Source organism: Phaeobacter sp. S60 (assembly GCF_000826845.1).
Lineage (GTDB): Bacteria > Pseudomonadota > Alphaproteobacteria > Rhodobacterales > Rhodobacteraceae > Phaeobacter > Phaeobacter piscinae.
The window spans coordinates 1-54722 of sequence record NZ_JSWJ01000011.1 but is presented as its reverse complement, the minus strand read 5'-3'; the positions used below and the strand labels follow the sequence as shown (position 1 = coordinate 54722).

Annotated in this window: 59 protein-coding genes and 2 tRNA genes (1 of these 61 running past the window's edge); 31 read left to right on the top strand and 30 right to left on the bottom strand. The window is 60.8% G+C overall.

Features of this window, described 5'->3' with window-relative positions; all coding sequences use genetic code 11:
• Positions 1-870, bottom strand: partial view of a DUF4105 domain-containing protein gene (locus tag OO25_RS10210; RefSeq protein WP_040179964.1) — the 5' portion only. 135 nt of this gene lie to the left of the window's left edge; the window shows 870 of its 1005 coding nt (coding positions 1-870); it begins with the start codon at positions 868-870; its stop codon lies beyond the left edge, outside the window.
• Positions 871-1112: 242 nt separating this feature from the next.
• On the opposite strand from OO25_RS10210, the gene OO25_RS10205 reads away from it, so the two are divergent.
• The 3 genes from OO25_RS10205 (at position 1113) to OO25_RS10195 (ending at position 3324) form a co-directional block, all read left to right on the top strand.
• Complete coding sequence (locus tag OO25_RS10205) at positions 1113-1892, top strand: alpha/beta hydrolase (RefSeq protein WP_040179963.1); 780 nt, start codon at positions 1113-1115, stop codon at positions 1890-1892.
• 106 nt (positions 1893-1998) lie between these two features.
• Positions 1999-2442: a VOC family protein gene (locus tag OO25_RS10200; protein WP_040179962.1), complete on the top strand. Its 444-nt coding sequence runs from the start codon at positions 1999-2001 to the stop codon at positions 2440-2442.
• 6 nt (positions 2443-2448) lie between these two features.
• Complete coding sequence (locus tag OO25_RS10195; protein WP_040179961.1) at positions 2449-3324, top strand: alpha/beta fold hydrolase; 876 nt, start codon at positions 2449-2451, stop codon at positions 3322-3324.
• 20 nt (positions 3325-3344) lie between these two features.
• Here OO25_RS10195 and OO25_RS10190 read toward each other — a convergent pair whose 3' ends face one another.
• Entirely contained in the window at positions 3345-3917 is a 573-nt protein-coding gene (locus tag OO25_RS10190) for a DUF6151 family protein (RefSeq protein WP_040170538.1), read from the bottom strand.
• A 74-nt stretch (positions 3918-3991) separates the two neighbouring features.
• Positions 3992-5266, bottom strand: a complete 1275-nt coding sequence (phaZ, locus tag OO25_RS10185) for a polyhydroxyalkanoate depolymerase (protein WP_040179960.1) — start codon at positions 5264-5266, stop codon at positions 3992-3994.
• 145 nt (positions 5267-5411) lie between these two features.
• On the opposite strand from phaZ, the gene phaC reads away from it, so the two are divergent.
• The 8 genes from phaC to OO25_RS10145 all read left to right on the top strand — a co-directional run bounded on the left by phaC (position 5412) and on the right by OO25_RS10145 (position 14877).
• Positions 5412-7250 (top strand): class I poly(R)-hydroxyalkanoic acid synthase, encoded by a 1839-nt coding sequence (gene phaC / locus OO25_RS10180; protein WP_040179959.1) that lies wholly within the window; start codon positions 5412-5414, stop codon positions 7248-7250.
• Between the two features lie 132 nt (positions 7251-7382).
• The gene (locus tag OO25_RS10175) at positions 7383-7826 is read left to right on the top strand and encodes a hypothetical protein (RefSeq protein ID WP_040170543.1); all 444 of its coding nucleotides are present in this window, start codon (positions 7383-7385) and stop codon (positions 7824-7826) included.
• Positions 7827-8099: 273 nt separating this feature from the next.
• Complete coding sequence (gene phaR, locus OO25_RS10170; protein ID WP_040179958.1) at positions 8100-8660, top strand: polyhydroxyalkanoate synthesis repressor PhaR; 561 nt, start codon at positions 8100-8102, stop codon at positions 8658-8660.
• A 209-nt stretch (positions 8661-8869) separates the two neighbouring features.
• A complete protein-coding gene (locus tag OO25_RS10165) occupies positions 8870-9880 on the top strand; it encodes an XdhC family protein (RefSeq protein ID WP_040180284.1) in 1011 nt (336 codons plus the stop codon).
• Positions 9877-10881, top strand: coding sequence for a molybdopterin-binding protein (locus tag OO25_RS10160; RefSeq protein WP_040179957.1), 1005 nt, complete (start codon positions 9877-9879; stop codon positions 10879-10881). The genes OO25_RS10165 and OO25_RS10160 overlap by 4 nt, the downstream gene beginning before the upstream one ends.
• A 118-nt stretch (positions 10882-10999) precedes the next feature.
• Positions 11000-11485: a (2Fe-2S)-binding protein gene (locus OO25_RS10155; RefSeq protein ID WP_040179956.1), complete on the top strand. Its 486-nt coding sequence runs from the start codon at positions 11000-11002 to the stop codon at positions 11483-11485.
• A gap of 153 nt (positions 11486-11638) precedes the next feature.
• Complete coding sequence (locus OO25_RS10150; protein WP_040179954.1) at positions 11639-14002, top strand: xanthine dehydrogenase family protein molybdopterin-binding subunit; 2364 nt, start codon at positions 11639-11641, stop codon at positions 14000-14002.
• An 86-nt stretch (positions 14003-14088) separates the two neighbouring features.
• Positions 14089-14877, top strand: a complete 789-nt coding sequence (locus OO25_RS10145; RefSeq protein WP_040179952.1) for a xanthine dehydrogenase family protein subunit M — start codon at positions 14089-14091, stop codon at positions 14875-14877.
• Between the two features lie 67 nt (positions 14878-14944).
• Here the strand turns inward: OO25_RS10145 and OO25_RS10140 are convergent, their stop codons facing one another.
• A complete protein-coding gene (locus tag OO25_RS10140) occupies positions 14945-15586 on the bottom strand; it encodes a methyl-accepting chemotaxis protein (RefSeq protein ID WP_241770550.1) in 642 nt (213 codons plus the stop codon).
• A 199-nt stretch (positions 15587-15785) separates the two neighbouring features.
• Positions 15786-16334 (bottom strand): translation initiation factor IF-3, encoded by a 549-nt coding sequence (gene infC / locus OO25_RS10135; protein WP_040170869.1) that lies wholly within the window; start codon positions 16332-16334, stop codon positions 15786-15788.
• Between the two features lie 309 nt (positions 16335-16643).
• Between infC and OO25_RS10130 the strand changes: the two genes are divergently transcribed.
• On the top strand, positions 16644-17411 hold the full coding sequence (locus OO25_RS10130) for a hypothetical protein (protein ID WP_040170551.1): 768 nt from the start codon (positions 16644-16646) through the stop codon (positions 17409-17411).
• A gap of 82 nt (positions 17412-17493) precedes the next feature.
• Here OO25_RS10130 and OO25_RS10125 read toward each other — a convergent pair whose 3' ends face one another.
• The 8 genes from OO25_RS10125 to cobA all read right to left on the bottom strand — a co-directional run bounded on the left by OO25_RS10125 (position 17494) and on the right by cobA (position 24970).
• Positions 17494-18147: a metal-binding protein ZinT gene (locus OO25_RS10125; protein WP_052465651.1), complete on the bottom strand. Its 654-nt coding sequence runs from the start codon at positions 18145-18147 to the stop codon at positions 17494-17496.
• 291 nt (positions 18148-18438) lie between these two features.
• Positions 18439-19731: an MFS transporter gene (locus tag OO25_RS10120; RefSeq protein WP_040180281.1), complete on the bottom strand. Its 1293-nt coding sequence runs from the start codon at positions 19729-19731 to the stop codon at positions 18439-18441.
• Between the two features lie 229 nt (positions 19732-19960).
• On the bottom strand, positions 19961-20839 hold the full coding sequence (locus tag OO25_RS10115; RefSeq protein ID WP_040170874.1) for a ferredoxin--NADP reductase: 879 nt from the start codon (positions 20837-20839) through the stop codon (positions 19961-19963).
• A 146-nt stretch (positions 20840-20985) separates the two neighbouring features.
• A complete protein-coding gene (locus tag OO25_RS10110; RefSeq protein ID WP_040170555.1) occupies positions 20986-21384 on the bottom strand; it encodes a DUF934 domain-containing protein in 399 nt (132 codons plus the stop codon).
• A gap of 3 nt (positions 21385-21387) precedes the next feature.
• Entirely contained in the window at positions 21388-22167 is a 780-nt protein-coding gene (locus OO25_RS10105) for a phosphoadenylyl-sulfate reductase (RefSeq protein WP_040179948.1), read from the bottom strand.
• A 4-nt stretch (positions 22168-22171) separates the two neighbouring features.
• Positions 22172-23836 carry a nitrite/sulfite reductase gene (locus OO25_RS10100; protein ID WP_040179946.1) on the bottom strand — a complete coding sequence of 555 codons (1665 nt, stop codon included), beginning with the start codon at positions 23834-23836 and terminating at the stop codon, positions 22172-22174.
• Entirely contained in the window at positions 23829-24137 is a 309-nt protein-coding gene (locus OO25_RS10095) for a DUF2849 domain-containing protein (RefSeq protein WP_040179945.1), read from the bottom strand. The genes OO25_RS10100 and OO25_RS10095 overlap by 8 nt, the downstream gene beginning before the upstream one ends.
• Entirely contained in the window at positions 24137-24970 is an 834-nt protein-coding gene (gene cobA, locus OO25_RS10090; RefSeq protein ID WP_040179944.1) for a uroporphyrinogen-III C-methyltransferase, read from the bottom strand. The genes OO25_RS10095 and cobA overlap by 1 nt, the downstream gene beginning before the upstream one ends.
• Before the next feature lie 146 nt (positions 24971-25116).
• Here cobA and OO25_RS10085 point away from each other — a divergent pair, with 146 nt between their 5' ends.
• From OO25_RS10085 to OO25_RS23245, 4 genes are all read left to right on the top strand, one after another.
• Positions 25117-25596, top strand: coding sequence for an Lrp/AsnC family transcriptional regulator (locus OO25_RS10085; RefSeq protein WP_024096785.1), 480 nt, complete (start codon positions 25117-25119; stop codon positions 25594-25596).
• Positions 25597-25728: 132 nt separating this feature from the next.
• Positions 25729-25905, top strand: coding sequence for a hypothetical protein (locus tag OO25_RS23250; RefSeq protein ID WP_242407020.1), 177 nt, complete (start codon positions 25729-25731; stop codon positions 25903-25905).
• A 6-nt stretch (positions 25906-25911) separates the two neighbouring features.
• Positions 25912-26040, top strand: coding sequence for a hypothetical protein (locus OO25_RS23370; RefSeq protein ID WP_255352595.1), 129 nt, complete (start codon positions 25912-25914; stop codon positions 26038-26040).
• Positions 26041-26179: 139 nt separating this feature from the next.
• A complete protein-coding gene (locus OO25_RS23245; RefSeq protein ID WP_242407019.1) occupies positions 26180-26533 on the top strand; it encodes a hypothetical protein in 354 nt (117 codons plus the stop codon).
• A gap of 43 nt (positions 26534-26576) precedes the next feature.
• Here the strand turns inward: OO25_RS23245 and OO25_RS10075 are convergent, their stop codons facing one another.
• Complete coding sequence (locus OO25_RS10075) at positions 26577-27761, bottom strand: cytochrome P450 (protein WP_040179943.1); 1185 nt, start codon at positions 27759-27761, stop codon at positions 26577-26579.
• 61 nt (positions 27762-27822) lie between these two features.
• Here OO25_RS10075 and OO25_RS10070 point away from each other — a divergent pair, with 61 nt between their 5' ends.
• The 5 genes from OO25_RS10070 (at position 27823) to OO25_RS10050 (ending at position 34737) form a co-directional block, all read left to right on the top strand.
• Positions 27823-29613, top strand: a complete 1791-nt coding sequence (locus OO25_RS10070; RefSeq protein WP_040179942.1) for an ATP-binding protein — start codon at positions 27823-27825, stop codon at positions 29611-29613.
• Positions 29610-30845: a sigma-54 dependent transcriptional regulator gene (locus tag OO25_RS10065; RefSeq protein WP_040179941.1), complete on the top strand. Its 1236-nt coding sequence runs from the start codon at positions 29610-29612 to the stop codon at positions 30843-30845. Before OO25_RS10070 ends, OO25_RS10065 begins: the two co-directional genes overlap by 4 nt.
• A 701-nt stretch (positions 30846-31546) precedes the next feature.
• Positions 31547-32548, top strand: a complete 1002-nt coding sequence (locus tag OO25_RS10060) for a DctP family TRAP transporter solute-binding subunit (protein ID WP_040170567.1) — start codon at positions 31547-31549, stop codon at positions 32546-32548.
• Positions 32549-32656: 108 nt separating this feature from the next.
• On the top strand, positions 32657-33334 hold the full coding sequence (locus tag OO25_RS10055) for a TRAP transporter small permease (RefSeq protein ID WP_040170569.1): 678 nt from the start codon (positions 32657-32659) through the stop codon (positions 33332-33334).
• On the top strand, positions 33334-34737 hold the full coding sequence (locus OO25_RS10050) for a TRAP transporter large permease (RefSeq protein ID WP_040170571.1): 1404 nt from the start codon (positions 33334-33336) through the stop codon (positions 34735-34737). The genes OO25_RS10055 and OO25_RS10050 overlap by 1 nt, the downstream gene beginning before the upstream one ends.
• 203 nt (positions 34738-34940) lie before the next feature.
• Here the strand turns inward: OO25_RS10050 and tpiA are convergent, their stop codons facing one another.
• From tpiA to OO25_RS10030, 4 genes are all read right to left on the bottom strand, one after another.
• On the bottom strand, positions 34941-35693 hold the full coding sequence (tpiA, locus tag OO25_RS10045) for a triose-phosphate isomerase (protein WP_040179940.1): 753 nt from the start codon (positions 35691-35693) through the stop codon (positions 34941-34943).
• Positions 35694-35956: 263 nt separating this feature from the next.
• Positions 35957-36316, bottom strand: a complete 360-nt coding sequence (locus tag OO25_RS10040) for an iron-sulfur cluster assembly accessory protein (protein WP_040179939.1) — start codon at positions 36314-36316, stop codon at positions 35957-35959.
• 69 nt (positions 36317-36385) lie between these two features.
• Positions 36386-37645 (bottom strand): glycerophosphodiester phosphodiesterase family protein, encoded by a 1260-nt coding sequence (locus tag OO25_RS10035; RefSeq protein ID WP_082035323.1) that lies wholly within the window; start codon positions 37643-37645, stop codon positions 36386-36388.
• 344 nt (positions 37646-37989) lie between these two features.
• Positions 37990-38352, bottom strand: coding sequence for an SUF system Fe-S cluster assembly protein (locus tag OO25_RS10030; RefSeq protein ID WP_040170574.1), 363 nt, complete (start codon positions 38350-38352; stop codon positions 37990-37992).
• 235 nt (positions 38353-38587) lie between these two features.
• On the opposite strand from OO25_RS10030, the gene OO25_RS10025 reads away from it, so the two are divergent.
• Positions 38588-39799, top strand: coding sequence for a GTP-binding protein (locus OO25_RS10025; protein WP_040179938.1), 1212 nt, complete (start codon positions 38588-38590; stop codon positions 39797-39799).
• Positions 39796-40470, top strand: coding sequence for a DUF1826 domain-containing protein (locus tag OO25_RS10020; protein ID WP_040179936.1), 675 nt, complete (start codon positions 39796-39798; stop codon positions 40468-40470). Before OO25_RS10025 ends, OO25_RS10020 begins: the two co-directional genes overlap by 4 nt.
• A gap of 92 nt (positions 40471-40562) precedes the next feature.
• Here the strand turns inward: OO25_RS10020 and OO25_RS10015 are convergent, their stop codons facing one another.
• A complete protein-coding gene (locus OO25_RS10015) occupies positions 40563-40841 on the bottom strand; it encodes an NfeD family protein (RefSeq protein ID WP_040170575.1) in 279 nt (92 codons plus the stop codon).
• Complete coding sequence (locus OO25_RS10010; protein WP_040179935.1) at positions 40838-41731, bottom strand: SPFH domain-containing protein; 894 nt, start codon at positions 41729-41731, stop codon at positions 40838-40840. Before OO25_RS10010 ends, OO25_RS10015 begins: the two co-directional genes overlap by 4 nt.
• A 363-nt stretch (positions 41732-42094) precedes the next feature.
• Here OO25_RS10010 and tgt point away from each other — a divergent pair, with 363 nt between their 5' ends.
• The 3 genes from tgt to lon all read left to right on the top strand — a co-directional run bounded on the left by tgt (position 42095) and on the right by lon (position 46259).
• Positions 42095-43225 carry a tRNA guanosine(34) transglycosylase Tgt gene (gene tgt / locus OO25_RS10005; protein ID WP_040179934.1) on the top strand — a complete coding sequence of 377 codons (1131 nt, stop codon included), beginning with the start codon at positions 42095-42097 and terminating at the stop codon, positions 43223-43225.
• A gap of 173 nt (positions 43226-43398) precedes the next feature.
• Entirely contained in the window at positions 43399-43551 is a 153-nt protein-coding gene (locus OO25_RS22955) for a hypothetical protein (RefSeq protein ID WP_158524466.1), read from the top strand.
• Positions 43552-43844: 293 nt separating this feature from the next.
• The gene (gene lon, locus OO25_RS09995) at positions 43845-46259 is read left to right on the top strand and encodes an endopeptidase La (protein WP_040179932.1); all 2415 of its coding nucleotides are present in this window, start codon (positions 43845-43847) and stop codon (positions 46257-46259) included.
• Positions 46260-46443: 184 nt separating this feature from the next.
• Here lon and OO25_RS22545 read toward each other — a convergent pair whose 3' ends face one another.
• Both OO25_RS22545 and OO25_RS09990 read right to left on the bottom strand, forming a co-directional pair.
• The gene (locus OO25_RS22545; protein WP_082035042.1) at positions 46444-46845 is read right to left on the bottom strand and encodes a GFA family protein; all 402 of its coding nucleotides are present in this window, start codon (positions 46843-46845) and stop codon (positions 46444-46446) included.
• Between the two features lie 42 nt (positions 46846-46887).
• Positions 46888-47244, bottom strand: coding sequence for a cupin domain-containing protein (locus tag OO25_RS09990; protein WP_040179931.1), 357 nt, complete (start codon positions 47242-47244; stop codon positions 46888-46890).
• A gap of 100 nt (positions 47245-47344) precedes the next feature.
• Between OO25_RS09990 and OO25_RS09985 the strand changes: the two genes are divergently transcribed.
• On the top strand, positions 47345-48196 hold the full coding sequence (locus OO25_RS09985) for an AraC family transcriptional regulator (protein WP_040179930.1): 852 nt from the start codon (positions 47345-47347) through the stop codon (positions 48194-48196).
• 430 nt (positions 48197-48626) lie between these two features.
• Here OO25_RS09985 and OO25_RS09980 read toward each other — a convergent pair whose 3' ends face one another.
• From OO25_RS09980 to OO25_RS09970, 3 genes are all read right to left on the bottom strand, one after another.
• The gene (locus tag OO25_RS09980) at positions 48627-48851 is read right to left on the bottom strand and encodes a hypothetical protein (protein ID WP_123580064.1); all 225 of its coding nucleotides are present in this window, start codon (positions 48849-48851) and stop codon (positions 48627-48629) included.
• Positions 48852-49178: 327 nt separating this feature from the next.
• Positions 49179-49451, bottom strand: coding sequence for a YrhK family protein (locus tag OO25_RS09975; RefSeq protein WP_040170584.1), 273 nt, complete (start codon positions 49449-49451; stop codon positions 49179-49181).
• Between the two features lie 246 nt (positions 49452-49697).
• The gene (locus tag OO25_RS09970) at positions 49698-50753 is read right to left on the bottom strand and encodes a Glu/Leu/Phe/Val dehydrogenase dimerization domain-containing protein (protein WP_040170585.1); all 1056 of its coding nucleotides are present in this window, start codon (positions 50751-50753) and stop codon (positions 49698-49700) included.
• A gap of 129 nt (positions 50754-50882) precedes the next feature.
• Here OO25_RS09970 and OO25_RS09965 point away from each other — a divergent pair, with 129 nt between their 5' ends.
• The 4 genes from OO25_RS09965 (at position 50883) to OO25_RS09950 (ending at position 52390) form a co-directional block, all read left to right on the top strand.
• On the top strand, positions 50883-51338 hold the full coding sequence (locus OO25_RS09965) for an Lrp/AsnC family transcriptional regulator (protein WP_040170586.1): 456 nt from the start codon (positions 50883-50885) through the stop codon (positions 51336-51338).
• A 121-nt stretch (positions 51339-51459) separates the two neighbouring features.
• Positions 51460-51534 (top strand) — tRNA-Val (locus tag OO25_RS09960).
• Between the two features lie 133 nt (positions 51535-51667).
• On the top strand, positions 51668-52237 hold the full coding sequence (locus OO25_RS09955) for a histidine phosphatase family protein (protein WP_040170588.1): 570 nt from the start codon (positions 51668-51670) through the stop codon (positions 52235-52237).
• A gap of 77 nt (positions 52238-52314) precedes the next feature.
• Positions 52315-52390: transfer RNA gene (locus OO25_RS09950), tRNA-Val, on the top strand.
• Between the two features lie 74 nt (positions 52391-52464).
• On the opposite strand, the gene OO25_RS09945 is transcribed toward OO25_RS09950, so the two are convergent.
• The 5 genes from OO25_RS09945 to OO25_RS09930 are packed head-to-tail and all read right to left on the bottom strand — an operon-like array spanning position 52465 to position 54563.
• Positions 52465-53466 carry a tyrosine-type recombinase/integrase gene (locus OO25_RS09945; RefSeq protein ID WP_369808859.1) on the bottom strand — a complete coding sequence of 334 codons (1002 nt, stop codon included), beginning with the start codon at positions 53464-53466 and terminating at the stop codon, positions 52465-52467.
• Positions 53352-53606: a helix-turn-helix domain-containing protein gene (locus OO25_RS23440; protein WP_369808858.1), complete on the bottom strand. Its 255-nt coding sequence runs from the start codon at positions 53604-53606 to the stop codon at positions 53352-53354. The genes OO25_RS09945 and OO25_RS23440 overlap by 115 nt, the downstream gene beginning before the upstream one ends.
• Positions 53607-53639: 33 nt before the next feature.
• Positions 53640-53921, bottom strand: coding sequence for a hypothetical protein (locus OO25_RS09940; protein WP_040179926.1), 282 nt, complete (start codon positions 53919-53921; stop codon positions 53640-53642).
• The gene (locus OO25_RS09935) at positions 53918-54283 is read right to left on the bottom strand and encodes a hypothetical protein (RefSeq protein WP_040179925.1); all 366 of its coding nucleotides are present in this window, start codon (positions 54281-54283) and stop codon (positions 53918-53920) included. Before OO25_RS09935 ends, OO25_RS09940 begins: the two co-directional genes overlap by 4 nt.
• Positions 54267-54563 (bottom strand): hypothetical protein, encoded by a 297-nt coding sequence (locus tag OO25_RS09930; RefSeq protein ID WP_040179924.1) that lies wholly within the window; start codon positions 54561-54563, stop codon positions 54267-54269. The genes OO25_RS09935 and OO25_RS09930 overlap by 17 nt, the downstream gene beginning before the upstream one ends.
• Between the last annotated feature and the right edge of the window lie 159 nt (positions 54564-54722).

Sequence of the window (54722 nt, the reverse complement as noted above, 5' to 3'; positions counted from 1 at the left end):
CTGATCATGGGCGTATTCGGGCAGGTAGCCGTTGGCCAGCACCCGCCAGTCCAGCGGCACGTCCTCAACGATGGTGCGGATCATCGTCATCACCACGGTGGTGCAGTTTGAGGTCAGTGAGTTATACCATTGCGGCCGCGCGGCCAGCCTGTTGGCGGCCTCGACATATTGCATCAGCAGCGCGCGGGCGGTGTCCGGATCGGTGTCGATGCGAAACAGCTGCACGTCCTCGCCGCGGGCATTGGTCCGGGTGCCCACCACGTCGCGCTCATCCGCTGCGATCAACACCAGCGTATTGGTCTTGAACAGATCTGCGATGGGGGAGAAGCCACCGCCAACCTGACGCCGCACCTCCACAGACCAGGCGATATGCGCGCCGTCCTCAAATCCGAAGCTGACCACCATATGCGCCATCTCCGGCCCGGCCCAGTAGGACATGAACAGATCGACAGTCTCCAGCTGGCTGAGGTCATAGCTGCGGGTTTCCCACCGGGGGGTGAATTCGGTCGGGGTGGTCCAGTCGAAATTGCGCACATCTGTCAGCGTCAGGATATCGCCATTGCGGGTGCCGGTGACCTGCCGCGCGACATCGGGCGACCAGTTGGCCTCTGCCGGAGGTGTGAGGCTGGCCCACCACCAGATCAGCGCCGCAAGCGCGAGACAGAAGGTCGACAGCCCGCGCAAGGCCCGCCCCCGGATCACCGCCCAGAGGGTGGCCAGACCAAGACCGGCAAAGCCGGAAGCCGCGGCTGTGCGCCAGAGGCTGTCGACGGGCAGACGGTACCACAGCGCCATGGCCCCCCAGACGGTGGTCAGAAGGATCAGCAGACAGAGGAGGCCGAGACAGAAAAGACGAAGGGCACGGGGCAAGGGCTGGCTCCTGATCGTGGGGCAAAGAGGGATATCGCGCGGACCCTAGGCATGGCGGCGATGGGTCGCAAGGGTGTTGCGACGGTGAAAAGTCGCCAAGTCTGAAGGCGTTGCCGCGTTGCACCTTGGCTGATCTATGCCGGGATCCCATGCGGCTGCGGTCAAACACGCCATTGCCGTCGCGCCGTTGCCGTGGCAGATCTGAAGGCCTGTGATTTGGCACAATACCAACGGGGGACAGTATGACCGCAACCCAATTTCTGGACACTGATACCGGCCGCCGCCTGGCCTATCATCTGACCCCCGCAAGCGGCGAGACAGCGGCGCCAACTGTGGTGTTTCTGGGCGGGCTGAAATCCGACATGGAGGGCACCAAGGCGATACATCTGGAAGCCTGGGCGCAGGCGCGGGGATTAGGCTTTCTGCGGTTTGATTACTCCGGCCACGGCGAAAGCTCCGGCACATTTGAAGACGGTTGCATTGGCGACTGGCATCAGGACACGCTGGCAGCGGTTCAGGCGCTGACCACGGGCAAAATTGTTCCCGTCGGCTCCTCTATGGGCGGCTGGCAGGCGCTCTTGCTGGCGCGGACCCTGCCGGAGCGGGTCGCGGGTCTGGTCACCATCGCTGCCGCCCCGGATTTTACCGAGGACGGCTATTGGGCCAATTTCACCGATGCCCAGAAGGCGGAGCTGGAGACGCGCGGGCAGGTTGAACTGCCAAGCGACTACATGGAGCCTTATGTGATCACCCAACGCATGATTGAGGATGGGCGCAACCATCTGGTGTTGCGCGCCCCGTTGGAGCTGACAATGCCGGTGCGGTGTCTGCAAGGCACCGCCGATACCGCCGTCAGCACGGAAACCGCCCTGCGGCTGCTTGATCATGCCAGCTGCGCCGATATGCGCCTGCAACTGGTCAAAGATGCGGATCACCGGTTTTCGGATCCCGCCTGTCTGTCCCTGATCGAAACGGCTGTTGCAGAGGTTCTGGGGCTATCTGACGCGGATGGGATCCGCTAAGCTAGAAGGAGAGCGCCCTTCGCAGGGTGCAATCTAACGCGCACCACGAGTTGTTAAAAATACGAGGCCTCCCTCATCAGGGACGCCACGGGCAGGAGAGGAACCGATGGACCAACGCATCAGCCTGATCACCCTCGGGGTGCCCGACATGGAGCAGGCCGCCGCCTTCTACGAGGCGCTTGGCTGGCAGCGCGCGGAGAGCCCCGATGGCGTCATTGCTTTTGACCTGATCTCACAGACCTTGGGGCTGTATCCTTTGGCGGCGCTCGCTGAGGATATCGGCCTGCCGGTGGAGGAGCTGGGCACTGGGGCGATGACCCTCAGCCACAACACCCGCAGTGCTGCGGATGTAGCCACGCTTCTGGCCAAGGCCGAGGCGGCAGGGGCCAGAATTCTGCGCCCGGCCGGGGAGGTGTTCTGGGGCGGCACCATCGGCTATTTTCGCGCGCCCGACGGCCATATCTGGGAAATCGCGCATAATCCGTTCTCGCCGCTGTCTGACGACGGCGCGTTTCGCTGGAACGGCTACGGGACCGAGGCAGGAGGATAGGCGCGAGTGGTGGATCAACTGGGCAGAGCAGGGCAGACCGAGACGCGCGCAGGCGGGCCGGGTAGTGCGCCTCTGGTGATGCTTCCGGGGCTGATGGGCACGGCGGAAGTCTTCGTGCCGCAGCTGCGGGCGCTTTCCGGCGTGCTGCCAACCATGGTGGCGCCGCTTCTGGGCGGCGACCGGATTGAGCGCATCGCCGATCATCTGCTGACGCAGCTGCCAGCGCGGTTTGCGCTGGCTGGGCTGTCGATGGGCGGCATTGTTGCGATGGAAATCCTGCGCCGCGCACCGGAGCGGGTCAGCCGGTTGTGTCTGATGTCGACCAGCCCCTTGCCCGATACGCCAACACAGGCCGCCGAGTGGGAGCCGCTGATCATCGCGGCCCGCAGTGGTCGGCTGGAGGATGTTCTGCACGGCTGCCTGCCGGTGGACAGTCTGGCGCCGTCGCCGCAGCGGCTTGATATCCTCAACACCATCTATCAACAGGGCTGCAGTCTGGGACCTGAGCTGTTCGTGGCGCAGGCGCGGGCCCTGCAGCGGCGCACCGATCAGCAGGCGGCACTGCGCCGTTTCAAGGGACCGACCCTGATCCTCTGCGGGGCGCAGGATCGGCTGACGCCGCTGAAACGGCATGAATTTATGGCGGCCCTGATGCCCAACGCCCGGCTCTGTGTGATTGAGGAGGCAGGCCATCTGCCAACGCTGGAACAACCGGATCAGGTGACCGGTGCCATGGCCGCATGGCTGGCCGAGGTTGCCCCGGATCAGGACGAGAGACCGGACCCGCCGCGGGAGACTGCAACTACCGCTGCGGGCGTGGCACAACCGGCAGCGCCGTCGCTACCGCCACTGACCCTGACAAACCCGCTAGAGACCAGCTGAATCAGCCATTTACACAGGGGTTAGCGGAGCAGGGCTGCGCGCTCTTCCTTGCTGATCACCTCTGGCTTTGACACCGGCTCACCGCTTTCGACGTCGAAAAACGGTGTCTCCCTCCAACGGCCTGACAGCCGCGCCGAGATCATTCGGCTCAACAGCGACATGACCATCCGCGCGGCACCTTCGGTGCGGGGCTGTTTGCCCTGTTTCGGAACAGAAGCCCGCGCGCGGATCTTGCCAAGCGCATCTTTATCGGCAAATCGATCCGACCGCAGCCCGGCGAAGGGCAGCGTGGGTTTGGCCAGCGTATTGGCCATTGGGGTGCCGCAGCAGCCCGCGTACCAGCGAAACAGCCCCTTCGGACTGAGCCGCATGAGCCGCAACAGATCTTGTCCCTGATGGAACCGGACCCCGTCGGGATTGACCTGAAACAGATCAACCGGGCCCGGGGCCGGGTCGGGCTGGTTGTGATAGATTTCATTGGCGCGGCAATCGGCGCAGAAGCAGACGATACGGGTGCCCGCCTTGCGCGCCTCTTGCGATAGCTCGCCACGGATTTTTCCGCAGTCACATGCGAAACTCAGCGGATCGGCCATTCTGGGCGCTCCTTTGTGTCATCGTCCGATTGGTTCAGACCCTGGTCTAGCCCGGTCCAGCTGTTGGCGGTGTGTCAGGCGGTTGCCTTGGCGCGTTTCGCGGCCGGTTTCTTTGCCTTGCGGGCGTTGGCGTTCATGAATTCGATCACCAGCGGGCGGATATTGTCACGCCAGCTGCGCCCGGCAAAGATGCCATAATGTCCCGCCCCCGGCTCCACATGGCTGGCCTTTTTCGTCTCCGGCAGGCCAGTGCAGAGATCCAGCGCGGCGATGCACTGACCGGGCGCCGAGATATCATCATTGGCGCCTTCGACGGTTTTGACCGCCACATCGGTGATCTTGCCGATATCCACCTTGTGCCCGGCGACGACAAATTCATTGCGCGCGATTTCGCCCCCTTTGAAGACACGCTCCACAGTCGAGAGATAGAACTCCGCCGTCATATCCATCACGGCGAGATATTCGTCATAGAACCGGTTGTGGGCGTCGTGATCCGACGCCTCACCCCGGCTGACGCGCTGGATCTGGTCCATAAAAGCCTTGGAATGGCGCTCACCGTTCATCGACATGAAGGAGCTGAGCTGCAACAGGCCTGGGTAGACCTTGCGGCCCACACCCTTATACTTGAAGCCGACGCGCTGGATCATCGTTTCTTCCAGCTGACCCATGGTGACCCGGCGGCCAAAATCCGTCACATCGGTGGGGGTCGCATCGGGATCTACCGGCCCGCCAATCAGCGTCAGCGAACAGGGCTGGGCGCCGGGATCCTGTTCCGCCAGATAAGCGGTGGCCGCCAAGGTCAGCGGCGCCGGTTGGCAGACCGCAATCACATGGGTGTCCGGCCCCATCTCGCGCATGAAATCAACCAGGTAGAGGGTGTAATCTTCAATATCGAACTTGCCTGCGGAGACCGGAATATCGCGCGCATTATGCCAGTCGGTGACATAGACTTCGCAGTTTTCGATCAGGCTTTTGACGGTGGAGCGCAGCAGGGTTGCGTAGTGGCCCGACATCGGCGCCACCAGCAGCACCTTGCGCGGCTGTTCGGCGCGGCCTGCCACGCGGAAATGGATCAGATCGCCAAAGGGGCGTTCCACAACCGTGTCGATCTCCACCACGTGATCGCGGCCATCGGCGCAGGTCTGGGTGTAAATGCCCCAGTCCGGTTTGGTCACCATGCGCTGGAAACTGCGTTCCGTGACCTCGCCCCAGGCGGCCATCCAGCTGAGCGCCGGATTGGGGATCGCGGCAAAGGCGGGGTTCGACGCCATCGACAGGGCCGTTGCGCCAAGCCACTGGTTGGTGTTGCGCATGGTTTCCATCAGATCGTACGACATCATGTAACGCATGTTATATCTCCATTGCGTTGGCCGCTTGGATCCGATCTGAATCCACGTGCGGTTGTGTCACAACCCATCGGACGTTTCACTGCTTTGTCGTATGATGGGCGGACAGTATTCTGCATAGCAGAAAGATTACGGGGGATTTGTTAAGATGACAACAAGTGAGAGCACGGATCCGGACGTCTCACCGGAACATATTGAACGAATTAAAAAAAATATGGAGCAGGTTGAGCAACTTTCAAAACGCCTGATGGATGTTCTGGCTCAGAAAAAATCTCACCCCACTTCGCTGGATGGTCCGAATCAAGAGCTTTTTGCACGCGCAGCAACGGCCTATTGGTCGGAAATGGCGAAAAACCCGGCAAAGCTGTTGGAAAAACAAGTGGCTTACTGGGGCCAGGCGGTGGTGAATTTCGCCGAAGCTCAGTCGCTTTTGGCGAAATCCCTGGAGGGCGACAGCCCGGGCGAGACCGCGCCCATTGCGTCTACTGCGCCAGCGGATCGCCGCTTTGCCAATCCGATGTGGCAATCAAACCCCTATTTCCACTTTATCAAGCAGCAGTATCTCACCAATGCCGAGGCGATCCGCAACGCCGTGGCTGAGGTTGAGGATATCGACGACATCGACAAACGGCGGCTCGGCTATTTTGCCGACCAGATCGTGCAGATGATGGCGCCCACCAATTTTCTGGCGACAAACCCCGACGCGCTGGAAAAGGCGGTGGAGACCGAAGGTCAGTCGCTGATCAAGGGTCTGGAGAATCTGGTTGCCGATCTGGAGGCCAATGACGGCGAACTGGTGGTGCGGCTGGCGGATGAGAGCGCCTTTGAAATCGGCCGCAATATCGCCACGACACCCGGCGAAGTTGTGTTCCGCAACGAGATGATGGAGCTGATCCAGTATCGTCCCACCACGGAAACCGTGCATGAGACCCCGATCGTGCTGTTCCCGCCCTGGATCAACAAGTTCTATATTCTCGACCTCAAGGCGCAGAATAGCCTGATCAAATGGGTGACCGAGCAGGGCTATACGCTGTTTGTGGTGTCCTGGCTCAACCCCAGCGCGGAGCACGCCGATCTGGGGCTGGAGGACTATATCGAGAAGGGATATCTGAGCGCGATCGAGACCGCCAAGTCGATCTGCAAGGTCAAACAGGTCAATGCTGTCGGCTACTGTATTGCGGGCACCACTCTCAGCCTGACCCTGTCGCTGCTGAAACAGCGGGGCGATACCTCGATCAAATCGGCGACGTTTTTCACCGCGCTGACAGATTTCTCCGATCAGGGAGAGTTCACGCCCTTCCTGCAAAACGACTTCATCGACGGGATCGAGGAGGAGATTACCAACAACGGTCTGCTGCGCTCTTATATCATGGCACGGACATTTTCCTTCCTGCGCTCCAACGATCTGGTCTACGGCCCGGCTATCCGCAGCTATATGATGGGGGAGACGCCCCCAGCCTTTGATTTGCTGTATTGGAATGGCGATGGCGCCAACCTGCCGGGACGGATGGCGATGCAGTATCTGCGCGGCCTGTGCCAGCGCAATGAATTCGTGCGTGACGGGTTTGAGCTGATGGGCCACACGCTGCATGTGCGCGACGTGACTGTGCCGGTGATGGCGATCACCTGTGAGACTGACCATATCGCCCGCTGGAAAGACTGCTATCGCGGCGTGCAGCAGATGGGGTCGCGCTCAAAGACTTTTGTGGTGGCCCAGTCGGGTCATATTGCGGGCATCGTCAATCCGCCGACCCGCGACAAATACGGCCATTACACCAATACCGATCTGAAGGTCGATGCCGACAGCTGGCGGGAGGGGGCCACCTTCAACGAAGGGTCCTGGTGGCCACGTTGGGAAAGCTGGCTCAAGAAACGGTCCGGCAAACAGGTCCCGGCCCGTGATCCCGGCGATTCCCAGCATCCGCCGCTGACGCCAGCGCCGGGAGACTATGTGCGGGTGAAGGCCCGCCGTCAGGCAAGCGATTGATTTTAGGTCGTTCTCAAAAATATTCTGCATTGCAGCAATAAAAATCTTGAAATGCTGCGATGCAGAAACAATATTGGGGTCATGCGAAGGCGGCAGAACGATCTGGCCGCGTAACCAAGAGGAACCAGTACAATGGCTAAGACCCAAGATTTTACCGCGATGATGAAAGACATGATGGGTGCGTTTCCGGTTGACACAACCGCGATGGAAGATGCGTTCAAAACCACCGCAGCCCTGAACGAAAAACTGTCCAATGTTGCCCTGCAGGCCGCTGAGAAGTCCGCCGAGATTTCCAACAGCTGGGCCAAGGAAACCCTGACCAAGCTGAGCGACGTCTCCAAGGCACAGGCTGAGCCCGCGGACTACGCCAAAGCGGCAACTGATTTCGCGTCCGCCTCCGCTGAAGTGGCTGCCGAGAACATGGCCGCCTTCGCTGAAGTTGCGAAAAAGGTTCAGATGGACACCGTTGAGCTGCTGATGTCGGCTGGCAAGGACATGTCCGAAGAGGCGTCCGCCGCTGTGAAGAAGGCCACCAACGACGTGACCTCCGCTGCGAAAAAAGCCGCCGCTAAGTAAGCGCCGCGCGCATTTGCAAAGGGGTTTTATACTCCTCCCAATAAAATCTCTTTGCACCGAAGGGGGCAGGTCATCGGACCTGCCCTTTTTCGTTGTTCCATTACGGTTGCCCAATCAGGGCTTGCGAGGGGGCCGGCAGCCCAGCTCCGGAAACGGGGTGGGCCGGTTATTGGATCCGACGATCAATTGTTGCGCTGCTTGGCGTAACGCTTCCCTTTTGTTCTGCGCTCGCATAGGCTTTGCTGCAACGCATCATGTCTGGGGAGAAGTGACATGTCGGATCAGGATAAACCCTTGTTGATCAAACGATATGCCAGTCGGCGGCTCTATAACACGCAGACCAGCGACTACGTGACGCTGGAGGATATCGCCGGCTTCATCCGGGAGGGGCGCGAGGTTCAGATCGTCGACCTCAAGACAGGTGACGACCTGACCCGTCAGTATCTCTTGCAAATCATCGCCGAACACGAAAGTCGGGGCGAGAATATCCTGCCGGTGAATGTGCTCAATGATCTGGTGCGCAGCTATATGGTGCCGGGCGGCGGGGTGATGCCGCAGTTCCTGCAAAGCTCCTTCGAGATGCTGCGCGAGAACCAAAGCAAGATGGTTGAGAATATGAATGCGATGAACCCGATGGCGCAGATGCCGGGGTTTGAGGCGATCAAGGCGCAGCAGGAAGCTTTTCTGAAGGCGATGGCCGGTGGGTTCTCCGGCGGCTGGCCTGGGGCGAACCAATCATCCGGCGATGCAGAGAGCGCTGAGGACGGCGACGGGCTGGATGATATCAAACGCCAGCTGGCCGAGTTGCAGGACAAACTGTCCAAGCTGAAGTGATCCGACGCACACCCCGCGCGCCTTCCTGCGACCAAAGTCGCAAGGCCGCGCGCGTGTTTTTGATCCCGCTGTCTGCGCTCCGGCGCTAGACTAAACCCGTCAAGTCACGGCCCGTTCTGTCTATCGTCGGCTTTGCCCGTCCTGTCTGCGGCGGGCCTTGTCCGGTTATGGACCACCACGCGGCGATCGCCCCAACCCAGAGGTTTCAGATGTCGGCACCCAGATTGCAGCGCTTTGATAACATTCCTGAAACGGCGCTCGGCTGGCACCGTGCAGCCAAGGACTGTGGCCAGCAAGGCGGCCGAGGCGCGGCATTGGCCACGGTGGTGGAGACATGGGGATCCGCCCCACGCCGCACCGGGTCCCAACTGGCGGTCGCCAGTGATGGTCGCATCGAAGGCTCCGTTTCAGGCGGCTGTGTCGAAGGTGCGGTGATCCTTGCTGCGCAGGAGGCCATCGCCGACGGGCGTCACCGGCTCTTGGAATTTGGCGTCAGCGACGAAGATGCCTTTGCCGTTGGGCTGGCCTGTGGCGGGACCATCCGCATTTTGGTTGAACCCATCGGCGGCACACTCGCCGAAGACACGCTGGCCGATCTGGTCGCCGCCCGCGCCGAACGACGCGCGGTGTCTTATGTCGTTGATCTCGACAGTGGCGCGGGACATCTGGATGCGGAGGGCCATACCGACCGCAAACGTCTGGACCGATCGGGGGTCGAGGCGGACGGCACGACCTTCGTTGCGGTGCATAATCCGCCTCTGCGGCTGATCGTGGTGGGCGCGGTGCATATCGCGCAGGCGCTGGTGCCGATGGCGCACATTGCGGGCTATGACCCCGTGATTATCGACCCGCGCGCGGCCTTTGCCTCCGCTGAACGCTTCCCGGGGGAGACCTTGGTGGAGGATTGGCCGGACGAGGCGATTGCGGCCCTCGGCCTTGATGCCCGCACCGCTGTTGTGCTGCTCACCCATGACCCGAAAATCGACGACCCCGCGCTGGAGGCCGCTCTGCGCTCTGAGTGTTTTTACATCGGTGCGCTGGGATCAACCCGCACCCATGCCAAACGGGTCGCGCGGATGCAGGGGGCCGGGTTTGACGCAGCCGCCATTGAGCGCATCCATGGCCCCATCGGGCTTGATATCGGTGCGGCTGGGCCAGCTGAAATCGCTGTGTCCATCATTGCCGAGATGACGGCCGTGCTGCGCGGACGCAGGACATGATCTTTGGTGCAGTGCCCCTGAATGAGGCGGCGGGCTGCTATCTGGCGCATTCTCTGCAGGGCGCGGAGCATCGTATCGCCAAGGGCACCCGACTGGCGGCGCAGGATCTGGCCGATCTTGCCGCCGCTGGGCATCGTCAGCTGACCGTGGCGCAGCTGGAACCCAGCGATATCCACGAGGATCGCGCGGCAGAGATGTTGGCAGAGGCGCTGCTGCCCGACGCCGCAGCCCTGGGTCTGCGGATCTCCGGTGCCGGGGCAGGGCGGGTCAACCTCCATGCGCTTGGCCCCGGTTTGATCCGTGTCGATGCTGCGCGGATCAACGCGTTGAATGCGGTCGATCCAATGATCACGCTGGCGACTGTGTCCGATTATCACCGGGCAGATGCGGGCGGTATGGTGGCCACGGCCAAGATCATCTCCTACGCGGTGGAGGAGGCCGCGCTTGCAGCCGCCACCCGCGATGTGGCCGGGGCGATCCGTCTGATCCCACCTCAGCTGCGCCGCGCCACCCTGATCGAAACCCGCACCAGCGCGGAGCACCCGCCAGACAAAGGGCGCGCCGCGATGATCGGGCGGCTTGACCGGTTCGGCATGTCGATGGCCCCCCGGCAGGTGGTGGCGCACAGCGAGGCAGAGCTGGCGACCGCCCTGCAATCGGTTGGTGCAGACAGCGATCTGATCCTGATCCTCACCGGGTCGGCCACCTCGGATCCGCTGGATGTGGCCCCTTCTGCGCTTCGGGCGGCTGGCGGTGAGGTCGCCCGTTTTGGCATGCCGGTGGATCCGGGCAATCTGTTGTTTCTGGGCGATCTGGCGGGGCGTCCTGTGCTTGGCTTGCCGGGCTGTGCGCGCTCGCCTGCTTTGAACGGCGCCGATTGGGTGCTGGAACGGCTGGTCTGCGGGATCGATGTGAGTAGCCCAGATATCGCCGCCATGGGGGTTGGTGGCCTCCTCAAAGAAATCCCCACACGGCCCCGCCCACGTCGCAGCGACGTCTGAGCGAGGTCTGGCAGCGCCCTGCGACTTTAGTCCAAGCCCTGCGAATAATGCTTCGCGCCGGCTGTTGCGCCGTGCTTAACTTCTGCCAGCGAGTTTACGCGAGCCAAGGGAGGAGTTGATGGTGAAAGTCACAATGACCGTAAACGGTCGGACTGCCAGCGGAGAGGTCGAGGGGCGCACGTTGCTGTCCGGTTTCCTGCGAGAGGAACTGGGCCTGACCGGCACCCATGTCGGCTGCGACACCAGCCAATGCGGCGCCTGTGTTGTGCATGTCGATGGCAAGGCGGTGAAATCATGCACCATGCTGGCGGCAGAGGCTGACGGTGCAGAGGTTGCCACGATCGAGGGGCAAGCCGCCCCGGATGGCACCTTGAACACAATCCAGCAGGCGTTTCAGGATCATCACGGGCTGCAATGCGGCTTCTGCACGCCGGGCATGGTGATGTCTGCGGCAGCGCTGTTGAAGGACAATCCAAAGCCCAGCGAACAGGAAATCCGCGAATACCTTGAGGGCAACCTGTGCCGCTGCACCGGCTACCACAATATCGTCAAGGCGATCATGGCGGCTTCGGGTCAGGACGTCTCTGCCGTCGCGGCAGAATAGCGCCAGCCCCCAGACCCCGCCTCAAAGGGAGGCCACAGCACTGTGGCCGGGAAGACAGGCGGGCACGGAGGTCGCACAGGCGACCCAGTTCAGAACCAAAGCATGACCAAGAGGTCTGCCCCGCGCAGACCGTCCAGGGAGGAGATTTGGACAATGCCAAAGGATAGCGGCATCGGCGCCAGCCCAAAACGGCGCGAAGACATCAGGTTCCTGACCGGAACCGGCAATTACACAGATGACATTAACCTGAACGGCCAGGCCTATGTGCATTTCCTGCGCTCGGATGTGGCCCATGGTCGGCTGACCTCGATCGACACCGCGGACGCAGCCGCCATGCCCGGCGTGGTGCGGATTTTTACCGGCGCGGATTTTGAAGGTGTCGGCGGGCTGCCCTGCGGCTGGCAGGTGACCGACCGTCACGGCGAGGTGATGCAGGAGCCGGCTCATCCGGTTCTGGCCCAAGGCAAAGTGCGCCATGTCGGCGATCCCATCGCTGCCGTTGTTGCCGAAACGGCCGAGCAGGCGCGCGACGCCGCAGAGGCTATCGCCGTTGAGATCGAGGACCTGCCTGCGGTCATCAACATGAAAGAAGCGGTCAAGGATGGCGCCACAAAGGTGCATGACGATCTGACCTCCAACCTCTGCTATGACTGGGGATTTGTTGAGGAAAACCGCGATGCCGTGGACAAGGCCATCAAGGATGCGGCCCATGTCACCACGCTGGAACTGGTCAACAACCGTCTGGTCGCAAACCCGATGGAGCCGCGCGTCGCGGTGGGGGATTTCAACCGCGCCACTGGCGACAGCACGCTTTATACCACCTCGCAGAACCCGCATGTGATCCGCCTTCTGATGGGCGCCTTTGTGCTGGGCATCCCGGAGCATAAACTGCGCGTTGTGGCCCCGGATGTGGGGGGTGGTTTTGGCTCCAAGATCTTCCACTACGCCGAAGAGGCCTTCTGCACCTTTGCCGCCAAGGCCCTCAATCGGGCGGTGAAATGGACCTCCTCGCGGTCGGAGGCATTTATGTCTGACGCCCATGGCCGCGATCATGTGACCAAGATCGAACTGGCGCTGGACGCGGACAACAACTTCACCGCGCTGCGCACGGAAACCTATGCAAATATGGGCGCGTATCTGTCGACCTTTGCACCCTCGGTCCCGACCTGGCTGCATGGCACCCTGATGGCCGGCAATTACAAAACGCCGCTGATCTACGTGAATGTGAAGGCGGTGTTCACCAATACCGTTGCTGTTGATGCCTATCGTGGCGCTGGCCGGCCGGAAGCGACCTATCAGCTGGAGCGGGTCATTGATAAGGCCGCGCGCGAGCTGGGTGTTGACCCGATTGCATTGCGCCGCCAGAACTTTATCACCGAATTCCCCTACGCGACGCCGGTTGCGGTGGAATATGATACCGGCGACTATGTGGCGACCATGGACAAGCTGGAAGAGATTGCTGATCTCAGCGGTTTTGATGCACGCCGCGCCGCCAGCGAGGCCAAGGGCAAGCTGCGCGGGCTTGGCGTCAACTGCTATATCGAGGCTTGTGGCATTGCGCCGTCGAACCTCGTGGGGCAGCTGGGGGCCCGTGCTGGTCTCTATGAAAGTGCGACGGTGCGGGTGAATGCCACTGGCGGTATCGTCGTCATGACCGGCAGTCACAGCCATGGGCAGGGGCATGAGACGTCCTTCCCGCAGGTGATCGCCGATATGATCGGCATCCCGGAGGATATGGTCGAAATCGAACATGGCGATACCGACAAGGCTCCGATGGGCATGGGCACCTATGGCTCGCGCTCGCTGGCGGTCGGCGGCTCTGCCATGGTGCGCGCCACCGAGAAGATCATCGCCAAGGCGAAGAAGATCGCGGCTCATATCCTGGAGGCCTCGGATGCGGATATCGAGCTGAAGGACGGCCAGTTCACTGTTGCCGGCACAGATAAATCGCTGGCCTGGGGTGATGTGACCCTTGCGGCCTATGTGCCGCATAATTACCCGCTGGAGGATATCGAACCGGGGTTGGAGGAAACCGCCTTTTACGATCCGGCGAACTTCACCTACCCCTCGGGCGCCTATGCCTGCGAGGTAGAGGTGGATCCCGACACGGGCAAGGTCAGTATCGAGAGCTTTGCCGCGGCGGATGACTTTGGCAATATCGTCAACCCGATGATTGTCGACGGCCAGGTCCATGGTGGCATTGGTCAGGGTATCGGTCAGGCGCTCTTGGAGGGGTGCGTCTATGATGACGACGGACAGCTGCTGTCGGCGTCCTTCATGGATTACGCCATGCCCCGCGCCGATGATCTGCCGTTCTACACCGTCGATCATTCCTGCCAGACACCCTGCACACATAACCCATTGGGCGTGAAGGGCTGCGGCGAGGCGGGCGCCATTGGCACGCCGCCTGCGGTGGTCAACGCCGTGGTGGATGCGCTGCAATCGGCCGGCAAGGATGTCACCCATATCGACATGCCGCTGAGCCCGGCACGGGTCTGGGCGGCGATGAATGGCTAAGGGTTCATGGGGGCGCTGCCCCCATACACCCGGAGTATTTTCGGAAAGATGACAGCCGGTCAGCCGGTTTTCGGAAAGGATACGATATGTATGAATTCGAGTTCGAGAAGCCCTCGACCATCGCTGACGCGGTGAAGGCATTGGGCGCGGAGGACGCGCAGGCGCTTGGTGGGGGGCAGACCCTGATCCCGACGCTGAAACAGCGTCTGGCGATGCCCAGCACATTGGTGAGCCTCAGTGGCATTGCCGAGATGCGGGGCGTCTGCCCGGATGGCGACGGGCTGGCCATTGGCGGCGCCACCACCCACGGCGAGGTCGAAGCCGCCACCGCTGACAGCTACCCCGCCCTGTCGGCGCTGGCGGGGCAGATCGGCGATCCGGCGGTGCGCAACCGGGGCACCATTGGCGGCTCGCTCGCCAATAACGACCCGTCAGCCTGCTACCCGGCGGCAGCACTCGCCAGCGGTGCCACCATCGTGACCAACAGCCGCGAAATTGCGGCGGATGAGTATTTTCAGGGGTTGTTCACCACCGCGCTGGAAGAGGGGGAGATCATCACCAATATCCGCCTGCCGGTGCCACAGGCGGCCCATTATGAGAAATTTGTCCAGCCCGCCTCACGCTTTGCCCTTGTTGGGGTGTTTGTCGCGCGCTTTGCCGACGCTGTGCGCGTGGCCGTGACCGGTGCCTCCGAGGAAGGTGTCTTCCGCTGGAGCGCGGCAGAGGCGGCGCTATCGGCGAATTTCTCCCCCGATGCCATTGAGGGCCTCAGTGTGGATCCGGATGGGATGATCGGCGATCTGCATGGCACCAAGGCCTACCGCGCGCATCTGGTTGGGGTGATCACCAAACGGGCGGTGGCTGCTGCGGGATAATCCCGCCATTGGAAAACAAGAACCAGCCTCGGCGTCGCGCCGGGGCTGGTTCTGTCATCGCGAGGGGTCAGGCGCGCAGATAGCCTGACATCGTGTCGAGCAATGTCTGCGTGCGTCCCGAGAGGTTGCGGATTTCCGACGCGATCACTGCAAACCCCTTGCCTTGGTCGCCAATGCGCGCCGCCTCGATCGAGGCATTGAAGGCAATCAGCTGAATATGACGGCCTACCGTTTCAGCATTTTCAATCGCATCACGCATCCCCTCGTCGCGGGCGCTGTCGCGGGATTTCTGCGCCTCAAACATGTTTTTGGTCATGTCGATCAGGAACTGCGAGACAATCGGCTCGACCTTGTAGAGCGCCTGCGCGGTGAGCGAGGGCATCTCGCGTACACGCTTCAGGATCGTGCCGTCGGATTGTGTGCTCAGAATTTCGGCAAAAGGCTCCAGTGCTTCGATGGACTTTCTGCGCTGCGCGCCAAGATCAGCCGGCAATTCATGTTCACTTTCCGCCAGCAGTTTGTCGAGCCCTGCAGTCAACATCTCATAAGCGGCCCTGATCCGCTGTACCGACTGATCCAGCAGCTCCTTCATAGTGTCTGGGGCGTGTTGGCTGTCTTCATTGGCCAGAACCACCAGCGCCAAAGACGCGGCACGGCAGGGGGCGATGGCCATGAAGGCACTGTTTTGGACGTCGCTAAGTGGCTTCAAGAGAGGCTCCATAATTGCGGTGAATTTTGTCGGAAGCGACCGAACTCCCTTCAGGAGCTAAGGGGGGAGCGTAAAGAAAACGTGAGTATTGAATGTAGCAATCGCAATTCCGGTGAGTTCCCCCCGGAGTTGACGCAGATAAGAAAAAACCCCGCACCGGAGGGCGCGGGGTTTTGCATAACATCTGTTGCGGCAGGGATTATTTCTGCGGCAGCGGGCCGATCATCATGATCATCTGACGGCCTTCCATCTTGGGCATGTTTTCCACTTTGCCCAGTTCCTTAATGTCCTCTGCAACACGCAGCAGCAGCTCACGGCCCAAATTCTGGTGGGCCATCTCGCGGCCACGGAACCGCAGGGTGATCTTCACCTTGTCGCCGTTTTCCAGGAATTTGTACACGTTGCGCATTTTCACGTCGTAGTCATGGGTATCCGTGTTGGGACGGAACTTAACCTCTTTGACCTCGATGATCTTCTGCTTCTTGCGTGCTTCGCTTTCCCGCTTCTGCTGTTCATATTTGAACTTGCCGTAATCCATGATCTTGCACACGGGCGGGGTGGCGTTGGGCGAAATCTCGACCAGATCGAGACCGGCCTCTTCTGCCATCTGCATCGCCTTGGCGGGGTGAACCACGCCGACATTCTCCCCTTCGGCGCCAATCAGGCGAATTTCGGGAGCACGGATTTTTTCGTTGGTGCGCGGGCCGGTGTCGCGTTGCGGCGGCGCATTGTGGGGTCTGCGGGCTATGACGTCTATCCTTCTGTCACTTCGGAAAAGTGCCCGGAAAATAACGGTCCCGGGCCTGCGATTCAAGTCAATTGCGGGTATGACCGTCCATATCGCGGTTTTCAAGGTTTGTTTGCACCTGAGAGCATCATCAAAGGGTTAATTCTGCGTTGCGCTGAACTTGGCAGACCGGTGGTGTCAGACTGGCGGGGATTGGCCGATGGGGCTGCTGGTAGTTTATTCCCCTTGTAGTATCAGGCCCCTAAGCCCAAGTGCTAAGCCGCAAGCCCCGCCCCGTGTGGAGCATTAGGAGAGAGAAGGAGATCTATCATGAAACCGATCGTTATTGGCCTGGGTGTGGGAGCCGTCGCATTGGGCGGATATTTCTATATCTCCTCCATGGAGACCGGAGAGTCGGCGCCAGAGACTGTTATCGTGACGCCTGAAACCGAGACCCCCGCTGAGGAGACTGCGGAGACCGCTAACGAGGTGGAGACCGATATCGCCACCGCTGCTGAAGCCGCCGAAGACGCGATTGAAAGCTCCGTTGATGCCGCCGCAGAGGCGGTGAATGAAGCCGCTGCCGCCGTGACCGAGACGGCAGCGGAAACAGTGAACGAGATTGCCGAAGGGCTGACCGAGGGCGCCAATCAGCTGCAGGACAGCGCGGCTGCCGCAGTTGATGAGGCCAACGAGGGCGCAGCGGCGCTGAGTGAGGAGGCCACTGCAACAGCAGAGGCGGCTGGTGATGCGGTTGCAGATACTGCCGCTGCGGCTGAGGACACGGCAACAGGGGCCGCTAATGAGCTTGCAGAGGCCGCCGAAGACACAGCGGCGGCTGTGAGCGAGACCGCTGAGGCTGCAACAGATGCTGCGGCTGATGCCACTGCCGCTGCCGAAGAGGGCACCGAGGCCGCCAAGGATGCGCTGCTGACACCGGAAGGTTTCAACTATGACAAGGTGATCACGATGATCGAGGAGTCCTCGATCGAGGCGACGCAGAAGGCGCTGCTGATCACCACGCTGGATCAGGCCCGAGACAATCCGGCACTGCTGGAGGCGACGCTGAACCGCATCAAGGACGCGCTGCCGCAATAAGCGGACTGAGACAGCTATCAGACACCAAGGCCCCCGTCAGAGAGTCACGGGGGCCTTTCTTATGCGCCGACAGCGCTGGCGTTTAGTGGGCCATCATTCCGGCGGCAATCTCCGCACCGCTCAAGTCAGCATGGAAATAGGTCGGCCAGTTGGTCACCTCAGTCAGCAGTTCCGCGCGATCATCGCCCCAATATAGGTGATAGTGATCGACTTTGGTTGGCACGATTTCATGGTCGCTGAACTGAATGAACTGAGGTGCTGCCGCGTCTCCGCCTGACTTTTCAAAGATAAAGCGGACCCCCTGATTGCCTGATGCGTAGGTCAGGATTTCATATCCGTCGTTGGTGTACTGGCCCTGCACAGGCTTGCCATCGCGGAAGAATGTGACGCTGGAGCCGTCAATCAAAATGCGCTCCACATCCGTTTTATAGCCAGCCTCATAATACGCGCGATAGTCTTCGGCGGACTTCTTCCCGCTCTCTGCTTTATGCGCCATCACCGGATCCAGAGTGCCGTCCTGCAGAAACGGATAGACCGATTGCCAGTCAGCCTCCCAGTCAGAGAGGTCACGGGGTTGGATCTCTGCTTCGTTGATCAGGACAGGCTCTTTGGCCTGATGGCTGTGATTGTGGGTCGAGGTGGAGCTGGTCGCGGTTTGGGCCGGGGCCTGCGTGGACAGGGCAACCAGCGCGGCCACGGCAAGGAGGTCAGGTCGTTTGAAGATTGTACGTAGCATTTTCGTCTCCAGCGGTTTTTGAATGAGTAAGTGTAATGTTACAACATAACAATTGTCGTTTAAGCTGAACGTCGATGGTTGGCAAGGCCCACGGAGGTGTCAGAGCGCGGCATGGCATGATCGGCACTCTATCGCCTACCGCAGCGTCGTTTCCGCCGCGCAGCACAAACCTCGCGCCGAGGACCGGAAAGGAAAAATGGGAATCCGCATGTTTCGCTTGTCAGCGGGGGAGAGTTACCGGCGCGGGCTGTTAAGGCTGTCACCTGTTTGGCGCTGCCCGCTGCACAGACGTCAGCTCTCCGCCGCCGCCGTCAGTCGCTTGGCCAGCAGCAAACTCAGCACCGTCGCTATCAGCAGGAACACGGCGCTGACACCCCATGCAACAGGCGTGGAATAGACATCGGCCACGGCTCCGGCCAGCACCAGTCCCAATGCCGCCCCCAGTTGCTGTATGAGAGATCGCAAGGACAGCATTGTTGATCTCTGCCGATCGTCCACGCAGCGATGCAGGATGCTACTTGCAGGCGTCTCGCTTGCTCCAAGAAGGATAGAGTACAAAAGGAAGACACCGACAAATCCCACGATATTGCCCTGCATCGCCAAGGCCAGCTGAACACCGGCAAGACAGGAAAAAAGCGCCGCAAGCGTGACCGCATGACGACGCCTGAAGACACGGCTGATATAGGGTGACAGCGCCGCGCCAAACGCGATGGCAAAAAAGTAACCCGCCGTCAGGGTGCCAATGGCGGTGTTGGCGTAGCGCTCGTCCAGCATGGGCTTTGCGTAGGTCGGCCAGATCACCTCAACCGGATTGGTCGCCATCAGGAACAAGGCCAGTGCTGCCAGAAGCATGGAAAGTGTCGGATGCCTCAAGGCAAGCGCGCCCGCCTGTGCGATCACGGACGGGACGCTGGTGAACCCTTGTCTCAACGCGCTGGCATTCAACGGGCGTGGCTCTTCGGTGATGGCAAACATCGTGTAGATCAACACTGCGATCATCACGGCAAAGCTTGCCACATAGGACACATCATAGATGCTGATCCCATAGCTCAGCGCGGTCATGCCAAATACGTCCGGGAGCAAGCCTCCCAAAATTGCACCGAAGGCGAGGCCCATGGCATTAGCCCACTGCGCCTTTGCAAGAGCGGGCTGGACATCCACATTTGGCGCCGCGGTCCTGAATGTCTCAACAAACCAGGCATCAAGCGTGCCTGACCGCAGGGCACGCCCGAACCCGATGCAGGCGAAGGAGAGAGCCAGGACAGTAAAGTCACTCGATGACAGAAACAGCACGAGCGAAATCAGACTGGCGATGACCGCTGCCAGAAAGACCGGTTTGCGACCAATGGTGTCGGCCAGACCGCCAAACGGCAATTCCATCGCCATCGTCGTCAGCGAGTAGACCCCGAAGAGCAGCGAAATCTGCAACAGATCCATGCCCCGGTCCGTCAGCGCAAGCGCGACGACGGCCACTGTCAGACCCATGGCAAACCGGTCCAGAAACTGGTGGATCTGAAACACCCGGATGTGCCGTTGTGCGGTGCCCGTCAAGGTTTTGAAAGAGAACTCAATTTCCGTTGCCATGGCGCTACCATGTGCCATTGGCTGTCTCTGCGCAATAGCGTGACCGCAGGAGGGGCGATTGGAACAGGCATGAAACCGGTCAGTCACGCGGCTGCGGCGAAGGGAGGCGTCGTTCCGTACTGCGGCCAGGACAGGTCATGACGCCTGATCCAGTCGGTCCAAATAAAAAGCCCCCATCAGAATATGACGGGGGCTTTTTGTCACTTGAAGAGCATAGGCCGACCTGGGATCAGTCCAGAAACGCCTTTTCCACCACGAAATGCGCGGGCTTGGAATTGGCGCCTTCTTCCAGACCATAGGTGTTCTCAAACAGGTCCTTCAGCTCCAGATTGAACGCGAGGTTGCCGCAGATCATCGCGCGGTCGCTTTCGGGGTTCAGCGGCGGCACGCCAAGATCGGCAAACGCCTCGCCGGAGCGCATCAGATCGGTGATGCGGCCCATCTTGGCGCTCTCTTCGCGGGTGGTGGTCGGGTAGTATTTGATCTTCTTCCAGAAGCCTTCGCCGATCACCTCGTTCAAGAGTTCGTCGTCCTTCAGGCTCTCGATCAGCTCACGACCATAGGTCAGCTCACCGGCTTCGCGGCAGGTGTGGGTGATGATCACCTCGTCGAATTTCTCATAGGTTTCCGGCTCGCGCAGCAGGCTCGCAAAGGGCGCAAAGCCGGTGCCGGTGGCAAAAAACCAGATGCGTTTGCCGGGGACCAGCGCGTCATGCACCAGCGTGCCAACGGGCTTCGGGCGCAGGATGATCTCGTCGCCGGGCTGGATGTGCTGCAGGCGCGAGGTCAGCGGGCCATCCTCGACCTTGATCGAATAAAACTCCATTTCCTCATCCCAACTGGGCGAGGCGATGGAATAGGCACGCAAGAGCGGCTTCACCTTGCCGGTCTTGGGGTCGGGATCGTTCATCAGACCGATCATCACAAACTCGCCTGAGCGGAAGCGCAGGGAGGCAGGCCGCGTGCAGCGGAAGGAAAACAGCCGGTCGGTCCAGTGCTTGACCTCGGTCACGGTCTGGGCGTCGGGCAGGGCGGGCACGGCCTTGGCCGGTTTCGGGTCGGTTGCAGTGTCGGTCACAGCTTCGGTCACGGGTGTCATCTCGTTCATCGGATCCATTACCGGAGGAATATCCGGCACCTCTGATTAATCTTTGATACAGGTCAGGAAAACCCCTGTTTTCAGAAACCGGCTCCGCGCGGGGCGCAACGGAACCGGGTCTGGGGGGGGATTCCAGAGAAGCGGAGAGGGCTGGCTTAGCGTGCGGCGGTGCCACGCAGGCGGGCTTGGTAATCATGCGCCTGCCAATTGGCACGGGCAAGCCATTGCTCCTGCGGCTGACGCGCGGCGAGATCCTCGCTGATCTCCACCTCATCAAAGCCGGAGCGGCGCGCCATCGCATATTGATCCGCCAGCACATGGCCATAGGCCCGCAAGCGCCCAGTGTAGCCCGCCAGCCGCAGGCGCCGCGCCAGGGTAAAGCCCCGGCCATCGGCAAAGCTGGGGAAATGAATACGGATCATCTCCAGCCCCGGCAATTGGTTGGACAGGGCCGCCGGATCGGCATCCGGCTGCATCTCAATGGCGGTGTCGCTGTCAAAGCCCGCCGTCCAGCTGTCGGGGCCAAAGCCCGCATCGGTCACAATCACACTCATCTGTCAGGCTCCTGTGCGAATGAATTTGCCATCCACCACGTGGATGCCGCATTCTTCCTTGTCTTGGTTGCGCCAGCGCCCGGCCCGCGGATCTTCGCCTTCCTTGACGGGCGAGGTGCATGGGGCGCAGCCGATTGAGGGGTAGCCCTTGGCCACCAGCGGGTGACGGGGCAATCTGTTTTCATCCATATAGGCGCGCACATCCTGCGGCGCCCAATGGGCCAGCGGGTTGATCTTCAGCCGACCGGTGGGGCCAGTGGCGGTCTCTTCCACCTCGAAGAAGTCCAGGGCCGCGCGGGATCCCGCCTGAAACCGCTTGCGCCCGGTGATCCAGCCATCAAACCCCGCCAGCGCTTTTTGCAGCGGCGCGGTCTTGCGCAGGGCGCAGCAGGCGTTGGTATCCGAGAAGCGCAGCGCGCCATAGGGGTCTTTCTCGGCGATGTCGGCGGCGCGGATCACCTGCACATTGCGCAAGCCCAGCCGCTCGCTCACCTCCTGCTGATAGACCAGCGTTTCGGTGAACAACAACTCGGTGTCGACAAAGACCACTGGCGTCATCGGATCAATCACCGCCGCCATATGCAGCAGCACAACGGATTCCGCGCCAAAGCTGGAGACCAGCGCGATATGGCCCGCATCCTTGAGTGCGCCCTCCATCACGGAGGTGGCAGAGTGGTGGCGGAAGCGCGCATTGAGCGCATCCACCTGTGTTGCCAGTGCCTCAAGATGGGCACTGCTCGGGCCTTGGCGTGTGTCAGTCGGTAGTGCCGCTGCATTGACCATGGTGCTAAGCAACCTTTTTCTGGGCCTCGGGGTAAAGCGCGGCCTTGAACGGATCCATGCCGACGCGACGATAGGTCTGGAGGAAGGTTTCCTCGGCGCTGTCGCGCAGAGAGAGATAGGCGGTGATCAGGCGTTCCACCGCAGGCACGATTTCATCATAGGCAAAGCCGGGTCCGGTACGGGTGCCAATCGCGGCGGTCTCAGTCGCGTCGCCGCCCAAGGTGATCTGGTAGTTTTCCACCCCAGCCCGGTCGAGGCCAAGAATGCCGATGTGACCGACGTGGTGGTGCCCACAGGCGTTGATGCAGCCCGAGATTTTGATCTGCAGATGGCCCACGTCATGTTCCAGCTTCAGCTCATCAAAACGGCTGGCGATTTCCTGCGCCACTGGGATCGACCGGGCGGTGGCCAGCGCGCAGTAATCCATGCCGGGGCAGGCGATGATATCGGAGATCAATCCGACATTGGCGGTGGCCAGCCCGTGCTCTTTCAGCTTGGCATGCAGCGCAGGCAGGTCCGATTTATGGACATGCGGCAGGATCACGTTCTGCTCATGGCTGATGCGCAGCTCGTTATAGCCGAATTCTTCAGCCAGGTCCGCCATCCCGCGCATCTGCGCGGCGGTGGCATCGCCCGGCGTCTGGCCATGCGCCTTGATCGAGATGGTGACGATGGCGTGGTTGTCATCCCGGTGCGCGGCCAGATTGGTATCGGCCCAGGAACGGAACACCGGATCCGCATCGTAAGTGGTCAGATAGGTCTCCACATTGCCACCGCGCAGCTTGGGCGGGGTGAAATACGCCTTGATCTCCTCCAAGAGCTGCTGATCGGTGCCGTCAAAGGCTTTGCGGCGCTCTTCAAAGCGCTCTTCAACCATCTCGCGGATGGTGTCGATGCCGTTTTCCAACACCGTGATCTTGATGCGGGCCTTGTATTTGTTGTCGCGCCGACCCAGCAGGTTATAGACCGCCAGAACCGACTCCAGATAGGGCAGAAGATCGGCCTGCGGGAGGTAATCGCGGATCACCTTACCGATGAGCGGCGTGCGGCCAAGGCCACCGCCCACGATTACCTCAAACCCGGCCACACCGTCGCGCTCAACCATGCGCAGGCCGATGTCATGGGCCTTGGTCACGGCGCGGTCGGTGGAGCTGCCGGTGATGGCAATCTTGAATTTGCGGCCCAGGAACTGGAACTCCGGGTGATCGGTGGACCACTGGCGGATCAGCTCGGCATAGGGGCGGGGGTCGGTCAGCTCATCCTTGGCGGCGGCGGCAAAATGATCCGAGGTCACATTGCGGATGGTGTTGCCGGAGGTCTGGATCGCGTGCAGACCAACCTCAGCCAGCGCGTCCAGCATATCAGGCACGTCGCGCAGCTTGGGCCAGTTGTACTGGATGTTCTGACGGGTGGTGAAATGGCCATAGCCCTTGTCCCACTTCTCCGCCAGCAGCGCCAGGGTGCGCATCTGGTCAGAGTTCAGCGTGCCATAGGGGATCGCCACCCGCAGCATATAGGCGTGCAGCTGCAGATAGAGACCGTTCATCAGGCGCAGCGGCTTGAACTCATCCTCGGTGAGAGAGCCGTCAATGCGGCGCTCGACCTGGGCACGGAACTGGGCGTTGCGTTCGGCCAGAAAGGCGGTGTCGAAGTCGTTGTACTTATACATTTGCTGCGGCCTCCTGTTTGCCGTGGCGATAGTTGGATGGGCCGGTGCGGCGGAAGTCTTCGCGGAAATGCGTCGGCTCGGGGCCGTTGTCGCCGGATTTCGCATCGGTGAGGTAGATGCCGACCACCCGCAGGGCGTCTTTCTCCGCTTCCAGAAGGCGCAGCTGCGCCTCGGCCTCATCCTCGATCAGCTCAGCCTCCCGCAGCTCACGGCTCCAGCTGTTGGTGTCGGTGAAATAGATCACGTCACCCTCAAGCAGGTCGTTGGCGGTGATGATTTTCGGGGTAAAGGGACGGGGCATCAGGCAAGCTCCAGTTTCAAATCTGTCAGGGCCTGGGCGCTGGCGCGCGGGGCAAGGCCAAGGAATGTCAGCGCCGGGCCGGTCAGTTCGGCGGCGGCAAGATCGGTGGGCAGACGCTCCAGCGTGGTTTCAATCACCCGCTGATTGGCGAGTGAGGCGTTTTCAACAATGGTCATCGGTGTGGCGCGATCAGCGCCGTGCATGATCAGGCGGCCCTGCACGAAACGCGCGGATTTCTTGCCCATGTAGATGGCGGCCACCTCACCCGGACGGGCCAGCGCAGCCCAGTCGTGATCGGCAAAGCCCTTCATGTCGTGGCCGGTCAGAAACCGCACCGAGGCGTTGCGCCCGCGCTGTGTCAGGCTCTGGCCGATGGAGGCGACGGCAGCTGAGGCCGCAGTAATACCCGGCAGGATCTGATAGGCGATCCCGGCCTCCTCGCAGGCGGTGAGTTCCTCGTCGAGACGGCCATAGACGGTGGGGTCGCCGGATTTCAGGCGCAGGACTTTTTTGCCCATACGGGCATGGGCCACCATGCGGGCGCAGATCTCTTCCTGGCTGACCTGTGGGCCAAAGCCCTCCTTGCCGACGTCTTCCAGCTGGGCCTGCGGGCCCGCCAGTGCCATGATCTCATCGCTGACCAGCCGGTCAAAGAGGATCACATCCGCCTGCAACAATGCGCGCGCCACCTTCAGGGTCAGCAGCTCAGGGTCCCCGGGGCCGGAGCCTGCAAAGGCAACCTCACCCGCCACCAGCGCGGCGGCGACAGATCCGCAGGCACCGGTCTGCATCGGCAGCGGCGCGCGGGGGGCAAGGGTGTCTGGACCGGTCATCTGGGGCCTCATCTGGTTTGTTTGACTTACCCTTAGATATAGGAAATATTCCCCCTTATCCGCTATATGGCGCGGCAAATAAGGAAGAATGTTCCAGCTGACGGCAGATGCAGGCGGGTTGATCCCCAAACAAGGAGAAAACAGGGATGACAGTGCGGATCGACGGCACGGACCGGAAAATTCTGGCGGAGCTGCAACGCGATGCAGGCCAGTCGCTGGACGAAATCGCCCGCCGTGTGGGCAGTTCCAAGACCCCGGTCTGGAATCGCATTCGCAAGCTGCGCGAGGGAGGTGTCATTGGCCGACAAACCATGGTGCTGGATGCTGAGGCGCTGGGGTTTGAGGCCTGTTTCTTTGTGCTGATCCGCACCTCGGCCCATGAGGCGGAGTGGCAGGCCAAGTTTCTGAAGGCGCTGCAGGATCGCCCGGAGGTGCAGGAGGCGCATCGGCTGGCGGGGGATATCGACTATATCCTCAAGGTGCGGGTGAAGAACGCGCGGGCCTATGACAATTTCTATCAGGCGCTGATTTCTGAGGTGCGGGTGCATAATGTGACAGCCCTGCTGTCGATGGAGGAGATCAAATCCACCACCCTGCTGCCGCTTGAGGCCATCGCAGAGGACTAGGCGCGCGGTGGTCTGGTGCTGCCAAAGGAAAGGGGGCGCTGCCCCCTTTTTCGTGACCTGTCCCTGCGGCACAGGTCACATCCCCCGGAGTATTTTGGGAAAGGTGACGGGGCGGGCTGCTTGGGCTCGTGAATGCCTTTGCCGTATGAGCGGTTTGGACAATCCGAGGGGCCGCGCCCGGTCGTGGCGCGCCTGATGTTTCTGCTGCTGTTGTTCTGCGGCACGATCTGCACTGTCATGATTGTTTCTTTCATGAGCTATTTCTTGGTTGAGGGGCTGGGGCATCAACCTTGGGTTATCAGTGGTTAGGCAGCGATGGCGATCAGCCTGACCTTGGTGGCCAACCGGCAGTTTGCCCGCCGCATTGATGCGGGCGCGCGGGTGTTTCCGCTGGTCGGACTGGCGGCGGCGGGGTCTTCTGCCTCTCCACTGCGCGTTCGCTGACGTGTTCCGCCTTGCCGGTGTTCTATGTGCAGGAGATCGGCTTGTCTGGTTCCGCGTCCGGATTTGCCGTCAGCGTGACGACATTTGTTGAGGTCGTTGCCATCTTCCCAGCCCCGTGGGTGATTGCCCGCATTGGCAGGTGACGGGCACTTCTGGCGTTATGGGCCTTGCTATTGTGACGATCCAGCTGCTGGCGATGGTGCAGAGCTTTGGCCAGACGCTGGCGGCAGCGGCGTTGGAGGGGCTGTACCACCGGTTCTATGCAAGCCTCGGCATCAGCTATGTGCAGTCCTTTGCCAAGGCGGAGCCGACGCGGGCGACCGCGCTGTATTGGAATACGCTGATGGTGAGCGGGGTCATGGCCGGGCCTGCTTTGGGGCTGATCGCGCAGGCCTATGATTTTCAGACGGTAATCCGCAGCGCGTCGGTGATGGCCGTGGTGGCTGGGGCTGTGCTGATGGCCGGGCGTCCCCCAAGACACCAGCCTGTCTAAGCCATGGTTGGCGGCGGGCCTGGGTGGCCCGCCGCAGGGGGCCTTAGACCGTGACCATGAGACGGGTCAGCCCGTGGAAATGGTAGGTGTTGTTGTATTCCGGCGCGGCGGCCAGTTTCAGGTCCGGGCAGCGTTCAAACAGGATCGGCAGCGCGATCTGCATTTCCATCCGCGCCAGCGGCGCGCCGACGCAGAAATGCAGCCCCGCGCCAAAGGAGGTGTTCACTTTGGCTGGGCGCGTGGGATCAAAGCGTTCGGGATCCTCCAGCATTTCGGGGTCGCGGTTGGCAGCGGCCAGCAGCAGTGCCACCTCATCGCCGCGCTGGAAGGTATGTCCGAACAGCTCGACTTCCTCGTAGGCGTAGCGGGTGAACATGTGCAGCGGCGGGTCGTAGCGCAGGATTTCCTCCACCAGACCTTCGATGCCGTCAGGGGCAAGCCAGCTTTGGTCCCAGCCCTGTTGCAGCATGGTTTTCACGCCATTGCCCAGCGAATGCACCGTGGCCTCATGGCCGGCATTGAGCAACAGGATACAGGTGCCGATCAGCTCATCGGTGGAGAGGCTCTCGCCGTCTTCCTCGGCCTGAATGAGGCGGGTGATCAGATCCTCACCCGGGGTTTTGCGGCGCTCGTCCACATAGGTTGTCAGGAAATCGATGAAGTCCTGGCTGGCGCGGGCGGCGGCATGTTCTGTCTCGACCGTTTTGGAGGCCTGATACATCGCCACCATCTTGTGCGACCAGTCCAAGAGTTGCGGCGCCATCGCGGTGGGCACGCCCAAGAGGCGACAAATCGCGATCACCGGCACCTGCGTGCAATAGGTGGTCAGGAGGTCAAAGGGCGCATCCCTGGGAAAGGCGTCGATCAGCTCATGGCAGAGCGTTTCTAGCCCTGGCGCCAGCGCCTTGATCTCGCGGCTGGTGAAGGCGCGCAACACAAGCCGGCGCAGGCGGGTGTGGCGGGGCGGTTCGGCGTCCAGTAGCGAATGCGCCTCAACCTGCAGGAAAGGGGCCAGATGGGCCGGGCTTTCTCGCGCCATCTCCGGCGGAATTTCGCGGCCAAAACGGCGGTCGCGCAGCAGGGTATGCACAGCGGGGTGCGAAAAGGCCGCAACCATATTGTAGTCCTGCCAATGATGCAGATGTCCCATCGCGCGGGCCTCGGCATAAAATCCGTAGGGCGATTGGACAAAATCGGGATCGGTGGGGGATTGGGTCAATGTCTTCATCCGCGCAGCTTTTGCCAAGGCGGCTGGTCAATGCAAGGGGGGCTTTGCTACTGTGCGGCCAATGACGCAATTTCACGCACATCGGTGGATCATTCTGGCGCTTCTTCTGGGGGCGGTGGCCGCTGTTGCGGGCGGTGTGTACCGGTTGGGCTACCGCCAAGCACTTGATTCGCTTGCCGAACGCAGCGCAGCGGATCTTGCGCTGGCCTCGGACCGGGTGACAACGCAGTTGCAGGTCTATCAGGAGCTGGCGGTTTTGATGGCCGATCACCCGACGCTGAAGCGTTTGGACCGGGCAGAGGCGCGGGTGGCGGCGCAGGGGCTGTTGCGCGAGGTGGCCGACAAGACAGCGGCGCTGGATGTGTTCTTTGTCGACCGGGCGGGCCGGGTGGTGGTCGCCGCTGAGGGGGTGATGGGGCGCGATGTGACCCAGAGCAGCTATTTCCACCGGGCGATGCAGGGGGCGCTGGGCACTGGCTACGGGGTGCTGCAACCGGATGGGCGGCGCGCCTATATCTATGCGGCACCGAACTTCGATGTGGATGGTCGGGTGCGGGGTGCCTTGGTGGTGGTCGCCGATGTCGAGGATGTCGAGCAGACCTGGCGCGGGTCGCTGCCCGCGGTGTTTTTCACCAATCGCGGCGGCGAGGTGTTCATTGCCAACCGGCGGGAATTGTTGTTCTGGCAGCGCAGCGCCGAAGGACCGGGGCTGTCGCCGCCGGATGGGCGGCAGGTGGCGCTTCGGGCCTGGATGGAGGGTCCGCATGAGATCTGGGATCTGCGCTGGTCGCCCTATTTGCCGGAGCGGGCGTTGCATCAGGCGGTAAACCTGCCGCAGATCGGCATGGTGGGCGAAATTCTGGTCGATGTGGCTCCGGCCCAGCGGCTGGCGGGGCTGCAGGCGGCGGCGATGGCGGCGATTGTGCTGGCGCTTGGGGCGATGCTGGCCCTGGCGCTTGAACGCCGGCGCACGCTGGCGGAGGCGAATACGGTGCTGGAAAGCCGGGTCGCGGCACGTACGCGGGCCTTGTCGGCCACCAATATGCGGCTCACCCGCGAGGTGCAGGAACGCCAAGAGGCCGAGGCGGCGCTGAAGCGCGCGCAGCAGGATCTGGTGCAGGCGGGCAAATTGTCGGCGTTGGGGCAGATGTCGGCGGGGATCAGTCATGAGCTGAACCAGCCCTTGATGGCGATCCAGCAATATGCCGAAAACGGCGAGGCCTTTGTGGCGCGCGGCAAGCCGGAGCGGGCGGGGGAGAACCTTGGCCGGATTTCGCAGATGGCGGGGCGGATGGCGCGGATCATCAAGAACCTGCGCGCCTTTGCCCGTAACGAGAGCGAGCCGATGGGGCGGGTGGATCTGGGGCAGGTGATTGCCTCCGCGATTGAGCTGACCGAACCCCGCCTGCGGCAGGATCGGGTCGATCTAATCTGGCAGCCACCTGCGGAGCCGGTCTTTGCCTGGGGCGGCGAGGTGCGCCTGTCGCAGGTGTTTGTGAACCTGATCAACAATGCCGCAGATGCAATGCTGGAGCAGGAGCAGCGCGAGATACGGATTGCGATTGAGACACGCGAGGGTGAGGGAGGCGCGCGGCTTGCGGTGAGTGTGCGCGACATCGGCCCCGGCCTGAAGGAGCCGGAAAAGATCTTTGACCCTTTCTACTCGACCAAGGCGGTGGGCAGTTCCGAGGGTATGGGGCTGGGGCTGTCGATCTCCTACGGGTTGGTGCAAAGCTTTGGTGGCCATATCCGCGGTGTCAACACCGGTGATGGCGCAGAGTTCACGGTGGAACTGGACCGCTGGCGGGCGCAGGGCGGCACAGACAGGCAGCAACAGGATGAGGTGGCATGACCAATCGGGTTTTGGTGGTGGATGATGATGCCGCAGTGCGGGCCGCATTGGGCCAGACGCTGGAGCTGGCGGAGTGTGATGCCATCACGGTGGGGTCCTTTGTGGCGGCCAAGGATCTGATCACGCCTGATTTTGACGGGGTGATCCTATCGGATATGCGGATGCCGGGACGCGACGGGTTTCATCTGCTGCGCTATGTGCGCGAGGTGGACGCTGATCTGCCGGTGATCCTGCTGACCGGCGAGGGGGATATCCCGATGGCGGTGCAGGCAATGGCCGAAGGGGCGTTTGATTTCCTTGAGAAACCCTGCGCCAGCGTGGATCTGATGGCGGTGGTGCGCCGGGCGCTGAAGACGCGGGCGCTGGTGCGGGAAAACCGGGCGCTGAAGTCGCGACTGGAAAGCGGTGACCCGGCGGCGCGGATGATATTTGGCACTTCACCGCAGATGGAGGAGCTGCGTGCGCGGGCGCGTGCTGTGGCCGCAACCGGGGCCGAGGTGCTGGTGACCGGCGCGCCGGGGGGCGGGATTTCCAAGGTGGCGGAGGTCATCCACCTGATGTCACCGCGCGGGCAAGGCCCGTTTGTGAAACGCCCGGCGGCGGGGCTCAGCCCGGATGGGTTTGCGGATCTGTGCCGCGCAGCGGCGGGTGGCTCACTGTATCTGGATGAAATCGCCGCCCTGCCAAGTGAGACGCAATATGCCATGTTGGAAGCGCTGGAACAGGAGCAGGCGCTGGAGGCGCGGGTTCTGGTCGGCTCAGTCGCGGATCTGGCAGAGGCGGCGGCAGAGGGGCGGTTTCTGGCCGATCTTTTCTACCGGCTTGACGTGATGCGGGTGCGCATTCCGGCGCTGTCCGAACGGCCCGAGGATATTCCCGTGCTGTTCAGCCACTATGTCGCCCAGGCCGCAGAGCAGGCGGGCATTGCGGCGCCGGACATTCCGCAGGACCATCTTGCGGCGCTGATGGCGCAGGATTGGCCCGGCAATGCGCGCTCGCTGATGTCTGCGGCGATGCGGTTTGTGCTGGGGATGCCGGAGGAGGCCGCGCAATCCGCGGAGCTGGGACTGGCGGAGCAGTTGGCGCAGGTGGAGCGGTCCCTGCTTATTGCAGCACTGGGGCGGCAGAACGGCAATGCCTCTGCCGCGGCCAAAGCCCTGAAGCTGCCGCGCAAGACGTTTTATGACAAGCTGGCGCGTTATGGCATCCGGCCCGAAGATTATCGCCGCTGAGGGCGGTCTGATGCCTGTTGTGGTCCGCGTCTTAGGGGAGGGCGCGGGGGAGTAAGGTGGCGGCGCCGCCGGGCGCCCCGCAAGGGGGCAGGGCGGAGGGGGATGGGCACCGGATGTCAGCCGGCCCCATGTTCGTCGACCTTTTCGTCAACTTCGGTCATTTGAACGCTCGACCTGCGGAGGATATCCGAGAGCGGGCCGATCTCCTGCCGGGGCATATGCCAGATGCCCCGGATGGGTGGGCTGCGTGTCAGGCGGCCCGAGTGTCGCGACATGCCCAATCTGGCAGATCCGGGTTAAGCGAACGCGAGATCACCGTGCGCCGCCTGTGCAACGGCCCAGGTCGGTGTCGATGTCGATGTCGGTGTCTGTATCGGCGTCGGGGCCGGTCGCGGGCGGCGGGATGTGAGTATTTGAAGAAAGGTGACGGGGGTTGATTCCGCCTGAGGAACTGTCAGGCGCTAACAGGGTGTGCGGATTTCCGCACAGGCCAACGATCACCCTGTGCGGAAAATCGCACATAAAATCTGACACACCAGCATATAAGGTGAATGTCACTGTGTAATAATTTGTTTTTTAACGATAAATGATACCTATTTTTAATGGGTAACAAAGGCTTGAGCAAGGCCAATTTGCCCGTGATGCTGCATCTGGGGTCTTCGCCTGGGCGGAGGCTATGGAGAAATTCCGGGAGGAAAGACATGAAATTCGTAACTGCTGCTGCCACCGCTGTGGCGCTGACCATGAGTGCAGGGACCGCAATGGCGGCCTGCGATGACGGTGAGATTGTCGTCAAGTTCAGCCATGTGACCAACACCGACAAGCATCCCAAGGGGATTGCGGCCTCGTTGCTGGAAAAGCGCATCAATGAAGAGATGAACGGCACCATGTGTCTGGAGGTCTATCCGAACTCCACGCTGTATAATGACAACAAGGTGCTGGAAGCGATGCTGCAGGGTGACGTGCAGCTGGCTGCGCCTTCTCTGTCGAAATTTGAGAAGTTCACCAAGCAATTCCGCCTGTTCGATCTGCCGTTCATGTTCAAGAACATTGATGCGGTCGATGCCTTCCAAGGGTCCGAGAACGGTCAGGCGATGCTGGATTCCATGCAGCGCCGTGGTCTGCAGGGGCTGGCCTACTGGCACAATGGCATGAAGCAGATGTCAGCCAACAAGCCGCTGATCAACCCGTCCGATGCCAATGGTCTGAAATTCCGTGTGCAGTCCTCGGACGTGCTGGTGGCGCAGATGGAAGCGATCGGCGGCAGCCCGCAGAAAATGGCCTTCTCCGAAGTTTATGGCGCGCTGCAGCAGGGCGTTGTGGACGGGCAGGAAAACACCTGGTCCAACATCTACGGCAAGAAGTTCTTTGAAGTGCAGGACGGTGTCACTGAGACCAACCACGGCGCGCTGGACTATCTGGTGGTGACCTCGGTGGATTGGCTCGACAGCCTGGATCCGGCGGTGCGTGAACAGTTCCTGACCATCCTGGGTGAGGTCACTGCGACGCGGAACTCGGAATCCACCAAGGTGAATGGCGAAGCCCGTCAGGCGATCATCGATGCCGGTGGCGTTGTGCGCGAACTGACGCCTGAGCAGCGTGCGGCCTGGGTTGAGGCGATGAAGCCGGTCTGGGAGCAGTTCGCAGGCGACGTGGGTCAGGACATGATCGACGCAGCCCAGGCGATCAACGCGGGCATGTAAGGGCTGCGGCCTGAAGATCAGGGGCAGGCGCGACGACGCGCCGCCCCAATTTGCACGGTGCGCCATACGCGCCGGTATCCCATTATCCAAACATCGAGGGAGAGCGATATGGCGGGGGCAAAACCTGGCCCGACCGGGCTTATCAATACACTCGAAGAGACGCTGATTGCGTTGCTGCTGGGGCTGATGACCCTGATCACATTTGCCAATGTGGTGGCGCGATTTGTGTTTAATTCCAACATTCTATGGGCGCTGGAGCTGACGGTGTTCCTGTTTGCCTGGCTGGTGCTGCTGGGCGCATCTTATGCGGTGAAGGTCCACGCCCATCTGGGGGTGGATGCGATCCTCAATATGGTGTCGCCGGGCGCGCGCCGGGTGATCGGGCTGATCTCGGTCGGCTGCTGTCTGGTGTTCTCGCTGCTGCTGCTGAAGGGCGCCTATGACTATTGGGCGGTCTTTGCCGATCTGCCGCCGACCTCCGGGCGCTGGTTTCCCACCGGTTTCGACATGAAGGCGCGGAGCCAGAGTTTCTACGAGGTGCAGGATGTGCCGATGGTGGCGCTCTTTGGGTTCTTGGAAGATTTGATCAACTACGGCGATTCCTATGAGAAACTGCCCAAGGTGGTGCCCTATGTGGTGCTGCCGCTGTCGATGCTGCTGATGGTGCTGCGGTTTGTGCAGGCGGGTCTGCAAATTCTGCGCGGTGATGTGGACCGGCTGGTGGCCAGCCACGAGGTCGAAGATGAAATCGCCGAAGTGCAGGCGCAGCGCGGGGAGCACGACTGATGGATGTCGTCCTATTGTTTTCCATGGTCATTGGGCTGTTGCTGATCGGGGTTCCGATTGCGGTGGCACTTGGCCTCAGCTCGACATTGTTCCTGCTAATCTATTCCGACAGCTCGCTGGCCTCGGTTGCGGGCACGCTGTTTGAAGCCTTCGAGGGGCATTTCACCCTGCTGGCGATCCCCTTCTTCATTCTGGCCTCCAGCTTCATGACGACGGGCGGTGTGGCACGGCGGATCATCCGCTTTTCCATCGCTTGTGTCGGTCATCTGCCGGGTGGTCTGGCGATTGCCGGCGTTTTTGCCTGTATGTTGTTTGCGGCCCTGTCCGGGTCTTCCCCGGCCACCGTGGTTGCCATTGGCTCCATCGTGATCGCGGGGATGCGGCAGGTGGGCTACTCCAAGGAGTTTGCCGCTGGTGTGATCTGTAACGCAGGCACGCTGGGCATCCTGATCCCGCCGTCCATCGTGATGGTGGTCTATGCCGCGGCGGTTGAGGTTTCCGTCGGGCGGATGTTCCTTGCAGGCGTTATTCCCGGCCTGATGGCGGGTCTGATGCTGATGGTCACCATTTATGTGATGGCCAAGGTCAAGAACCTGCCCAAGGGCGAATGGCTGGGCTGGGGTGAGGTTGCCGCCTCGGCTGGCAATGCCTCGGTTGGTCTGCTGCTGATCGGCATCATTCTGGGGGGCATCTATGGCGGGATTTTCACCCCGACAGAGGCGGCGGCGGTGGCGTCGGTCTATGCCTTCTTTGTGGCGACCTTTGTCTACCGTGATATGGGGCCGTTGAAATCTGCGCCCAAACCCAAGGATATGGGGCAATTCCTGTCCATGCTGCCCAAGATGCTGGGACAGACGGTGGTTTACTTTATCCCATCCTTCTTTCACGCCGATACGCGCCACGCGCTGTTTGAAGCGGGCAAGCTGACCGTGACGCTCTTGTTCGTGATCGCCAATGCGCTGATCCTGAAACATGTGCTGACCGATGAGCAGGTGCCGCAGCAGATCGCCACGGCGATGCTGTCGGCGGGCTTTGGCCCCGTGATGTTCCTGATCGTGGTCAATGTGATCCTGCTGATCGGGGGACAGTTTATGGAGCCGTCGGGGTTGTTGGTGATCGTGGCGCCGCTGGTGTTCCCGATTGCCATCGAACTGGGCATCGACCCGATCCACCTGGGCATCATCATGGTGGTGAACATGGAAATCGGCATGATCACCCCGCCGGTTGGTCTGAACCTCTTTGTGACCTCCGGGGTTGCGGGAATGCCGATGATGGCGGTGGTGCGGGCTGCGTTGCCGTTCCTCGCGGTGCTCTTCGTGTTCCTGATCATGATCACCTATATTCCGTGGATCTCAACCGTGCTGCCGAATGCGGTGATGGGGCCGGAGATCATAACCAAATAGCGTGGTGCACGCCCCTCAGAATATGAAAAGGCCCGGGCGCAAGTCCCGGGCCTTTTTCTGTCTGGCGTTAAGTCAGGGGCTTTGCCCCTCTGCGCTGGCGCGCAGTCACCCCAGAGTATTTTTTGAAAGGTGACGGCGGGCGCAAAGGGGGTCTGTCATCTTTCCCCAAATACTCCCGCCGGAGGCTGCGCCGTGAGGCGCATTTATGCGCTGGCGTCGAGGGCCGCGACGATGGGGGCAAAATCAGCCGCCTTCAGGCTGGCGCCACCAACCAGCGCGCCATCGACATGGGCCACAGCGAAAATTTCCTTGGCGTTGCTGGCCTTCACCGAGCCGCCATAGAGCAGCCGGATGGCGTTTGCGGTCTCGCCGCCGAAGCGTTTGACCAGGCTGGCGCGCAGGTCGTTGTGGACTTCGGCGATCTGTTCGACTGTGGGCACCTTGCCGGTGCCGATGGCCCAGACCGGTTCATAGGCGACCACCACGGTTGTGCCGCTGGTGTCATCGGGGAGGGAGCCTGCAAGTTGCGCCCGGACCACATCAAGTGTTTTGCCCGCCTCGCGATCCTCAAGGGTTTCACCCACACAGATGATCGCCGTCAGCCCCGCAGCGATGGCGGTTTTGGCCTTCGCGCGGACCGTTTCATCGCTCTCGCCATGGTCGGCCCGGCGTTCGGAATGGCCGAGGATCACGGCGGTGGCGCCCGCATCATGCAGCATTTCGGCGCTCAGATCGCCAGTATGGGCGCCATAGGTGGCGCTGTGGCAATCCTGGGCACCAATGTCCACCTTGCTGTCGACGCAGACATTGGCCGCGCGGTAGAGCAGGGTTGCAGGCGGGCAGATCAGCACCTCGGCCTTGGCGGATTTACAGCTATAGGCAAGATTGCCCAGCTCGGTCAGCGCACTTGCGGTGCCGTTCATTTTCCAATTGCCTGCGGCCAGTTTCCGACGCATCTGCGTATCTCCCTCAATCGTCTGGTGCTGCCTGCGGTCACCTTTTGGCGCGCGGCAGCTTGCTGCTGGGACTGTCCTAACATTGTTCGGAATAGGGAACAATTCGCCTGTTCACCGAATGACAGCGGTCGTCACATGTTGAACAATACCGAAGTGCGCCGATAACCGGGCGCAAAAAAAGAGGCAGATGGCTGCCTCTTTTCTGCTGTGGTCTGCGCCACTGGTTGCAATCTCGGCGAGATGACGGGGCGCTGTGTTGCGGATCAGCCTGCGGGCATATCCTTGAAGCTGATCGATTCTCCGCAGCCGCAGGCCTCGGAGACATTGGGGTTGTTGAACTTGAACCCGGCCTCCAGCAGCGAGACCTCATAATCGATCTCGGTGCCGAAAAGGAACATCTGCGCCATCGGTGCGATCAGCACCCGGGCACCATCCTGTTCAACCACTTCGTCGTTGGGATCGGGCTGATCGACATATTCCATGGTATATTCCATGCCGGCGCAGCCGCCCTTCTTCACGCCGATGCGCAGGCCGGAATGGCCGCCCTCGTCCATCAGCTTGGCAATCTGGGCCGCTGCCTTATCGGTGATGGTCACCGCTTGTTTGCCGGGAATGCCGAACATGTCTGTCTCCACTATCGCGCGTTACCCCTTAATCTAGGGGGGGCGCGGCGCAGGCTCAAGGGGCTGCGGTCACAGCCCCATGCAATTGGCGTAATAGGTCACGGTTGCGGGCCAGTCGGAGAACACCCCGACAACCCCCACATCCTGCGCCAGCACGTCAAGCACCTGATAAGTGGCGGCATCCGATTGCACCGCAGCTGCGACCGATTGGAAATACCAGCCACCGCCGTTTTTCAGCGGGCCGGAGCGTTCCAGGGTCCAGGTGATGATATTGAGATCGGCGGCACGCGCGGCCTTGGCATAGGGAGAGGGGACCATGCGGCCATCTTCCAGTGTCAGCAGCATCCAGATCGGCGGCGCGATATAGTTGAGTCCCATCTCCTTCAACTCCTGCATGGAGGGGCGGAAGGTCGTGGGATCCATCGGATCGACCTGGCCTTCATCCTCGTCATGGCGGGCAAAGCGATCATCAAGGTAGACGGCCTGACGGCCAAATTCGGGCGTCTGGGTGAGCCAGTATTTGATATCGCTGAGGTCGAAGCTTTGTACCCAGACATCGTTGGCGGGGATCCCGGCGCTGACATAAGCGTCGATCAGTTTCTGCGCATAAGCCTCCTGCGTCATCCCGTTGAAGGGCATAGCGACGGTTGGGGCCTTCAACTCGGGGGTGAATTTTGCGCCGAGGTTGCGGAACAACGCGATGCTGTCGGCATGGCTGAGCAGCGTTGTGCCGTCCTGATGCAGGCTGCTGCGCCAGGGGGCGAGGCCGCCCTGAAAGGCGGCGGCACTGGTGGCGGTGGGGTCACGGCTGTCCATTTTTGGGTGCAACGTCATCAGCTCTGCCAGCGTCAGATCGCTGGTGCGGCATTCGGCGTTTGCGGGGGTATCGGCGGTGGCCGGTGTAAAGGGCTGGGTGCAGCGGTCGGCTAGGTCGCTGGTGAGGATATCGGTGGTGGTGTGCAGATCGTTCTGCGAGTGGCGGCAGACCAGCTCCAGATCGCTGGTGAAGGTCACATCGCATTCCATCATCCCGGCGCCCATGGTAGCGGCGGCTCGATTGCCCTCAGCCGTATGTTCGGGAAACATCAGCGGCGCGCCCCGGTGGGCGATGGAAAAATCGCTGCGCTGAGGTGCCTGCCCGGCACAGGATTGCAGTTTTGTCTTCAGCGCGCCGTCGGGCAGGGCATCCACCAGATAGGCCGGGCGCGGACCGTAGCTGAGTGCGATGGTGTCCGCAGCCGAGGTGTCCGCGGCGGCGGCGCTGGCACATAGGGACGCGGCAAGAGCCAGGGAGATCAGACGCGCGCAGAAGGGGGAAATGCGGGACAATAGGGAAACTCCAAATCATTTGGGGGCGCTCTTGGGGTGTGTTGCGACAGTATTCCGTGGGGCGCACCAAGAGCGGCTGCGGATCCCCCGCAGCGGTTTATATCTCGGATGTTACGGGGGCTTGTCTCTCCGGGGCAAGAGGGGGCGCGCGGTTTGAGACGGCCGGGCGCGACGTCAGCCTGCGTACGGTCCCGTTTAGGCTGCGCGCGCCCGGTGACTGTGCCTGTGCCTGCACTGTGCAGCGGGTCACGAAAAACGCGGCAGGCGAGGGGCCGTGCCGCGTTTTTTCTGGTGGAACAGGATCGGGTCAGGCGAGGGTCAGGCCCCGCCATCCGCAGATGCCGCTACATGAAGCCCAGTTCGAGCCGCGCCTCATCCGACATCATGTCCATGCCCCAGGGTGGCTCCCAGGTGAGTTCGACATCGACGCTTTTGACGCCGGGGACGGGAGAGACGGCATCGACGATCCAGCCCGGCATCTCACCGGCGACCGGGCAGCCGGGGGCAGTGAGCGTCATGATGATCTTCACATCATTTTCCGCCGTGATGTCGATGGTGTAGATCAGGCCCAGCTCATAGATATTCACAGGGATTTCAGGGTCATAAACAGACCGGCACGCGTCCACCACCGGCTCGTACAGCTCATGGCTGACAGAGGAGGGGGCGATCAGCGGTGTGCCTTCCAATGGTTCGGATGCGTTGGTCATTAAGGGCCTCGGTTCGTTTCCTGACTGTTTATATAGGGAAGCCGGGCGCGAGGGTCCAGTGGCGGATCGCACGCGGTTTGTGATCAAGCGTCGCAGGCGTGGCGAGGGATCTTGCAGCAAGATAGTGAAATGTTATATCGTAACATGTTTTGCGACTCACGAGGGATCGACCTGCTGACGGTGTCAGCGGCGTTCTCCTCCGTCGCGCTGTGCATCAGACTGGGTATCTATTTCGATGAAAGATAATCGCCTTCCTGTAACGGTTCTGTCCGGGTTTCTCGGAGCCGGAAAAACGACGTTGCTCAATCGTATTCTGAACAATCGCGACGGGCGCCGGGTCGCCGTAATCGTGAATGATATGTCGGAGATCAATATTGATGCGGATCTGGTGCGCGCGCATACAGAGCTGAGCCGCACCGATGAAACACTGGTGGAGATGTCCAATGGCTGTATCTGCTGCACCCTGCGTGATGACCTGCTGGCGGAAGTGCGGCGTCTGGCGGCGGAGGGGCGGTTTGACTATCTGTTGATCGAGTCCACCGGCATCTCCGAGTCGCTGCCGGTTGCCGCAACCTTTGAGTTTCGCGATGAGGCGGGCGAGAGCCTCTCGGACGTGGCGCGGCTTGATACGATGGTGACGGTGGTGGATGCGGTCAACCTGCGCCGAAACTTCTCCTCCCATGATTTCCTTGCGGATCGGGGAGAGACGCTGGGCGAGGAAGATGAGCGCACGCTGGTGCATCTGCTGACCGATCAGATCGAATTTGCCGATGTGGTGATCATGAACAAGGTGGCGGACGCAGGCCCGGATGAGGCCGATGCAGCGCGCAAGATCATTCGCAGCCTGAATGCCGATGCCGAAATCATCGATGCCAATCATAGTGATGTCACGGCAGAGAAAATTTTGGATACCGGCTTGTTCGACTTTGAACAGGCGCATGAACACCCGATGTGGGCCAAGGAACTTTACGGGTTTGCCGATCACGTACCGGAGAGCGAGGAATATGGCGTCGCGTCATATGTATACCGGGCACGGCAACCCTTTGTACCGGAGCGGATATTAGCGCTGCTGAATGGGGATTTGCCGGGGGTGATCCGGGCCAAGGGGCATTTCTGGATCTCCACCCGGCCGGATTGGGTGGCGGAGTTTTCGCTGGCCGGGGCTTTGTCCAGTGTCAAACCGCTCGGCACCTGGTGGGCCTTGGTCCCGGTGGAGCGGCACCCAACCCATGAGCAGGGGCGTGCCTACATAAAAGCCCATTGGCAAGAGCCTTGGGGGGATCGCCGTCAGGAGTTGGTGTTCATCGGATCCGGTATCGATTGGGCCGGGCTGAAGGCACAGCTGGATGGATGCCTTGTGCCCGCGGAGGTGGCCACAGGCCGCGATCAACTGCCCGACTATACGGATCCTTTTCCCATCTGGCGGCAGCCGGAGGCTGCGGCGTGAGGGCGCTTCGCAAGAGCGCCCCGGACGTAGCGCTGCACTGCGATCTGACACGGGATGACACCGGGCTGCGGCGGTTTCTGGACCCGGATTGCGCCGCGCTGATCTGGCAGCGGGAGGCGCCCGCCAATGTGCAGCATTGGCTTGACCGGGTTGACCCGGATCGACTGCCCCGCGGGCGTGTCATCGTTCAGCCAGATATGGTGGCGCGGGTCTTTGCGGAGGTCTGCGCCATGTCCCGCCTGCCACAGGGGCCGGAACAGGACTGGCTTCAGGCGGATGTCACACGGCTGGCTGGCGCGTTTTCATCGTTGATGGATACCAGATATCTGCGGTTCCGGCTGGATGTGGTGACCACAAACGCCTGCCGCAAGTTCCATGTCGATGCCATCGCGGCCCGATTGGTCTGCACCTACCGGGGCACCGGAACCCAGCTGGGGGTGTCTCACCAGGGCGAGGCCCCGGCCCATGTTCAGACGGTTGCGACCGGATCCCCCCTGCTGCTGCGCGGCACCCGCTGGCCTGCGCAACCGGCGTCTGGGCTTCTGCACCGGTCTCCGCCGATTGAAGGCAGCGGTGAAACCCGTCTGGTGCTGGTGTTGGATCCGGTGACCGACCCGGAGGAGGAGGTGGACAACCATCTGGCTGCGCCCGCCGGGGTGCCGCTGCACTAGCGAGGTGCCTGTCTGTTGTGTGTTCAAAAACGCAAAGGATCTGACCACCCAAGTCGACACCCCCGCCCGACGTCTATCGGGCGGGGATTTGCTCAGTCGTTGATATCGCGGTCGAAGTGTTTCACCTGGCCTTTTGGTCCCTTGAAGAAGTGGCGAAGGACCAGCCAGGCGATCAGGGAGAGGGTGGCGTAAATCAACAGGAGCACGGGCAGGGTAATGCTGCCTGCTGGCGCAAAGGCGAGGAGCACCCCAACCACCACAGCGCCGAGGGCAAAGCCGAGGAACATGAACCCCGGCGCCAGGATCTCGACAATGGCGAGGCCGATCGCGATCGCGATCCAGACCCACCAGACCGAGAGCAGGGCGGTCATTTGCCGACACCTTTCAGCATGTTGAAGGCATTGCCAAAGGCCTCAAGCGCGTTGGCAGGGACCAATATGGTCTGTTTGCCGTCGCCGGACCCAAGGGTGTTGAGCGCCTCCACCTGTTTCAGAGCAACCTGATACTGCGCGGCCTCCAGCCCGTTTTCGGCGATCGCCTTGGCGACGACCTCGGTGGCGTAGGCTTCTGCGTCGGCCTGAATGCGGCGCGCCTTGGCGGTTTGTTCGGCGGCGTAGAGTTCGGCGTCAGCGGCCAGCTCAACAGAGCGTTTCTGACCCTCGGCCTCGGTCACCTGGGCGCGGCGGGCGCGTTCGGCATTGAGCTGCTGCAACATGGCATCGCGGGTCGCCTGATCGAGGTTCACGTCGAGGATCTCGGCGCGCGTCACCTCAATGCCCCAATCATCCACGGCGCTTTCGACGCTGTTCTGGATCTGACCGATCAGCTGGGATCGGTTGGACTGCACCTCATCCAGATCCATCTTGCCGATCTCGGCCCGCACGATGCCGGCCACGGTGGTGGCAATGGCGCCGTCCACGTCCCGGATCCGGTAGACGGTCTTCTCCGGCTCAAGGATGCGATAAAATACGGAGGTGTCGATCTGCACCAGCACGTTGTCCTTGGTGATGGCGTCCTGGCTGGCATTGGGCAGCTGACGTTCCAGAATGGAGACCTTATGGGCCACGGAATCCAGAAGCGGCACGATGAAATTGATCCCCGGCCCAAGCACCGCATGCAGGCGGCCAAAGCGTTCGACCACATATTTCTCGGACTGCGGCACGATACGGATGCCCTTGAAGATCAGGATGATCAGGAAAATCGCGCCAAGAATGTAGATGATGTTCTGCGTCAGAAGGCTGAGCAGGAGTTCTTCGGTCATTTTGCCTCACAATATCATTTGTATACTATGGTATTCATTTGAGGGCTGCCATCGCGGGTTTCAAGGTCGAGGCCGCCGCCAGTCCTGTCTTCTATGGCGTTTGCGGGGCTGGCAGGCAAGGGAAGAGAGACGGGGAACCTGTCAGGACCGGACGCATTATGAGGCGCTGAGGCTGAGTTGGGGCGCTTTGGTCTTTGGTTGGCCTGCGGCCATACAGGGTTGAAAACCGGGGCGGGATCGGGCACATGCGGCAGGTTCTGTTGATCCGGTTGCGGACGGCAGGGAGACCGGGGTCAGGTGATCCCGTCGGACATGGACCTGCTGCGGCGGGCCCCCGCATAAAACAGCCCCGAGGAAGATATCATGGCGCCGAAAATCTCATTCGACCTGAAAGCCACCGATGGCAAGGCCCGCACCGGGGTGATCAATACACCGCGCGGGGAGATCCGCACGCCTGCCTTCATGCCGGTTGGCACGGCCGCAACCGTAAAGGCGATGATGCCGGAGAGCGTGCGTGCGACCGGGGCGGATATCCTCTTGGGCAACACCTATCATCTGATGCTGCGCCCGACGGCTGAGCGGATCGACCGTTTGGGCGGGTTGCACAAGTTCATGAATTGGGAGCGACCGATCCTGACGGACAGTGGCGGGTTTCAGGTGATGTCGCTGGCAGGTCTGCGCAAGCTGACCGAGAAGGGCGTGACCTTCAAAAGCCATGTGGATGGCTCCAAACACGAGCTGACGCCAGAGCGGTCGATGGAGATCCAGAAGCTGCTGGGATCTGACATTGTGATGTGTTTTGACGAATGCCCGGCGCTGCCTGCGGACCGCGACCGGATTGCTGAATCGATGCGCCTGTCGATGCGCTGGGCCGAGCGCAGCCGCGAGGCCTTTGGCGACCGGCCCGGTCATGCGCTGTTTGGCATTATGCAGGGCGGGCTTGAGCAGGATCTGCGCGAAGAAAGCGCCGAGGCGCTGACCAAGATCGGGTTCGAGGGCTATGCGGTGGGCGGCCTTGCGGTCGGTGAGGGGCAGGAGGCGATGTTTGATTGCCTTGATTATGCCCCCGGTTTCCTTCCCGAGGATAAGCCGCGCTACCTGATGGGCGTGGGCAAGCCCGATGATATCGTTGGCGCGGTGGCCCGTGGCATCGACATGATGGACTGCGTGTTGCCGTCGCGCTCTGGTCGGACGGGGCAGGCGTTCACCCGCTACGGTGTGGTGAATATCAAAAACGCCCGCCATCAGGATGACCCGCGCCCCTTGGATGAGAATTGCACCTGCCCAGCGTGCAGCAACTATTCCCGCGCCTATCTGCACCATGTGTTCCGCTCCAACGAGATGATCTCCGGCATGCTGCTGACCTGGCACAACCTGCATTACTTCCAGGAGATCATGGGCGGTATGCGCGACGCGATCGCAGCGGGGACGTTTGAGGCCTGGCAGAAGGATTTTCACGACACCCGCGCGCAAGGCGATATCGAGCGGTTGTGATTTGAGGTGGAGGGGCGCGTGTCGGAGTTTGCTTGTGTTCCCTCTGTGTTGTGTCCGTGTTGTCGAAAACTTGAGCGAATGTTCATCGGCGGGGCCCGCCCTGAACACCTTTGCGCCACAAATCAGCAGTGAACTGCGAGGCAGGCATATAACGACCCAAGTGGAGAGATCCGATGAATGACACCGCTTCGACTGGACTGGCGCATTGCTCGCTGATGATTTTACTGGCCACGGGGGTGGCGATTTTTGCGCTGATGGATGACCGCTCGGATCAGGTGGCGCGCGGCGGTAGTCTGGGCCATCTGAGTGTCACGGCCATCGACTAGCACTGCAGCGGAACGTGGTGTGGATGTCCCTTGACCGATGGCATTTAGGGCAGATCTGTTAACAGACTTTGTGAATGGGCGGCCTCGCGGGGTCGCCTTTCATCATTTGGTATCCTTGTGCCCATTTGCGCCCTTGTGGTCCGGACGCGCTGCGGGCAATGTGATCCCAAACATTGAGGCACGGCGGTTGAAATCCTTCTCCTGCTGCACCAGATAAAAAAGCCAATGAGGAGACGCACCAAAGCTGCCGGTTGATCGGGGCGGGGGCGTCTTGCCAAATCGAAGGACCGAGTATGCAAGAGCCACTCAATTCATCCTACCCCGTCCTGCCGCTGCGCGACATCGTTGTGTTCCCGCATATGATCGTGCCGCTGTTTGTCGGGCGGGACAAATCGGTGCGTGCCCTGGAAGAGGTGATGACTGACGACAAGCAGATCCTGCTGTCCAGTCAGATTGACCCGGCAGAGGATGATCCACAATCCGACGGTATCTACAATGTTGGCGTGCTGGCCAATGTGCTGCAGTTGCTGAAGCTGCCCGACGGCACTGTGAAGGTGCTGGTCGAAGGCCACGCGCGGGTGAAGATCACCGAATATCTGGAAAACGACAATTTCTTTGAGGCGCGCGCAGAGTATCTGACCGAGATGCCCGGCGATGTGACCACCGTTGAGGCACTGCTGCGCACTGTCGGCGATGAGTTCGAGCGCTATGCGAAGGTCCGCAAGAACATCCCGGAAGAGGCGCTGAGCGCCGTTGGCGAGACCACGGAACCGGCCAAGCTGGCCGATCTGGTCGCCGGTCATCTGGGTATTGAGGTCGACAATAAGCAGGACCTGCTGGAGACTCTGTCGGTCAGCCAACGCCTTGAAAAGGTCTATGGCCTGATGCAGGGTGAGCTGTCGGTGTTGCAGGTCGAGAAGAAGATCAAGACCCGCGTCAAGACGCAGATGGAAAAGACCCAGCGCGAATATTACCTGAATGAGCAGATGAAGGCCATTCAGAAGGAGTTGGGCGACAGTGAGGACGGCTCTAACGAGGTCGCCGAGCTGGAAGCGAAGATCGCTGAAACCAAACTCTCCAAAGAGGCGCGCGAAAAGGCCGAAGGTGAGCTGAAGAAGCTCAAAAACATGTCGCCGATGTCGGCCGAGGCCACAGTTGTGCGCAACTACCTCGACTGGATTCTGGCGCTGCCCTGGGGCACCAAATCGCGCGTCAAGAAAGACCTGAGCCGGGCCCAGGACATTCTGGACGCCGATCACTACGGTCTCGAGAAGGTCAAGGAGCGCATTGTCGAATATCTCGCGGTGCAGCAGCGCTCGGCCAAGCTGAAAGGCCCGATCCTGTGCCTCGTTGGCCCTCCGGGTGTTGGTAAGACCTCGCTTGGTAAATCCGTCGCCAAGGCAACCGGTCGTGAGTTTATCCGCATCTCCCTTGGGGGTGTGCGCGATGAGAGCGAGATCCGCGGCCACCGCCGGACCTACATCGGCTCCATGCCCGGTAAGATCATTCAGGCGCTGAAGAAGGCGAAAACCACCAACCCGCTGATCCTGCTCGATGAAATCGACAAGATGGGGCAGGATTTCCGTGGCGATCCGGCATCGGCGATGCTGGAGGTGCTGGACCCAGAACAGAATGCGACCTTCATGGACCACTACCTTGAAGTGGAATATGACCTGTCGAATGTGATGTTCCTGACCACCTCGAACAGCTACAACATGCCGGGGCCGCTTCTGGACCGAATGGAGATCATTCCGCTGTCGGGTTATACCGAGGACGAGAAGCGCGAGATCGCAAAGCAGCACCTGATTTCAAAGCAGGTGAAGAACCATGGCCTGAAAGCCAAGGAGTTCGAGCTGACCGATGAGGCGCTGACCGAGATCATCCGCACCTATACCCGTGAGGCGGGCGTGCGGAACCTGGAGCGTGAAATCGCCAAAGTGGCGCGGAAATCGCTGACCAAGATCGTGAAGAAAGAGGCGGAGACCGTATCTGTCACAGGCGATAATCTGGATGATTTCCTTGGTGTTGCGAAGTTTCGCTACGGGCTCGCCGAGAAAGAGGATCAAGTCGGTGTCGTGACCGGTCTGGCCTATACATCGGTCGGCGGTGAACTGCTGAGCATCGAGGCCCTGCGCCTGCCGGGCAAAGGTCGGATGAAGACCACCGGTAAGCTGGGCGATGTGATGAAGGAGTCGATCGAGGCGGCATCCAGCTATGTGCGGTCGATCTCACCTCAACTGGGGGTGAAACCACCGAAGTTCGACAAGATCGACATCCACGTGCACGTGCCGGACGGCGCCACGCCAAAGGATGGGCCAAGCGCCGGTCTGGCCATGGTGACGGCAATTGTGTCGGTGCTGACCGGCATTCCGGTGCGCAAGGACATCGCCATGACTGGCGAAGTGACGCTGCGCGGCAACGCGACAGCCATTGGCGGCCTGAAGGAGAAACTGCTGGCGGCCCTGCGCGGTGGTATCAAGACGGTGTTGATCCCGCAGGAGAATGAGAAAGACCTGCCGGATATCCCGGACAACGTGAAAGAGGGGCTCACCATTATTCCCGTCAGCCACGTCTCCGAGGTGCTGAAACACGCGCTGACCGCCACGCCGGAGCCGGTGGAGTGGGATGAGGCGGCAGAGGAAGCCGCCGCCGCCGCCAAGGCCGCCTTGGGCGCGCCCGACGACACGGCGGGAGCCACGGCCCATTGATCGGCGCTGCGGGCGCTGCCCGTATGGTCTGACATTGGTCTGTACTCGACAATCACAAACGGGCGGCCCTGCTGGGGTCGCCCGGTTATCGTTTATATACATGTCTCAGGCTGGTGCATGTTGGATCGGCACTGCCCTGATGGCCGCTCAGAGCGCGAGCCGATGAATGTCAAATTAGCGGCAACTATCGGTTGGGCGTCATCTTGGGCGACGCGGGGAGATCAGGGTCAACGTAGTCCCAAGAGAGGGCGCTGTCGACGTAGATGGCGCGATCTGGCGGCGCCAACTCCGGATCGTCCAGTGAGGACGTACGAAGCACAACCAGCCCCTCTAGACCATCGCGCGTATGGTAGATCGCGCTCCCGCATACAGGGCAGAAGCGTCGGGTGATCCGGTTTCCGCTATCTGCCAATTTAGTGTATTCGGCTACGGCGCCTTCCAACAAAAACGCGTCGAAGGGAATGACTGTATGTGTCGCGTGCCCGGTCCCTCCGATCCTTCGGCAATCTGAACAGTAGCACTGAACAGTGGCCAGGGGATTGGAAGCAGAACTGTAGCGAACCTTGCCACAGAGACAGCCGCCCATGAAGCCGATTGCGTTTGGTGTCTTATCCATATGACGAGTGTATCATATACGAGTCTTCGGCGCAGCTTCTCGGTTCGCATCGCCGGAATTTGGTTCTCCCTTTGGTTCGATCAACAGCACCTTGACCTCGCTTGCTGCACGGGGACGATGGACGACGCCTTTGGGTACGATAAAAAGTTCACCCGCCGAAATTGTCCGCGTTGGTTCCCCTTTGATGTCCATCTGTAGCTCGCCCTCCAGTACATAAAAGAAGTCGTCCGTCGTGGCGTGTTTGTGAAATTCATACTCGCCAAGAAGCTTCACGACCATGATCTCATTGTCATTGTAATCAGCGATGACATGTGGGTCCCAATGGGTGGAAAACCTACTCAGCTTCTCTGCAAGGTTGATCGCTTTCATTGTGAATTCCTTTCCTGTTCAGTGTAGTGTGCTGCCAACGGCATTCAGGAGGTCCGATATTCACCGCGCGCAGACATCCCCTGGAGATAGATCACATGATGTGACGCCCGGTCTTGAACGATCGTGCGCGCAGGATTGGGTCTGCACTGCGCCATGGCAGGCAGGTGTTCAGCGGATTGAAGCCTATTTCTCCGGCGACGCGTATGCGCCCCATCGCCATGACACCTATTCCATCGGGTATACGATCCGAGGCGTGCAGAGGTTCGATTATCGTGGGGCGCGGTCGGACAGCTTGCCTGGGCAGGTGATCGTCTTGCATCCCGATGAAATCCATACCGGGGAGGCAGGCACCGAAGCGGGGTTTCACTACAGGATGCTGTATGTTGAACCGTCTCTGATTCGCCAAGCACTTGGAGTTGCGGGTGCGGCGCTGCCGTTTCTGCGCGAAGCGGTTCTGACTGACCCTGTGCTTGTGCGCGCAATCCATTCAGCGTTCTCTGATATGGAAAACGTCTTGGAGCCAGTAGCACTTGACGAGATATCGGCGCTCCTGGCGGATGGGCTCGTGGCAAATGATCCGTCGGCTCAGCGGGCGTCAGCCCCCCTGACTGACTTTGAAGCTGCTCAGTGTGCCCGTGAATTTATGGATGCCAATGCCTGCAGGATCATCTCGTCGGACGAACTGGAAACTGTAACCGGTCAAGGCCGTTTCGCTCTTTCTAGGCACTTCAGAAAAGCCTTTGGTACAAGCCCGTACCGGTATCAGACAATGCGTAGGCTGGATCGTGCGAAGGCTGAAATCGCAAGCGGTGGAACATTAGCCGACGTAGCGATCACGACGGGATTTAGCGATCAGGCTCATATGACTCGCCAGTTCAAGGCAAACTTCGGGATTTCACCGGGAGAGTGGAGCAAGCTCACAAGACGGGCACGGCTCCTGCCGACCAGTTAGGCACCAAACCGGTCGGCGCCCGATGACAGCTCCGTCTTAGGTTTGTGACTGCTGTTCAGCCTGAGCAGCAGCAGCGACCAATCGGACACGTAAGAAAGCGCGGGCTGTTTTGGGTCTATGGGGTTGTGGGTTGCAGCCGCGGTGTCGAAGGTTGAGAGCAGACGGTCGTGTGACGACGAGCAGTCTATGCAAGCTTAAATTCCCGACACGGCTGGATTGGATGGTTGCCCGTCGTGGGGCTACAGGCCTGATGTCGCTTGATTTGAGGAGGGGCCGCCCTGACTGGTTCGGTGCCTTGTCGCTGCGAGGCCGGTTGCGGCAAGAGTTATGGGCGATGGGCTGGTGACCGCATTTGGTGTAGGCGGCAACAGGGCCATCCAAAGCAGTGCTCCGGCAGTTCCCAACTGTTTTCTCGTGACATTGCTGCGCGCTACACTGCCGGGCAGTGAAGATCACCTTCAACTGAGGCAGGTTCAGGTGCAACACCGCGCTCTTTCATTGCCAGCTGGACCTTGCGCAGTTCCTGCGGTGTCGCGCTTCCCAGCGCAGGCCTCGCAAATCGGGTGAAATCATGCATCGCACGCAGGTAGATTGTCTGGGTCTGGGTCTGGGTCTGCGGCTGCAGATCCTTGATCCGCATATCTTCAAGAAACATATTGGCGCCGCTTGGGAACATATTGAATGGTCATCAGCCCCCTTGCCATTGGATTGAGCAACTCGCAAACGTCGGACAGATGTATCATCTCGCAAAATCCACGCCACTCACATCAGCGCGCAGCACACGCCACAACACTACCACGAGAAAGGTTTCGTCCAGCGCCCGCCTAGCCGACGTTAGTTCGGAACGCCTCCTGGCGGGTGTCTCCGCAGCCATCCAATCTGTGGCGAGTGTGGAACGGGATTTGAGTGGGCTGAGCCATACCTCTGATCGTCGGCTCTTCCGCCTCGGGTAAGCTGTGGGTGGGCCCAGGTGGTAGCCATGTTACTGCTGCGTGACATCTTCATAGTCGCCCAGCCGCAGATAGGCATATTCGCGGTAGAGTTTGATGGTCGGGCGCAGTCCGAAGAGGATCGATCCGATTAGGAACAGCCAGGTGCCGGTATAGGTCGTGGCTTCCTTAAAAAACAGCACACTGCCCACCACAAAAAGTACTGCGGCTGAGACATCGACAATGGTGTAGGCAATTTCGCAATAGGCGTAGATCTTTTTGTGCCGATCACTGCGATTGCGGTTGTCGGGGTGAAACAGGGGCATACGGTTCTCCTCGGGGTGTTCTCTGTAATGTGGTCATAAAACGTCTGAATGGCGCTTTGGTTCAACGTCTCTTTTCACCAGTGGCCCGCGGTCCAAAAAAAAGTGGACGCCCAAACCGGACGCCCACTCTGTTTGGTCTTGGGCTCCCCGATTAGGTCGGGGTCTTCCATCTGACGTCCGCTCTTTGATGGCGGAATTGAACATCAGCCCCTGCTGGAGGGGCGCGTCGAATGTAGATCAGCCGGGTCAGGCGGCTTTTGGTGCCATTTTTGCATGAACAGTAGCAATCGCCACAGCGTCGGGGCTGGTGGCATCGGCGGCGGCCTGCGTCAAGATCGCCTTCATGGTCAGTTCAAGTGCCTCCAACCGGTCCGCTACAAAGCTGTTGCGGTTGCGGATCTTCAGAATCTCTGTTGCCACATTGATGATGCCGCCGCCATTGGCCACAAAATCGGGGGCGTAGAGAATGCCGCGCTGATGCAGGGCGGTTGCGTCCTCGGAGGAGGCAAGCTGGTTATTGGCGCCACCGGCCACCAGAGCCACCTTGAGCTGCGGGATGGTGTTGCTGTTGAGGATGCCACCAATCGCGCAGGGGGCAAAGATATCTGCCTCAACGGCGTAAATCTCATCCGGCGCGACGGCTGTTGCACCGAAGGCCTCGACCGCGCGGGTGACCTGTGCTTCGTTCACATCGGTGACGATCAGCTTGGCGCCGGCCTTGTTGAGGAAGTCGCAGAGATACCAGCCCACGTGACCCAGCCCCTGAACGGAGACAACCCGATCGGTGAGGTCGATCTGCCCCGTCTTATGCTCCCATGCGGTGCGGATCGCGTTGAAGATGCCGCGCGCGGTAATGGGGGAGGGATCACCTGAGGCATATTCACCATCGGCCAGCCCGGCGACGGAGGTGGTTTCCTCGGCAAGGATCGCCATGTCAGCGGGGCTCATGCCCATATCTTCGGCGGTGATGTAGCGGCCATCCAAACTGTCGATGGCGCGGGCAAAGGCGCGCAGCAGCTCGGGCGTTTTCTGGGTCGCAGGGTCGCCAATGATCACAGCCTTGCCACCGCCAAGCGCGAGGCCGGCCGCTGCGTTCTTATAGGTCATGCCTTCGCTGAGGCGTTTGACATCGGACAGCGCGTCTTCGACGTCGGCATAGGGGCGCATCCGCAGCCCGCCCGCCGCAGGACCGAGCAACGTAGAATGCACGGCGATAAAGCCGGTAAGGCCAACCGAGGCGTCCTCGACCCGGTAGATTTCTTCATGTGTCGAGGTGGCGACGGGAGTGATTGTGGCTGTCATTTTTGGATTGCTCCTCCATTTCGCTAAAGAATACAGCTGGGGAACCGCTGGTTTCCTCCAAATTTTGACGTCTGGATTGCGAATTTTAGAGATTATCGCTAAAATGGGCCGGGGAATGAGGGGAAAGACGTGGATAACATAGACCGAAAGATACTGGCCGCTTTGCAGGAAAATGGGCGGATCAAGATTGCCGAACTGGCGGAGAAGGTCGGTCTTTCCGCAACGCCCTGTGCCCGCCGGGTTGCCAACCTTGAAGAGAGCGGGGTGATATCGGGCTACTCAGCGCGAGTGAACCAGGCGGAGGTTGGGTTGCCGGTCACCATCTTCGTCGCCGTAGAGCTGGAGCGCCAGTCCACCGAGGGGCTGCAGGCCTTTGAGGCGGCAGTGCGGCGCTTTGATCAGGTGATGGAGTGCTATCTGATGACTGGGAGCCGGGATATTCTGCTGCGCGTGGTGGCGCAGGATCTGACAGATTTTGACCGCTTTCTCGAGCATCGGTTGATGCGGGTGCCGGGGATCCGCAACACCCGCTCCAGCTTTACCCTGCGCACGATGATCTGTCGCAATGTGCTGCCGCTGGATTAGCGGTTTGGGCAGCGGCGTTGGTCTGGCGATATCATGGACAGGGCAAAAATGATGGCGCCGTTGGTTTTTTCGATCCGGCCCTCTTGCAGTGGCGCGCATCGGGCGGTATGACCGCCGACAAGGGTGATTAGCTCAGTGGTAGAGCGCTTCGTTCACATCGAAGATGTCAGGAGTTCAAATCTCTTATCACCCACCATTCCCTCTCATTCTGACGGTTTAATGTGTCTGCAGACGTGGCTGTGCTTTATTGCGCGTGCTCTTCCCTGCCTCGGAAAACCTGTCTAGATGTTGCGGCAACGCCGAAGAGCGAAGCAGCAAAGAGGGCAGGCATGGCATATCCGAAAATCTGGTTTCTGCGGCATGGGCAGACGGAATGGAATGCCGAAGGGCGCATTCAAGGCCAGCTGGAATCAAAACTCAGCCCGCTGGGGATTGAACACGCCCAACAGCAAGCCAGTCTGATGGCGCCGATTCTGGCGCAGGGACCGGCCTGTTTTGTCTCGCCGCTGGGGCGGGCACAGCAGACCGCGCAGATTGCGCTCGGCGGGCAGCCCTATACCACCGATGCGCGGCTTGCCGAGGCGCAGGCCGGCGTGTTTCAGGGCATGACTCGCGAGGAGGTGGCAGCGCAATATCCTGAAATTTATTCTGCCAATCCGTTGAATTTAGATCTGTTCTGCGCGGCACCGCAGGGCGAGGGGTTTGCGGCGTTTCAGGCCCGCATTGCCGAGTTTCTGAACGGGTTGAACGAGCCGACTGTGGTGGTGGCGCATGGGCTGTGGGGGCAGGTGCTACGCGGGCTGATCTGCGGGCTGTCGCGCGCCGAGATGGCGGCGCTGCCCAATGAACAGGGCTGTATTTATGAGTTGTCGCAGGGCGGTGAACAGGTGCTGCGCTGAGGCGAGGACTTTTTTCGCAGATTTCTGCGATTTACCTCTTGCGTCCAGCGCGGGGTTTCTCTAAATCCGCGCTCACCGGGTCGTTAGCTCAGTTGGTAGAGCGCTTCGTTTACACCGAAGATGTCGGGAGTTCGAGCCTCTCACGACCCACCATCAATCCCCTTGATATTGCTCGTAATTTGCTCTGCCAACGTTCTGTTTGCGAAGCGCGCAGCGGTTCCATGAACCTAGTTTGCCTTTCTGAAGTTCATGAAATCCAAGACCTCGGCGGCATCCTGCATCTGATCCGGAAGGAAACGGGCGTAGGTTTTAAAGGTGATCTGCACGTTGCTGTGGCCCAGGTACTGGGAAACCTTCTCAATCGGGATGCCCGCGCCAAGCAAGTGGACGGCTGCGGTATGGCGCAGCTCATGAATGGTGACATGGCCGATGCCCGCGCGCTCAATCGCGTTGGAGACGCCTTTGCGGATGCTCTTCACTGGGCCGCCAGCATACTCAATCACATAGTCGCTCAACGCGGCATCGCTCGCAGTCTGCAGGGCTGCGCGGGCGCTGGCGTTCATTGGGACAACGGCGCGGCCTTTTCTGGTGGCGCTGTCGTCTTTGCGGAGATTGATGACACCGCGATCCAGGTCGATCCGGTCCCAAGTGAGGTCAAGGATCGCCCCGACGCGCGCCGCAGTGCCCAGAAGCAAAATCAGCGCGAGGCGAATATGCGGGTCATGGGCAGCACTGATAAGTGCGCGAATCTCTTTGGCGCTCAGGATGCGCTTGTCACTTTCAGGCTTGGTGGGCCGCCATATGTGCGGCGTGGCACCCTCGATCATCCGGGCTTTCTTGCCGAAATTCAGCGCGCTCTGAAGGTGGCCCAGCTCGGTCCAGATGGTTCCTTGCTTTTTCCCGGCCTCACGGCGGTCCCGCTGGTATGCCTGGCATAGCGGCTTATCAATGTCCTCCGGTAGAAATGCGCCGAAATGCGGCAGGATCGCTTTGCCGGTAAAACTCATTGTTTTTGCCGTGGGTTTGTCACCCAGATCGGCCACGTAGGCGTCCCAGATCTGCTGGATGGTGGCGCCGCGAGGCGAGGACTTGTAGGTCTCTCGCCGGAACACCTCTATTGCCTCGGCTTCCGCGTCCTTTCTGGAGCGTGACGTAAGCTGATACCGCTTACGTTTTCCGGTTTCGGGGTCGTCCCAATAGACGCAGAGGCCGCCTCGGAGGCGTCCGATGTTGATGTTTGGCATTCGAATTCCTCAACTGCAGATTTAGGGAAGCGATACATCTTCCCGACACGAAAATGACGAATGGCGCCCTCGCGGGCAAGTTGGCGGACGCTTTCCGCCGAGCAGCCCCAGCGCTCAGCAAGCATATCCGCAGAAAGAGGGCGAGCTTGTTCCATCAGTTATCCTCCCTTCGGCGTGAAGCACCCTGCAATGCGGAATGCCTCTGTCATTTCTTTGGTCGGCTTCACGGTGCTGATTTTCTCGCCTGCGAGGTAGTACAGCCAGCGCTTGCCGTTTGATCCGCGGGCCCGTGCGATCGATCCAGCCGCCATCAGCCCGGTCATGGTCCGTGTCGCGTCAGTTTCGTCCCATAGGGTGCCGTTCAGAACCTTTTGACCCTTGGCGTTCAGGATCTGGACCCGGATCGCCCTGCGCTTGTGGTTGGGGGCCGGGTCAGTCATTGGGGGTCCAATGCTGCTTTGATGCGGGCTTCGTTGTGCTTGTTGGCCCATTCAACGGCGCGATCAAATCCGCGAATGTCTCGACAGATAACCTTGCCGTGAAACCTCACGCGGAAAAGATCGTCTCTGGTGTGAGCGACTTGGTAGCCATCCTTGTTACCCCAGTAACCATTGCGGCGCTCTGGCATATCCAACGGCTTGACCTTCACCCCATCCGCGCTTTCACGGGCTTGGCGGTAGGCGGTGAGGGCGTTACGCATGTTGCGTTCCAGATCGCCCTTGTCGCCGCATAGGTCCATGTAGGAAAGCTGCTCGTTGACAGCCTCCGCCAGCGCATCCGCTGCTTTAATCAGATCGGTCATTGGGGGTGTCCATTTGCGCGTCGTTGGGATTTGAACCGTTCTTCACTGCGATGAATTGACAACTCAATCCGACACACAGCGTGAGGCCAGAAGCCACGGTATTCATCAAGGTAGTAATCGTCACACTGGTCATCAGACCCGCGCCCGTCATTGTGATGCCAATGCATTTCGGCGCAATCAGCGTGAGCGCGCCAAGACTGCCACGAACCATCGTAAACGCCGCTTTGAAAATGGTGAACTTGGCCTTTATCAATACGGCAACCGCATACTTGGCAAGCATGGTTTTTTGCGGCCTTTGGATACTTAAATGTAAGCAGTGCGTCCCCCATCACCCTTCCCCCTCTGCGCTGGTGGACTTGAGGGCGCGTAGGCCCGCTTGGAAAACACCATCATAGAACGATGGCGGGAACGGCATTCTTCCCCGGTCCTTGTAAACATA

Bases quoted from the DNA above. Each gene is read 5' to 3' on its own strand.
- OO25_RS10060 (WP_040170567.1), top strand. From the start codon at position 31,547: ATGAAATTCGTAACTGCTGCTGCCACCGCTGTGGCGCTGACCATGAGT.
- OO25_RS09930 (WP_040179924.1), bottom strand. From the start codon at position 54,563: ATGCTTGCCAAGTATGCGGTTGCCGTATTGATAAAGGCCAAGTTCACC.
- OO25_RS10125 (WP_052465651.1), bottom strand. From the start codon at position 18,147: ATGCTACGTACAATCTTCAAACGACCTGACCTCCTTGCCGTGGCCGCG.
- OO25_RS10200 (WP_040179962.1), top strand. From the start codon at position 1,999: ATGGACCAACGCATCAGCCTGATCACCCTCGGGGTGCCCGACATGGAG.
- OO25_RS10115 (WP_040170874.1), bottom strand. From the start codon at position 20,839: ATGAACGAGATGACACCCGTGACCGAAGCTGTGACCGACACTGCAACC.
- OO25_RS10095 (WP_040179945.1), bottom strand. From the start codon at position 24,137: ATGCCCCGTCCCTTTACCCCGAAAATCATCACCGCCAACGACCTGCTT.
- OO25_RS10175 (WP_040170543.1), top strand. From the start codon at position 7,383: ATGGCTAAGACCCAAGATTTTACCGCGATGATGAAAGACATGATGGGT.
- OO25_RS10130 (WP_040170551.1), top strand. From the start codon at position 16,644: ATGAAACCGATCGTTATTGGCCTGGGTGTGGGAGCCGTCGCATTGGGC.
- OO25_RS22955 (WP_158524466.1), top strand. From the start codon at position 43,399: ATGAATGACACCGCTTCGACTGGACTGGCGCATTGCTCGCTGATGATT.
- OO25_RS09970 (WP_040170585.1), bottom strand. From the start codon at position 50,753: ATGACAGCCACAATCACTCCCGTCGCCACCTCGACACATGAAGAAATC.
- OO25_RS09935 (WP_040179925.1), bottom strand. From the start codon at position 54,283: ATGACCGATCTGATTAAAGCAGCGGATGCGCTGGCGGAGGCTGTCAAC.
- OO25_RS22545 (WP_082035042.1), bottom strand. From the start codon at position 46,845: ATGGGCGGCTGTCTCTGTGGCAAGGTTCGCTACAGTTCTGCTTCCAAT.
- cobA (WP_040179944.1), bottom strand. From the start codon at position 24,970: ATGACCGGTCCAGACACCCTTGCCCCCCGCGCGCCGCTGCCGATGCAG.
- OO25_RS10190 (WP_040170538.1), bottom strand. From the start codon at position 3,917: ATGGCCGATCCGCTGAGTTTCGCATGTGACTGCGGAAAAATCCGTGGC.
- OO25_RS09940 (WP_040179926.1), bottom strand. From the start codon at position 53,921: ATGACTGACCCGGCCCCCAACCACAAGCGCAGGGCGATCCGGGTCCAG.
- OO25_RS23440 (WP_369808858.1), bottom strand. From the start codon at position 53,606: ATGCTTGCTGAGCGCTGGGGCTGCTCGGCGGAAAGCGTCCGCCAACTT.
- phaC (WP_040179959.1), top strand. From the start codon at position 5,412: ATGACAACAAGTGAGAGCACGGATCCGGACGTCTCACCGGAACATATT.
- OO25_RS10145 (WP_040179952.1), top strand. From the start codon at position 14,089: ATGTATGAATTCGAGTTCGAGAAGCCCTCGACCATCGCTGACGCGGTG.
- OO25_RS10105 (WP_040179948.1), bottom strand. From the start codon at position 22,167: ATGGTCAATGCAGCGGCACTACCGACTGACACACGCCAAGGCCCGAGC.
- OO25_RS10165 (WP_040180284.1), top strand. From the start codon at position 8,870: ATGTCGGCACCCAGATTGCAGCGCTTTGATAACATTCCTGAAACGGCG.
- OO25_RS10120 (WP_040180281.1), bottom strand. From the start codon at position 19,731: ATGGCAACGGAAATTGAGTTCTCTTTCAAAACCTTGACGGGCACCGCA.
- OO25_RS10065 (WP_040179941.1), top strand. From the start codon at position 29,610: ATGACCAATCGGGTTTTGGTGGTGGATGATGATGCCGCAGTGCGGGCC.
- OO25_RS23370 (WP_255352595.1), top strand. From the start codon at position 25,912: ATGGCGATCAGCCTGACCTTGGTGGCCAACCGGCAGTTTGCCCGCCGC.
- OO25_RS10010 (WP_040179935.1), bottom strand. From the start codon at position 41,731: ATGACCGAAGAACTCCTGCTCAGCCTTCTGACGCAGAACATCATCTAC.
- phaZ (WP_040179960.1), bottom strand. From the start codon at position 5,266: ATGCGTTACATGATGTCGTACGATCTGATGGAAACCATGCGCAACACC.
- OO25_RS10050 (WP_040170571.1), top strand. From the start codon at position 33,334: ATGGATGTCGTCCTATTGTTTTCCATGGTCATTGGGCTGTTGCTGATC.
- OO25_RS10155 (WP_040179956.1), top strand. From the start codon at position 11,000: ATGGTGAAAGTCACAATGACCGTAAACGGTCGGACTGCCAGCGGAGAG.
- OO25_RS10205 (WP_040179963.1), top strand. From the start codon at position 1,113: ATGACCGCAACCCAATTTCTGGACACTGATACCGGCCGCCGCCTGGCC.
- OO25_RS09955 (WP_040170588.1), top strand. From the start codon at position 51,668: ATGGCATATCCGAAAATCTGGTTTCTGCGGCATGGGCAGACGGAATGG.
- OO25_RS10110 (WP_040170555.1), bottom strand. From the start codon at position 21,384: ATGAGTGTGATTGTGACCGATGCGGGCTTTGGCCCCGACAGCTGGACG.
- OO25_RS10075 (WP_040179943.1), bottom strand. From the start codon at position 27,761: ATGAAGACATTGACCCAATCCCCCACCGATCCCGATTTTGTCCAATCG.
- OO25_RS10070 (WP_040179942.1), top strand. From the start codon at position 27,823: ATGACGCAATTTCACGCACATCGGTGGATCATTCTGGCGCTTCTTCTG.
- phaR (WP_040179958.1), top strand. From the start codon at position 8,100: ATGTCGGATCAGGATAAACCCTTGTTGATCAAACGATATGCCAGTCGG.
- lon (WP_040179932.1), top strand. From the start codon at position 43,845: ATGCAAGAGCCACTCAATTCATCCTACCCCGTCCTGCCGCTGCGCGAC.
- OO25_RS10100 (WP_040179946.1), bottom strand. From the start codon at position 23,836: ATGTATAAGTACAACGACTTCGACACCGCCTTTCTGGCCGAACGCAAC.
- tgt (WP_040179934.1), top strand. From the start codon at position 42,095: ATGGCGCCGAAAATCTCATTCGACCTGAAAGCCACCGATGGCAAGGCC.
- OO25_RS10085 (WP_024096785.1), top strand. From the start codon at position 25,117: ATGACAGTGCGGATCGACGGCACGGACCGGAAAATTCTGGCGGAGCTG.
- OO25_RS10025 (WP_040179938.1), top strand. From the start codon at position 38,588: ATGAAAGATAATCGCCTTCCTGTAACGGTTCTGTCCGGGTTTCTCGGA.
- OO25_RS10150 (WP_040179954.1), top strand. From the start codon at position 11,639: ATGCCAAAGGATAGCGGCATCGGCGCCAGCCCAAAACGGCGCGAAGAC.
- tpiA (WP_040179940.1), bottom strand. From the start codon at position 35,693: ATGCGTCGGAAACTGGCCGCAGGCAATTGGAAAATGAACGGCACCGCA.
- OO25_RS09990 (WP_040179931.1), bottom strand. From the start codon at position 47,244: ATGAAAGCGATCAACCTTGCAGAGAAGCTGAGTAGGTTTTCCACCCAT.
- OO25_RS23250 (WP_242407020.1), top strand. From the start codon at position 25,729: ATGCCTTTGCCGTATGAGCGGTTTGGACAATCCGAGGGGCCGCGCCCG.
- OO25_RS10055 (WP_040170569.1), top strand. From the start codon at position 32,657: ATGGCGGGGGCAAAACCTGGCCCGACCGGGCTTATCAATACACTCGAA.
- OO25_RS09975 (WP_040170584.1), bottom strand. From the start codon at position 49,451: ATGCCCCTGTTTCACCCCGACAACCGCAATCGCAGTGATCGGCACAAA.
- OO25_RS10030 (WP_040170574.1), bottom strand. From the start codon at position 38,352: ATGACCAACGCATCCGAACCATTGGAAGGCACACCGCTGATCGCCCCC.
- OO25_RS10015 (WP_040170575.1), bottom strand. From the start codon at position 40,841: ATGACCGCCCTGCTCTCGGTCTGGTGGGTCTGGATCGCGATCGCGATC.
- OO25_RS09980 (WP_123580064.1), bottom strand. From the start codon at position 48,851: ATGTTTCTTGAAGATATGCGGATCAAGGATCTGCAGCCGCAGACCCAG.
- OO25_RS10160 (WP_040179957.1), top strand. From the start codon at position 9,877: ATGATCTTTGGTGCAGTGCCCCTGAATGAGGCGGCGGGCTGCTATCTG.
- OO25_RS10040 (WP_040179939.1), bottom strand. From the start codon at position 36,316: ATGTTCGGCATTCCCGGCAAACAAGCGGTGACCATCACCGATAAGGCA.